The organism is Sphingomonas sp. EC-HK361 (genome assembly GCF_902498785.1).
In the GTDB taxonomy this organism is placed as follows: domain Bacteria; phylum Pseudomonadota; class Alphaproteobacteria; order Sphingomonadales; family Sphingomonadaceae; genus Sphingomonas.
In genome coordinates this window covers 1,063,004-1,119,851 of sequence record NZ_LR701494.1, presented here as the reverse complement: position 1 = coordinate 1,119,851, position 56,848 = coordinate 1,063,004, and the positions used below count along the sequence as shown (strand labels likewise).

The window sequence follows — 56,848 nt, the reverse complement described above, 5'->3', positions numbered from 1 at the left end:
CGGGCGCCAGTTCCCATACGCGCAGCGTCGATCCGGCGCTGCCGCCGGCATAGAGATACGCCTTGCCGCTATTCGGATCGACAAAGGCCATCGGGTCGATCGCCTCGAAACCGTGGCCGTCCTTGACGAGCTTGCCCGTGACGAGCGGTCGGCCGCTGTCGCGATAAGGGCCTTGCGGGCGGTCAGCGACCGCGACGCCGATGCGGCTCGGCGTGGGAATTTGGGGCCCGACCGAGAAATAGAGATACCATTTGCCGCCCCGGGTCGCGACTCCGGGCGCCCAGAGGAAGTGCTCGGGCGCGCCGTCGTCCTTGATCCAGCTGATCTGATCGCGCCGGATCAGCTCGCCACGGCTTTTCCAGCTTTTCAGGTCTGGCGAGGAGAACGCGCCGAAGCGATCCGCGCGCCAGCTTCCGCCGGGGCCGCCGGTCGGGAAGACCCACAGGTCCTTGCCGATGAACATCGCGTGCGGATCGGCGCCCTGAAACTGCGGATTGCCGGCCAGCGCCGCGCCGGCCAGCGCGACGCCCGCAAGCGCCATCAAGAATTTACTTCGACGCATCACGATCCTTGCTGGCCATAGTCGAGGATGAAGACCGGCCCGATGCCGAGCACCTGCTTCTGCACGTCGAGATGCAGCGCGGCGTTCAGCGCGCCCGGCGCGTAATCCTGGTCGGCGGTGCCGGAGAGCTGATACATCTTCCAGTCGGCGGTCAGCTCGAACGGCTTTTCGAAGATCGCCCTGACCTTCGGCGTCGCCTCCAGCTGGACACGCCCGATCCGCCCCGGTGTGCCGGCCGGTGATTCCTCCGCCCGCGCCCAGAAGGCGATGACGATTCGGTCGCCCTTCTTCACCGGTTTCAGCGTCGGGCTGATGACGCCGATGCGGCCGAAATCGGGATGCCCCGACAGCGAGATACGTAGCGCCTTCCCGAACTGCACGTCCTTGTCGCTCCTCACCTGCGGCGGCAGAGCGAGCCCGTAAGCGGTGAGCGCCGGCACGCGCGGATCGTTGATGATCCGATCCGCCGCGCTCGGCGCCGCCTCCGCCGCCGCGGGATGATCCGCGACGGCGAAGCTGGCGACCGTGCCGACAAGAGCGAGAGCGAGGAGGAGGCGGGGTCCCATGCTCGATCTCCCTTGCGTCAGAAGCGGAACCGGACGCCGAGCGAATAGGAGCGCTCGATATAGAGGATCTGCCGGGTGTAGGCATCTCCCGTATCATATTGGCGATACCGCTGGAGTGGATTGCCGAGCAGATTCACGATGTCGAACGCGATCGTGATGTTTGGCACCGGCGTGATCGACGTCGAAAGATCAACCTGGCCGCGGCCCTTCTCGATCACCGGATGCGCGATCGGGTCGAGCGGCTGGAAACTGTAGAACTGCGCGAACTTGGAGCGATAATTATAGGCAAGCCGCGCCGAGAACATCGGCCGCTCATACAGCGCGATGACGTTGTATGCCCATTTCGATACGCCCGGGAACGGCTGCTGCGTGTTGCCGAAGGACGCGGCCTGATCCTCCGGCAGGTCGCCCTTGGCGTCGATGTAAGTCCCGTTCGCCTGCAGGCCGAAGCTCTTCGCCCAGTCGGGCAGCCCGTCGATGTCGAGGAAGCTGGTGAACGTCACCTCCGCACCTTGCAGGCGGGTCTGGCCCAGATTGATAGGCCGGGAAATGATCGTACCGGTTCCCGAGCGATCCAATGTGCTCGACAGAAAGCCTTTCGCATCGTGCCGGAAAAGCGCGGCGGTGAACGAACCTGTCCGGGAGAAATAATATTCCAGGCTCACGTCGTAGTTGTCCGACGTCAGCGACTTCAGATCGGGATTGCCAGCCGAACCCCCGCGTCGCCGGCGCTCGATACACTGCGGGGTCGTGCTCGCGGGATCGAAGCACGGGTCGGTCGGATCGACGATGACCACCGGCTGTCCCAGTGAGGTGTTGGGTCGAAGATCGAAGAAATTCGGTCGCGTGCGCGTCTTGGTGTAAGCAAGACGCAACTGCAGCTTGTCGTTGAAGGCGATGCGCGCGCTGGCGTTCGGCAGATAGTCGGTCTGCTCGCTCTTCGCGCTGATCGGCGGGAAGGTGATGACGTTGTTGCCGTCATCGACCCGCGAAAAGCCGTCGATCCGCAGCTTCGTCTTGATCGCGCGCAGGCCGACCAGGCCGTCGATCACCACATTGCCCAGGTCGAAGCCGTATTTCAGCTGTCCATAGGCCGCGTAGGACTTTTCGTTGCCGCGGAAGGTGTCGGGCGGGTTGAACGCCACCGTTCCCGCCGGTGTGCCGAAGAAGGTGCGCAGCGCGACGAGATTATCGCGAATGCTGTTGCGCGTGAGCGCGGCATAGGCGACGTTCGGTTCGACCGTGTTGAAGGTGAATCCGGGCAGGCTGGTCCGAATATCGGCGCCAGGCAGCGATGAAAGCGGGATACGCGCGGCTTCGTTGTTGAAATAGGAGTTGCCGAAATCGCGCGCGGCATCGCGGTCAGCGTAGCGTACGCCGAATTGCAGACGTTTCAGAAACCCGCCGTCGAAATCATAGGCGACGTCGGCGCGTGACTGCCAGTCCTTGCCGCTCACCACGGTCAACTCCTGATACAGGCCGCGGCTGAGGAAGTTGTTCGGGTTCGTGATATCGAAATTCACGAACGTTTGCGTCGGCCCGCCGTCTTCCCCCGCCTCGAACTGGACGTTGCGCACGGGCGAGCTGGCGAACAGGTAATCGACGTTGACGAGGTCTGCGGTGTATTTGCTGTTGGTATAGGCGACGTCGCCCGAGATCGTCAGCCGATCCTTCTTCCAGATCGCGCCGCCGCCGGCCTGGTACGTGTCCGTCTTGCCGTTGAAAGAACCGGTGAAGCCGTCCGGCCGGAAGGCGTTGGTGACCGTCGCGCTCGAAATCTGGTTGGTGTTGGGGATCGTCGTCACATTCGACAGCACGGCGCCGCCGAAGATCGGGATGAACATGTAGCGGTTATAGTCTTTCGAGCGGAAGCCCTGATACAGCCCGTCCACATAGATTTCGAGCTCGGGGGTGGGCTTCCACTGGAACGCCGCATTGGCCGACGGGCGATACCGCTCGCCATAGCCCAGGAAGATTCCCTGCGCGTCGGGAAAGCGCAGGCCGGGCTGCACGCCGGGTGCATTGGTCGCGTCGGTGCTGGGAATCACCAGCGACTGCTCGCGCGTAGAGTCGAGGAAATTGATGCCGACATAGGAGGCGTTCACCAGCAACCCCATCTCGCCGATGCCGGTGTTCCAGCGGTCGCTGATCAGAAGGTTGCCGTTCGGCACGATCTTTTCCGATTGCTGCGACAGCACGCCGTTGAGCGAGCCGGACAACTCGAACCCGTCAAAGTCGAACGGCTTGCGTCCGCGCACATTGACCTCGCCGGCGATGCCGCCCTCGATCTGGTTCGCTGTGCCCGACTTGTAGACCTCGAGCGCCGCGACCGTGCCGGCGGGGAAGTCCTGGATCTGGACGTAGCGGCCCTCGGCCGTGAAGATCTGGCGACCGTTGTAGGTGGTGGTCAGGTCGGGAAGGCCGCGCACCGTCACGCCGGCCGATTCGCCGCCGCCGCGCGTCACCGCGACACCCGGCACGCGCTGAAGCGCGGAAGAGGCAAATGTGTCCGGCAGCTTGCCGATATCCTCGGCGACGACCGCATCCACGATGCCATCCGAGTTCTTCTTGATCGCCTGCGCTGACTGAAGGCTGCGGCGAAGCCCGGTTACGACGATGTCGTCTGCCGGCTGATCCTGCGCTTCGGGGGCGGCGGGGTTGACGCTCTGGTCGGTGGCCGCTTCGGGCATCGGTGCGCCTTGGGCGGTCTGCGCCTGCGCGATCGTCGGGACCAAACCGGCCACACCGATGATCGTCGAAGCCGACACGCACAGCAACGATTTAAGCTTCATGATATCCTCCCCATTTCCCCGGTCCCGTGGATGCTCACGAGTTATCGGATGGGCCGTACTTCCCGTTTCGGCCCCTTGCAACTCATTTATCTTATATAACGGACGTCAGCCATGCAATGCCTACTTGTAAGATCAATCTTTTCCAATGTAGAGCTTTGGCCTTGGCATCGCAGCGGGTCGATTGCGGCCGCGGGCGACGGTTTTTGGAAGAGGGGGTTCGGTATGATGCGCATGAGACGGAGCGCTGACGCGTGACCGATCCGCTGCCGACTCGCCCGGCGCTGCGCAGCCGCGCATGGTTCGACAATCCTGCGAATGCGGACATGACGGCGCTCTATCTCGAGCGCTATCTGAACTACGGCCTCAGCCTGGAACAGCTGCAGAGCGGGCGGCCGATCATCGGTATCGCGCAGTCGGGCAGCGATCTCGTCCCCTGCAACCGCCACCATCTGGTGCTGGCGGAGCGGGTGAAGGCGGGGATTCACGAAGCCGGCGGCATCGCGATAGAATTTCCCACCCACCCGATGCAGGAAACCGGCAAGCGCCCGACCGCGGGGCTCGACCGCAATCTCGCCTATCTGTCGCTCGTCGAGGTGCTTTACGGCTATCCGCTCGACGGGGTCGTGCTGATGATCGGCTGCGACAAGACGACGCCGGCGGCGCTCATGGCGGCAGCGACCGTCAACATACCCGCGATCGCGCTGTCGGTCGGTCCGATGCTCAACGGCTGGTTCAAGGGTGAGCGCACGGGTTCGGGCACGATCGTGTGGCGCGCGCGCGAAATGCTGGCGGCGGGCGAGATCGACTATCAGGGCTTCATCAGGCTGGTCGCGAGCTCGGCACCCTCGACCGGCTATTGCAACACGATGGGCACCGCGACGACGATGAACTCGCTGACCGAGGCGCTGGGCATGTCGCTGCCCGGATCGGCAGCGATCCCGGCGCCATACCGCGACCGGCAGGAGGTGGCGTGGGAAAGCGGGCGGCGCATCGTCGAGATGGTCGAGGCCGATCGCAAGCCATCCGACATCCTGACCCGCGCGGCATTCCTGAACGCGATCCGGGTCAATTCGGCGATCGGCGGATCGACCAACGCGCCGATCCACCTCAACGCCATCGCGCGGCACATCGGCGTCGAATTGTCGCTTGAGGATTGGGAAGCGCACGGCGCCGACGTGCCGCTGCTCGTCAACCTCCAGCCCGCCGGCGAATATCTGGGCGAGGATTATTACCGCGCTGGCGGCGTGCCGGCGGTGATGGGCGAACTCTACCGCGCGGGGTTGCTCGACGGCGACGCGTTGACCGTCAACGGCCGCAGCGTCGCCGACAACGTCGCCGATGCGCGGATCGAGGACGAGAAGGTCATCCGCCCGTTCGATCGCCCGCTGAAGACCGCTGCGGGGCTGACCGTGCTGTCCGGCAATCTGTTCGACGGCGCGGTGATGAAGCTCTCGGTCATCTCAGATGCGTTTCGCGACCGTTATCTCAGCGACCCTGCGCACCCCGACGCCTTCGAGGGCAAGGTCGTCGTGTTCGATGGGCCGGAGGATTATCACCAACGCATCGACGATCCGTCGCTCGGCATCGACGACAACACGATTCTCGTCATCCGCGGCGCCGGCCCGGTCGGATATCCGGGCGGCGCGGAGGTCGTGAACATGCGTCCGCCGGTCGCGCTGATCCAGGCGGGCATCCACGCGCTGCCGTGCATCGGCGACGGTCGCCAGTCCGGCACCAGCGGCAGCCCCTCGATCCTGAACGCCAGCCCGGAGGCCGCGGTCGGCGGCGGTCTGGCACTGCTGCGCACCGGTGACCGGGTGCGGATCGACCTGAAGGCGCGCACCGCAAACATGCTTGTCGATTCCGCAGAGATCGAGGCGCGCCGCGCGGGCCTTGCCGCCACCCAGGCAGCGATCACCCCGGAATCGCAGACGCCGTGGCAGGAAATCCAGCGCGGCATCGTCGGCCAGTTTGCGACCGGCGCGGTGCTTGAGCCGGCGGTCAAATATCAGCGGATCGCGCAGGAACGCGGCCTGCCGCGCGACAGCCATTGATGGCGCCGGCGCGGATCATCGCGCGCGATCGTCGCGATACGCTGGGCGAGGGGCCCTTATGGTCGCCGCGTGATCAGTCGATCTACTGGGTCGATATCCTCGGCCGCCGGCTGAACCGGCTCGCGCTCGCCGACGACCGGGTCGATAGCTGGGAAATGCCGGACACGATCAGCTGGGTGATCGAGCGCAGCGACGCGCCGGGCTTCATCGCCGGCATCGGGCGTCGGTTCGTCGAGCTCCAGCTCGATCCGGTCACGATCACGCCGATCGCCGCGCCGGAGGAGGACCGCGACGGCAACCGCTTCAACGATGCGAAGGCGGACGTTGCGGGGCGCATCTGGGCCGGATCGATGCCGTTCAGCTGCGATCGGCCGACCGGCGCCTTCCATCGGCTCGACCCCGATCGATCGGTCACCCGGGTCGATGATGGCTACACCATTGCCAACGGTCCCGCGATCGCGTCGGACGGACGGGCGCTCTACCACACCGACACCGCGCTCGGGACGATCTACCGCTACCGAATCGCGGCGGACGGCACGCTCAACGACCGCGAACCGTTCATCGTTTTCGAAGCGGATTGGGGATCGCCCGACGGCATGACCCTCGATGCGGATGGTGGCCTCTGGGTCGCGTGCTGGGGCGGGTCCTGCGTGCGGCGCTTCACCCCCGATGGCGCGTTCGATCGATCGATCGCGCTGCCCGCCAGTCAGATCACGAGTTGCACCTTCGCTGGCGACGCTCTCGACCGGATGTTCGTGACCTCCGCTGCGGACGGCGTCGACGAGCCGCATGGCGGTGCGCTGTTCGAGGTCGATCCCGGCTGCCGCGGCCTGCCGACCCATCGCTATCAAGGATAGGCCGGCCAACGCGCCGGTCTGCAAAAAAGGGAGAGTTCTAGGATGCGTAGCCTGATCATTGCGGCCCTGGTGTCAACGATGCTGGCGTCGCCCGCGCTGGCCGGCGAGGCGAAGCGATCGACCTTCGGCAAGACGGGCGACGGCCACGCGGTGGCGGCGGTGACGCTGACCAACGGACGCGGCGTATCGACGCGTATCATCGCGCTCGGCGCCGCGATCCAGTCGCTCACCATGCCCGACAAGGCGGGCAAGACCGCCGACGTGCAGGTCGGCTACGACACGATCGACGGTTATCTGACGAAGCCCGAATTCTTCGGCGCGACCGTCGGCCGCGTGGCCAACCGCATCGCCAAGGGTCGTTTCAAGCTCGACGGCAAGACCTACACCACCCCGATCAACAACGGCCCCAACTCGCTGCACGGCGGGACCAAGGGCTTCGACAAGGTCCTGTGGGATGTCGTCGACGTGAAGAGCGGCCCCGTCGCATCGGTGACGCTGCGTTATGTCAGCCCGGATGGCGACATGGGCTATCCCGGCACGCTGACGACGACCGCGACCTACTCGCTCGACGAAAAGAACCAGCTGACGATCGAATACCGCGCGACGACCGACAAGCCGACCGTCGTCAACATATCGAACCACGCCTATTGGAATCTGGCGGGCGTCGGCAGCCCGCGCGGGGCGATGGGTCATGTCGTCACCATCCCCGCCGATCGCTACACGCCGACCGACGCGACCTCGATCCCGCTCGGCCAGCACAAGTCGGTCGCCGGCACCGTCTTCGATTTCCGCACCCCGCATGCGATCGGCGACCGGGTCCGCGACGCGCGCGACGTCCAGATCGCCTATGGCCGCGGCTATGACCATAATTGGGTGATCGGCAACGCGGTCACTCCGACGCAGCATCTGATGGCGCGGGTGGTCGAGCCTGTGTCGGGGCGCGGGTTCGAACTCTGGTCGAACCAGCCGGGGCTGCAATTCTATTCGGGCAATTTCTTCGACGGCACGATCGTCGGCAAGGGCGGCCAGATCTACCGGATGGGCGACGCGATCGTCATGGAGCCGCAGCTTTTCCCCGATTCGCCCAACCAGCCGAACTTTCCTTCGGTGAAGCTGCTGCCCGGTCAGACCTATCGCAACACGATGACGTACCGGCTCTTCGTCGAGAAGCGCTGACAACCGGGAGGACAAGATGAAGGTTCTGTTTGCAACGCTGGCGGCGGCGGTCGCGCTCGCCGCCGGGTCCGCCGATGCGCGTCCGCGCTGGACCGAGGCGCAGGCGAAGACCTGGTATGACCGCATGCCATGGCTCGTCGGGTCGAACTACGCGCCCGCGACCGCGATCAACCAGCTCGAGATGTGGCAGGCTGAAACCTGGGACCCGAAGCGGATCGACTATGAGCTGGGCCTCGCGCAAGGCATCGGCATGAACACGATGCGCGTGTTCCTGCATGACCAGCTGTGGCAGCAGGACCCCGAAGGCTTCAAGCGGCGCATCGGTGAATTCCTGACGATCGCGCAGCGCCACGGCATCAAGCCGCTGTTCGTGCTGTTCGACAGCTGCTGGGACCCCGACCCCAAACTCGGGCCGCAGCATCCGCCGATCCCGGGCGTCCACAACAGCGGCTGGGTGCAGTCGCCGGGCCTGCCGGGACTGCGCGACAGGAGCCGCTACCCCGGCTACAAGGCCTATGTGCAGGGCGTGATCGGCGCCTTCGGCAAGGACGACCGTGTCCTCGGCTGGGACTTGTGGAACGAGCCCGACAACGGCGCCGATCAGTATAAGGGGCAGGAGGGCAAGGAACCGCTCGTCCGCGCGCTCCTCGCGCAGGTCTTCGACTGGGCGCGCGCCGCCGATCCGTCGCAACCGCTGACGTCGGGCGTGTGGTGGCATGACGACTGGACGCCGACCGGCGGCAAGCTGACCCCGATGGAGAAGCTGCAGCTCGGCGAATCCGACGTCATCACCTTCCACGATTACAGCTGGCCCGAGACCTTCGAGAAGCGCGTGCGCCAGTTGCTGCCCTATAACCGCCCGATCCTGTGCACCGAATATATGGCGCGCGGCAACGGATCGACGTTCGACGGATCGCTGCCGATCGGCAAGCGCTACAATGTCGCGATGATCAACTGGGGCTTCGTCGACGGCAAGACGCAGACGCGCCTGCCGTGGGACAGCTGGCAGAAGCCCTATGTCCTTTCGGAGCCCACGATCTGGTTCCACGAGGTGTTCCGGAATGACGGCACGCCGTATCGTGTCGCGGAAACCGACCTGATCCGCCGGATGGCGGCAGCGCCGAAGGGCGTGGTCCCCGCGGGGCCGGCACCGGAAGCAGCGGCGCCCAGGCGCGCTCGCCGACGCTGAGCCTTTGAGTGGCGGCCTAAGGACGAGGGGCGGGCGCCGGTGTGCCCGCCCGCACGGGGACCGGGAAGATCGGCGTGCCGTCCGCTGCCCAGCGCATCTGCTGTACGCGCGGCGACCGCGTCGGCTTGCACCCGGCATTCGCGCCGTCATTCGCGTGATAGACAATCCATTGCTCGCGCCCGCTGGCGGCGGAGAAGAACGCGTTGTGCCCCGGCGCATAGACATTGTCGGCGGGTATCTTCGCCAGCACCGGGCGGGGGGACTTCGTCCATGCGCCCGGTGCCATCGGGTCGGCGCCGGGGCGTAACCGCAGCAGCCCGAGCGCATAGTCGTCGGACCAGCAAGCGCTTGCCGAATAGGCGAGGAACAGGTCGCCCTTCGGCCCCTGAAGAAACGCCGGCCCTTCGAGAATCTGGCGTCCGCCCTGCTTCTCCCAGGGCCTGTCGGGCCGCGCGATCACCACCTCGGGCGCGGCGAGCGTCCAGGGGTTGGCAAGCGGCGCGATCGCCAGCACGCTGTCGGGACCGTCATAGGCCGAATAGACGAACCAGCGTCTGCCCCGCGCCGCGAACATGGTACCGTCGATCCCGGTCCGCCGGGTCGCGATCCGCCCGCGATCGATCCATTCGCCGACCAGCGGATCAGGCCCGTCATGCTCCAGCACGAAGACGCCGCGATGCGCGTCGTCGTCGTGACCGCTGGCGGCGGCGGTGTAGTAGATGAACCACTTGCCATCGATGCGGTGAAGCTCCGGTGCCCAGATCGAAATCGCGTTCGGGCCGGTCGCGGGCGGGCGCCAGACGGTGGTTTCCTTCGCCGCCGCCAGATGGCCGAGGTCGCGGGTGCGGCGGATCGTCAGCCGGTCGCCGCGCGTCGCCATGAAATAGAACCAGCCGTCGTCGGTGACGACATAGGGATCGGGCCCCGACGGCAGCAGCGGGTTGACGAGGGTCGGCGCATCGCGTGCTGTCAATGGCGCCGCGAGGAGCGCGAGCGCTGCGAGGACGCGCTTCACCGCGCGTCAGCCCGCCACGCGGCGACGAACCGGCACGCCGCGTCGCCCACATCCTTCGCGGTCATGCCCGGCTTGTAGATCGCGGAGCCCAGCCCGAAACCGTCCGCCCCCGCGGCCCGCCACGGCGCCATGCCTTCCGGCGTGATGCCGCCGACCGCCAGCACCGGAATGGCCTTGGGCAACACCGCCCGCTGCGCTTTCAGCACGGCCGGCGACGCAGCCTCGGCGGGAAACAGCTTCAGCGCGCTCGCCCCGGCGTGGATGGCGGCGAAGGCTTCGGACGGGGTGAAATAGCCGGGCAGCGAGGCCATGCCCGCCGCAACCGTCGCCTCGATCACTGCGGTATCGGTGTTGGGCGAGATGATCATCCGCCCGCCGGCATCGCGCACGCGCGCCACGTCGGCTGTGGCCAAGACCGTCCCCGCGCCGACCATCGCCGCGTCGCCGCACGCCTTCGCCAGCCGCGCGATGCTCTCGAACGGATCGGGCGAATTGAGCGGCACCTCAATGAGCGTGAAACCGGCGGACGCCAGCGCCGCGCCGACCGGCTCGATCTCGTCGGGACGGATGCCGCGCAGGATCGCGATCAGCGGCAGGGCGGCGAACGCGGTGGCGAAATCGGTCAAGGCTTGCGCTCCCACAATTGGGTGATGCCGGCAACGAAGGCGGCGTGGCTGTCGATGAGGATGGCCGACGCACCGACCTGCGCGATGGCCGCCGCGTAGAGCGCGCCCAGCGCCGGGTCCGCAAGCAGGTGGACCGTATCGCCCGCGCCGACCTGAGCGCGCACGTCGCTGCCGATCAGCAGGCCGCTGACATAGGACGCCGCATCCGCATCCTCGCGCAGGCCAAGCAGGCTTGCCGGGCGAACGCCGAAGAGCGCGCTGAGAAGATCGCCGTCGCCGGCACGCGCGACGCCGTCTGCAAAGGCCGGTCCCTCGGTGACGGGCGCGCACATCGCGGCCCCGATCAGCGCGTGATCCCGAAGCAGCGCGAACATCTCCCCGGTCATCGCGGTGGTGAAGGTGCTGAGCGCGCCACCCTCGATACGAGCCCATTTGCAGTGCGTGCCGGGCTGGCAGAGCAGCGCGTCCGGCGGAGCAAGTCCGGCCGATACCGCGCCCAGCAATTGCACTTCCTCGCCGCGCATCACATCGGCGCGATCGTCGCGGATTGTGCTGACGCCGGGAACGATCCACACATGCTCGGCCGCGGGTTTCAGCGCTGCCGCCAGGCTGTCGAGCGTGGCGGGGCAGGGGACGTAGCCCGCATCGATCCAGCCGCGGTTCGATCCGACCATCCCCGCGAGCAGCATCGGCGCGCCGCCAAACCGTGCACGCAGCGCCGCGACCTCGGCGTCGAAACCGCCCGCCGGCACAGCGAGGATGCCGACCGCGTCGCGCTCGGTACGCACCACCGCCCCGCCCTCGATCAGATAGGCGCGCCGGTTGGTCGTGCCCCAATCGACAGCGATGAAGGGCTGGCTCACGCGGTCACCACCAGATGTAGTAGAGCGCGATCAGGATCGCGACGATCACCACGCCCGCGATATTGAAGCCCGCGCTCGTGCGGAAGGATACGCCCTGCATTGTGATGAGGTTGCGCTCGCGCGGTTGCGGCTTGAGGAGCGACACCGCCACCGCGAGCAGCAGCGAGGCGAGGAACACGATCGACATGCGGTTGATGAACGGAATGGCGTTCAGCGCCTCCGATCCGCCCCATTTCGCTGGAAACCAGAATAGGAAGCTGATGACGACCGACGCGATCGCCCCGGTCAGCGCGCCCTTCTCGGTCGCGCCCGGCCAGAACAGGCCGAGCAGGAAGATGACGGTGATCCCCGGCGTCACGAAGCCCGAGAATTCCTGGATATACTGAAACGCCTGATCGAGGCTGCCGAGCAACGGGCGCGCCATAATCATCGCAATGATGATCGACACCACCGCGGCGATCCGGCCGACGCGGACGAGATTGCGTTCCTGCGCGCCGGCGGCAGCGGCATCCGTGTCGCCATCCTCGACCTCGGTCCGCACGCCTTTGGCCTTGGCGTAGATATCGAGCGTGAAGATCGTCGCGATCGAATTGATCTTGGAGGCGGTGGACGCGATGATCGCGGCGACGAGCGCGGCGAACACCAGCCCGAGCAGCCCGGGCGGTAGCAGCGCCATCATCGTCGGATAGGCCTGATCGGGCTTGGCGAGGTTCGGTGCCAGCACGACCGCAGCGATCCCCGGAAGCACGATGATCACCGGCATCAGCAGCTTCAGGAAGCCGGCAAAGATGATCCCGCGCTGCGCCTCGTCCAGGCTCTTGGCGGCGAGCGCGCGCTGGATGATATACTGGTTGAACCCCCAATAGCTGAGGTTCGCGATCCACATCCCGCCGACCAGCACGGCGATGCCCGGCAGGTCCTTGTAGTGTGGATTGTCGGGCGACAGGATCATGTCGAAATGGTCGGGCACGCGCCGGTTCAGCTCCGCAAACCCGCCGAGCACACCGGCATCGCCGCCGATCTTGCCGAGCGTGAGATAGGAAATGATCAGCCCGCCAAAGACGAGCAGCGTGACCTGGACGATGTCGGTCAGCGCGACCGCCTTCAATCCGCCGCGCAGCTGATAGAGGAGGGCGAAGGCGCCGAGCCCGACGAGCGCGACGTCCTGATTGACGCCCGCGACCTGGGTGACCGCGATCGAGCCGAGCCAGATGATCGAGGTGAGGTTCACGAAGACGTAGAGGATGAGCCAGAACACCGCCATCACGGTGCGGATCGTCGGGCCGAAGCGCTGTTCCAGGAACTGCGGCATCGTGTAGATCTGGTTCTTCAGGAAGATCGGCAGGAAGAACTTGCCGACGATCAGCAGCGTCGCTGCCGCCATCCATTCATAGGATGCGATCGCCAGCCCGATCGCATAGCCCGATCCCGACATGCCGACGATCTGCTCGGCGGAGATATTGGCCGCGATCAGGCTCGCCCCGATCGCCCACCAGGGGAGGTTCTTCGACGCCAGGAAATAATCGCTGCTGTTCTTGGCGTGCCCCGCCTTGTCGCGCGACACCCATTGCGCCAGACCGAAGATGCCGATCGCGTAGGCGATGACCAGCACGTTATCCAGCGTCGTCAATTGCATGTCGGCATCCCCACCCGGTCGCGAAATTCTGGTCCGCTCCGCCGCGGTATTATTGTCGGATAAGTCCCACTTGTCGAGCGCCATACACTCGAACTCGGCTTTTTATATGATTATAAATCTTGCCGCGTTGATTGTCTTCTGCAAGTGTCGAGGGCGAAACGCGGTTTATGACGGCACAGGGAGGATGGCGATGGCGGCGGACAGTCGGCTTGGCCCCGACGATCTCGGGCGCAATCTGACCTGGGGATTGCAGGAGGTGCTGGGCCGGTCGATCGTGGTCGGTGACTACCGCGAAAAGCCGTTTCCGACCGAAGCCGAGATCGTCAAGCAGCACGGCGTCAGCCGGTCGGTGACGCGCGAGGCGGTAAAGATGCTCGCCGCCAAGGGGCTGCTCGGTGCGCGCCCGAAGCAGGGGACGTTCGTCCGCCCCGAAGACGGCTGGAACCTCTTCGACACCGACGTGCTGCGCTGGCTGCTGGAACGGCGGCGGTCGCTCACGCTGCTGCGCCATTTCAACGAGCTGCGCATCGCGGTCGAGCCGCAGGCGGCGGCGCTCGCGGCGATCGCTGCCGATGACGAGCAGCGCGAGGCGATCACCGCGGGGCTCGAGCGGATGCGCACGGCGGAGGATGGCCTGGATGACGGGCTGGACGCGGATATCGCCTTCCACGTCGCGATCCTGCGCGCGTCGAACAATCCCTTCTTCGTCCAGTTCCGCAGCGTCGTCGGCACGGCGCTGCGCACGTCGATCCGCTTCACCAACCGGCTGACCGGGCGCTCGGCGAGCATCGCGGATCATGCCGCCGTCCACGACGCGATTCTGGCGCGCGATGTCGAGGCAGCCCGCGCGACGATGACGACGCTGATCAGCAAGGTGCTCGACGTGATCGAGCAGGTGCCGGTGCAGGAAAACGAGGCCTGACCTAAAGGTCGTCCGCCATGCCGCAGATGGCGGGCGAGGTTGCGGATTCGCTCCGCGCGCCGGCAGCGTCGAAGCGGATGCGCTGCGGCCAGGCGCGCCACGCACCACCGGGGCTGCCGGTCTTGATGAATGCCGCCCAGTAATCCTGCAGGTGGACGCCGCCGACCCGGTCCTCCCCGAAGACATAGCTGAGCTCGCGGGCGTGCGAGGTCATGCCGCCGTCCGGCGCGCCATCGAATATATAGCGATAGACCGGTGCGCCCTTGTTCGCCCAAAGCTTCACGAACCGGTCGGCGGGGCACACGAACGTGCCGTCGGTCGAGATCCGCAGATCGACGGTGCCGCTGCGCGGATCGGGGGCCGGATCGACCCCGCCTGCGATTCCATAATAGGCGCGCGCTGCCTCGGCCTTCGTGCCGTAGCGGGTCGCGAGAAAGGCGTCGCGATAGGCCCGCTCGCCCGGCAGATCGAGTTCCGCCACATTGGTTCCGATCAACAGCGGCTTTGGCGGCGCGCTCGCGAGCAGCGCGGCGGGGGACCGGGGCAGAACCGTCCCGTCGATCGTCGTGCGCAGCCACAGATAATCGTCATGGCCGATGGCGGCGTCGTGCAGCTTGCCGTCAGCGGCGATGAGCGCCGCGGCGGACGCATCGCGCGGAGGCACGCCGCGAAGCTGCGCCGCAAGCTGGTCGCCGATCCGGAACGCGTCCTCGATGGGACGATAGGGCATGCCGAAGGCGGGCGTGCCGCTTTCCATGATCGCCTGACGGAACAGGTCGTGCGCTGCGGGTGCCGCCAGCAACAGTCCGACGTCCTGTGCGCCCGCGCTTTCGCCGCCCAGCGTCACCCGGTCGGGATCGCCGCCGAACCGCGCGATGTTCGCCCGGACCCAGCGCAGCGCCGCGATCTGGTCCATGAGGCCATAATTGCCGCCGGTCTCCTCCGCCGATCGCGGCGCAAGGAAGCCCAGCGTGCCGAGCCGGTATCGAACCGCAACGACGACCACGCCCTGCCGGACGAGTGACGACAGCACCGTATCGCCGGGTCCGCCCGCATGGTTGCTGCCGCCATGGATCCACACCAGCACCGCGCGCTTGCCGGTCAGTGCCGGGGTCGCGACGTCGAGGGTAAGGCAATCCTCGCTGGCGAACAGATAGTCGGCATGGTTCCAGCCATAGTCCGCCTGGACACACGCGGGCGCGCGATCGATCGCCGGGCGAACGCCTGTCCAGCGGATCGGCTGCGGCGCGCGCCAGCGCAGGGGGCCGACTGGCGGGGCGGCGAAGGGGATGCCGCGAAACACGACGCGGTCGTCGGCCTGCCGACCCGCGACGGTGCCGCCAGTCGTCGCGACACGCGGGGTTCGCGGAGTCTGCGCCGGCAGCGCACCGGATGCCAGCAGCGCGATGAGCGAAACCCAAGTCATCCGCCGCATACCCGTCTCTCCCGATGCTTCCGGAGAAGCCTAGCGCGCGCAATTATATGATCAATCGCCAACTTTATCGACCGTTCGGTTTTCCCTTCCCGTTCGCCTCGAGTAGCTGTTGAGCCTGTCGAGACGGCATATCGAGAGGTCGGTGTCGCACATCCCGGCCTCTCGACACGAGCTCTCGACAAGCTCGATCTCGCTCGAGATGAATGGGGGGCTTACATCGGGCAGCGTCTAAGCCAGTGGACCATTGCCGACCGGCGGATCGAAAACCGGCGTACCGTCGCTCGCGTAATGAATCGGCTGCACGCGCGTGTGCCGGTTGGGATCGAACAGCGGGTCGCCCTTGATGGTTTCGTAATCGCGGGCGTGAAACACCAGCATGTCGCGCCCGCGCTCATCGACGGTGAAGCTGTTGTGGCCGGGGCCGTAAATGTGGTGCGCGGGCGAACTCTTCATCACAGGCACAGGCGACTTCGTCCACGCCGCCGGGTCCATGATATCGGCATCCTCACGCGCGGTCAGCATGCCCATGCAGTAACGCGCGTCCGTCGCGCTGGCCGAATAGGTCAGGAACAGCCGGCCGTTCCGCGCGAGAAGCGCGGGGGCCTCGTTGACCTTGAACCCGCGAATCTCCCAGGGAAGCTCCGGAACCGACAGCCGCGCCGGCTTTGCCGCCAGCGTCAGCGGGGTCCTGAGCGGGGCAAGGTAGAGATTCGAGTTGGTTTCGATCCCCGGCTCGCGCTGCGCCCAGGCGAGGTAGCGCACGCCGCGGTGGACGAAGCTCGTGGAATCGAGGTTGAAACTGTCCCACGGCGTCTCGAGCTGGCCGAGGACTGACCATTTCCCCGTCATCGGATCGGCACCGTCACAGACGACCGCATAGGTGCGGATGCGGAACACGTCCTCGCCGCCGCCGCTCGGGCCTGCGGCGAAATACATGATCCAGCGCCCGTCGATCCGGTGAAGCTCGGGCGCCCAGATGAACCCGGACATCGGCCCCTCCGCCAGATGGCGCCACAGCACCGCCTCAGTCGCGGTGGCAAGCCCGGCGAGCGTGCGCGAGCGGCGCAGCACCAGCCGGTCATATTCGGGCACCGATCCGGTCATGTAATACCAGCCGTCCGTGTGCCGAAAGACTTGCGCATCGGCGCGGTTGCGCACCAGTGGGTTGACGATGCGCGGGGAGCGGGGACTTCGCGCGAGCAACGGCGCGGCGCCGGCCGCGGTAGCGCCGGCGATGAACAGGCGGCGGGACAGACGCGTCATATATTCCCCTATTTCCCTTGCGCGACCGGCCACCCGTCGCTGCCCCACGCCAGCGGCGCGATGCGCAGCGTCGGCGCGCCCTTATTATCGCGATCATAGGCGTGATAGACGACGTAATCCTTGCCCGCGGCGTCGGTGAAATGCCCCGGATGGCCGGGGCCGCGGAAGCGCTGCTTTTCCTGCAGGTCCGCGCGCAGCAGGATCGTGCCGCCGCCCTCGAGCATCGAGCTGCCGTCCTTGCCACGATACGGCCCGGTCACCGTCCTCGATCGGGCGACCACGGTGTAATAGGTGCTGTTCACGCCCTTGCAGCAATAGTCATAGGACGCGAGCAGCCAGTAATAGCCGCCATGCGCAAAGATATAGGGCGCCTCGACGATGGACGGCGCGCCCGCGGGCACGGGGCGCGATGCGAGCGGGATCGGTTTCTCGCCCGCACGGAGCAGTTTGCCGGTTTTGGGATCGAGCGCGAAGAGCTTCAGGCCCGTCCAGAAGCTGCCGAGCGAGAGCCAGTGGCGGCCATCCGCATCGGCGAAGAAGGCGGGGTCGATCGCGTTGAAATCGTCGGTCGGCGTGGACATCAGGACCATGCCCTCGTCGCGCCAGCCATAGCCGGGCGAGGCAGGATCGAGCGTGGCGCTCGTCGCCAGGCCGATCGCCGAGCGGTTCGATCCGAAGGTCGATACCGCATAATAGAGGCGGTAGCGGCCGTTCACGAAACTGATATCGGGCGCCCAGATGTTGGTCGCGCCGGGGATCGCCCTGCTCGCCCAATCGGGCAGCCGCTCGAACGGCGGGCGTTCGCGCGTCCATTGGACGAGATCGGACGAAACGCGCGCGGAGACGACGCCCTGTGCGCCTTCGCCGATGCCGGTGGAAAGGAGATGATAGGCGCCGCCTTCGCGGATAATCACGGGGTCGTGGACGGGCGTGATGTCGCCGGTCAGCCGATCGTTCAGCGCGACGGTAGCAGCTTGCGCGCCTGCCGCCGTCGGCGCGGATGCGAGCGCCAGCAGCGCTGCCAGAGCTGCGCAGAGCCGAGATGCCATCAGCGCAGGTCCAGCATGATGACCGACTTCGCGGGCAACGTAACGGTCAGCGTGTCGCCCGCGAGTCGGGCGCCCTCGAACGCCACCGGATGCACCGCGTCCGGCGCGTCGAACGTGTTGCGCGCGGTCATCGTCGCGGCGGTGAGGATGCGGCCACTGACTGTCTGCGCGCCCACGCCCTTGAGCGCGACCGACAGCGTGACCGACCGGTTCGGATCGGCGTTGGCGAGCGCGACATGCGCCATGCCCGCCTTGTCGCGCACTGCCGAGGCGCTCACCGCAGGCATCACCCACTGGTCCTTGTTGTACCAGGGCGACTTGATTTCGATCGGCAGCACGGTCGAGTCCATATAGGGCCGATACATCTCGAAGACGTGATAGGTCGGGGTCAGCGTCATCCGGCTGCCGTCGGTCAGGATCATCGCCTGCAGCACATTCACCATCTGCGCGATCGCGGTCATGCGCACGCGGTCGGCATGCTTTGCAAAGATGTTGAGGTGGATCGCCGCGACCAGTGCGTCGCGCAGCGTGTTCTGCTGGCGCAGGAAGCCGGGATTGGTGCCCGGATCGCCGGCATACCAGGTGCCCCATTCGTCGACCGCCAGGAACAGCCGTTTCTGCGGATCATATTTGTCCATGATCGCGCTGTGCTTCGTAATCAGATCATCGATGTGCCACGCGCCCGCCAGCGTTTCCGCCCAGCCGGCCTCGTCGAAATCGGTCGCCGATGCGCGCGGGGGCCAGCCGCCGGGCACGGTGTAGTAATGGAGCGACAGCGCATCGACCTGAGCGCCCGCGACGCGCATCATCGTCTCGGTCCAGTTATAGTCATCGACGTTCGCACCGGCGGCGATCTTCAGGATGCGGGTATTGGCCGGCGCCTTGATGAAGGTGGCGTAGCGCCGCGTCAGGTCGGCGGCATATTCGGCACGCATGTTGCCGCCGCAGCCCCAAAGCTCGTTGCCGACCCCGAAATAGGGTACCGCCCAGGGTGCCTTGCGGCCGTTGCGCGCGCGCTCGTCCGCCAGCGACCCGGCGGGGGACGTCATATACTCCACCCATTCCGCCATCTCCTGCGGGGTGCCGTTGCCGACATTGCCAGCCACATAGGGTTCAGCGCCGATCTGCGCCGTCAGGTCCATGAACTCGTGGGTGCCGACGGCATTGGGTTCGGTCACACCGCCCCAGTGGGTGTTGATCTTGACCGGGCGCTTACCGCGCGCGCCGATACCCTCACGCCAGTGATATTCGTCGGCAAAACATCCGCCCGGCCAGCGGATGACGGGCACGCCGAGGCGCTTGAGTGCACCGACGACGTCGTTCCGAAACCCGCGCGTGTTCGGGATCTTCGAATCCGGCCCGACCCACAGCCCGCCATAGATGCCGTTGCCGAGATGCTCGGCGAACTGGGTGAAGATGCGTCGGTCGTAAGTGGGGCCGGGCGTGTCGCCGCGCACCGTGGCGGTGGCCGTAACGGGGGCGGCGGTCTGCGCACCGCCCGGTCCCGAAACAGCGAGCATCACGCCTGCCAGCCCTGCGAAAAACCGCTTCATTCCAGCCTCCCGTTGGTCGGCGGCAGCGCAGCGCGGCAGACCCGGCGTCGCTCTTGCCAATCTCAATTACTCAGACATTATGAGCGTCTGCCGACGATGGCAATCGGCGTTCTCCGGCGGGGTGCGATGGGCTATGCCAAGCACGATGAAAGTGGACAGTGACGAACAGGCCGACGTCGATGCAGGCAAGGCGGCAATACAGCGCGCGCCGCGGGGAACCGGCCGGCGTCTGCACGGCGCGATCGCCAACCGGATCGGAACCGCGATCGTGTCCGGGGATTATGCGCCGGGCGATATCCTGAGCGGTGAGGTCGCGTTTTCAGAAGAGCTGAACGTCTCGCGCAGCGCGTACCGCGAGGCAATCCAGGTACTCGCGGCGAAGGGACTGGTCGTCAGCAAGCCCAAGGCCGGCACGCGGGTGCTGCCGCGCGAGCGGTGGAACCTGCTCGATCCCGACATCCTTGCCTGGGCCTTTGCCGGCGAACCAGACCCCCAGTTCGTGCGTGCGCTGTTCGAACTGCGTGCGATCGTCGAGCCCGCGGCCGCCGGCCTGGCGGCCCAGCGCCGCGACCGTGACGATCTGAAGGCAATGAAGGAAGCGCTCGCGGCGATGCGCCAGCACACGCTGGCGACCGAGGAGGGTCGCGCTGCCGACCGACGGTTCCACGCCGCCATGCTCCACGCCACCCACAACGACGTGCTGATCGTGATGAGCGCCAGCATCGGCGCCGCGGTCAACTGGACGACGCAGTTCAAGCAGCGCGCGCGCGCCCTCCCGCGCAACCCGATCCCCGATCACGCCCGCGTGCAGGAAGCGATCGCCGCGCAAGACGCCGCCGGCGCAACCGAAGCGATGCGCCTGCTGGTCGAACAGGCGCTGGAGGACACGAGCAGCGCAATGACGCGCTAGCAAAAAAAGGGCGGGCTGGAATCGCCGCCTCCGTTCGTTTCGAGCGAAGTCGAGAAACGCTGGGCGCGCCTGGAAACGTTTCTCGACTACGCTCGAAACGAACGGGCGGATCAAGTCAGGTCGAAAACGCGCTAGCGCTCAGTCCTCGAACGCATCGACCTGGACTTGCCGGCAGCGCAGGAACGCGTCCGCCACGAGACGCAGGGGCGCGCGATCGACGTCGGAGCGGCCCTGTTCGATCAGTCTCGCGAAATGCGCATACATGCCCGGATATTCGCGTTCCGGCCCGACGCCGTGCTCCACACCGTCGATCGTCATCTTCGAGCCGCCATGCGACAGGCGCAGCGTGCCGTCGTCGGTTTCGACCGTGATGTCCCAGGTCTGCGGCCCCGTCTGCCGCCAGTCGAACACGGCGTGCACGGGCGCGCCGCTCATCCCGACCATATGGAGTTCGGCCGCGATCGGCGCGGCGCGATTGGCGGGGATTTCCAGCGTGCCATCCTTCAGGAAAAAGTGGCGCGGCAGGACCAGCGTGGCGATCGACAGCGCGTTGATGCCGGGGTCGAAGACGCCGAGCCCGCCCGGTTCCCAGATCCATTGCTGGCCGGGATGCCAGCGGCGCACATCCTCTTTCCACACGATCTCGACCCGATTTACGCGGCGCTCGGTCAGCCACGCGCGCGCATCGGCGACACCCGGAGCGTAGCGTGAGTGCCATGCGGCGAACAGCGTCGTGCCCGCGGCGTCCGACAGACGCGTCAGCGCCTCGACTTCGGCCAGCGTCGCGCCCGGCGGCTTTTCGAGCAGCACATGCTTGCCGGCGCGGATCGCCTTGGCCGCCGCCTCGAACCGCGCCTGCGGCGGCTGGCACATCGCCACTGCATCGAGCGCAAGGTCGGCGGCCAGTAGCTCGTCGACCGTGCGGAAGAGCGCGATGCCGTCCGCATGGCCGGCATGCGTCGCCGCCGCCACGAGTTCGAACCGGTCGGACGTGGCGATGGCGGGGATGTGCTGGTCCTGCGCGATCTTGCCGAGCCCGACGATGGCAATCCGGTAGGTCATCGGCTTACAGGCTCCTTACCGACACATCGACGGCCGCGGCATGGGCGACCGGATTGCGGACGGGCAGGGTGAAGGGCGCCGCGAGAATCTCGAATACATCGCCTGCTTCCGTGCGGATATCGTCGCTGCAGGACAGCGTCGCGGTGCCGAAAAAGTGCACGTGGACGTCGCCCGGCCGGCGGAACTGCGGATATTTGAAATGATGATGCTCGAGGTTGGCGAGGCTGTGCGACATGTTCGCCTCGCCCGACACGAACGGCCTTTCCCAGATCACCTCACCGCCGCGCAGGATGCGGCTCGTGCCCTCGACATGCGCCGGCAACGCACCCACGAGCAGTTCCGGCCCGAGTGCGGCCTGACGCAGCTTCGAATGGGCGAGCCAGAGGTAATTGCCGCGCTCGGTCACGTGATCGGAAAACTCGTTGGCGAGCGCGTAGCCGATCCGCAGCGGGGTGCCATCCGCCGCGATCAGGTAAATGCCGGCGATCTCCGGCTCTTCCCCGGCGTCGAGTGCGAAGGCGGGGGACTCGATCGGTGCGCCGGGGGCGACCAGCGATGACCCGTCGCCCTTGTAGAACCATTCGGGCTGCACGCCGGGGCCGCTTGCCGGCTTGCCGCCCTCGACCCCCATGCGGAACATCTTCATCGAATCGGTGAGGTCCGTGGTCGCGTTCATCGCGCGGTGCATCTTGTCGCGGCCCTCGGCGGAGCCGAGATGGGTGAGGCCCGTGCCGGTGAGCAGCAGGTGCGCCGTGTCGGGATGGTCGATCGGCGGGAGCAGCGTCACGCTCGCCAGATCGAGCGTCGCCCCCTCGCCGCAGGCATTGACGAGGGCAGCGAGCGAAGTGTCCTGATCGATCGCACGCTGCGCTAGTTCCAGCGTTGTCGCGGCGTCCGGCACGACGGTCGGCGCGCCGCCATCGCGGATCGCGGCCACGCCGCGTGTGGCGTCCGCTGCGCGGAACTGGATGAGGGAAAGCGTCATGGCAAGCGGCCTCAGGCGGGTTGCATCGCGCCATCGACACGGCGCGCGACGGCATAGGGGTTGGCGTCGCGCAGCGCGGTCGGCAGCAGCCGGTCGGGGAGGTTCTGGTAGCAGACCGGGCGCAGGAACCGCGCGATGGCGAGCGCGCCGACCGAGGTCGTGCGGCTGTCGCTGGTCGCCGGATAAGGCCCGCCATGCACCATCGCATGGCTCACCTCGACCCCGGTCGGCCAGCCATTGGCGAGCACGCGGCCGGCCTTTTCCGCCAGCAGCGGGATGAGCGGCGCGACCAGCTGCTCGTCGGCCTCGTCGAACAGAAGCGTCGCGGTCAGCTGTCCCTCCAGCCCGGCGATCAGGGCCGCCACCGCGTCCATGTCGGCCGCGCGCACCACGATCGAGGAGGAGCCGAAGACTTCGTGGCTCAGGGCCGGGTCGGCGGAAAAGGCGTCGGCGTCGGTGGCGAAGAGCGCGCCCTGCGCTTGGTTGATGCCCTCGCCGACGGGACCCCGCGCGATCGTGCGGACCGACGCGTGTCCGGCCAGCGCATCGACACCCTGTTCGAACGCGCGGTGAATGCCGGGGGTCAGCATCTGCTGCGCGCTCGCGTCGCCCAGCGCCTTTGCGGCGGCGCGTTCGAACGCATCGACGTCGCTGCCGTCGAGCGCGATTACCAGCCCGGGATTGGTGCAGAACTGCCCGGCGCCCTGCGTCAGCGACGCCACATAGGCGCGGCCCAGCTCTGCCCCGCGTGCGGCGGCCGCGGCGGGGAAGAGAATGACGGGGTTGATGCTCGACATTTCGGCGAACACCGGAATCGGCTCGGCGCGCGCGTCCGCGATCCGCACCAGCGCCAGCCCGCCGCTGCGCGAGCCCGTAAAGCCGACCGCCTTGATGCGCGGATCGGCGACCAGCGCGCCGCCCAAGTCGTTGGTCGTGCCGGGCAGGTAGGAGAACACGCCTTCCGGTAGGCCGCAATCAGCCACCGCCTGACGGATCGCGCGTGCGACCAGCTCGCCGGTGCCGGGATGCGCCGGGTGTCCCTTGACCACCACCGGGCACCCCGCTGCGAACGCGGAGGCGGTGTCGCCGCCCGCGACCGAGAAGGCGAGCGGGAAGTTGGACGCGCCGAACACCGCCACCGGGCCAACGCCGATGTTCACGCGGCGCAGGTCGGGGCGGGGCAGGGGCGTGCGGTCAGGCAGCGCGGGGTCGATCGTCACGTCCATCCAGGCGCCCTCGCGAACGACGTTCGCGAACAGCCGGAGCTGGCCGATGGTGCGGCCGCGCTCGCCCTCGATCCGCGCGCGCGGCAAGCCGCTCTCCGCGACCGCCCGGTCGATCAGCGGATCGCCGATAGCGGCAATCGCGTCGGCGATGCGCTCCAGAAAGCCCGCGCGCTCGGTCGGTGCGAGATCGCGAAACGCGGGGAACGCCGCCGCGGCCAGCGCACAGGCGCTCTCGACGTCCCCGGCGCCTGCTTCGGCGAAGCGCGGCCCGATTGCCTTGCCCGTCGCAGGGCCGATCGCCTCGAAGGTCGTATCGGCCGTGCGCTCTTCGCTGCCGATCAGGATCGCACCGGTGATCATCGCATATCTACTCCGACAAATGGCGCTTCCGCTTCACCCGCTTCCGGAGACAAGGTCAAGCGCCTTCGACCATCTCCCGGTTCGCGTCCCCTGACACGACCGGCTTCGATCCCCACAGCGCGTAGAACAGGACGTAGAGTTCGCAGGCCGCGGTCAGAACGAACGAGGATTGCAGGCCGTAGGTGTCGGCAAGCCATCCCTGCACCGCGACGAGCGCACCGCCCGCGATTGCCATGATGAGCAGCCCGGACCCCTCTTCGGTCAGCGGCCCCAGCCCCTGAATGCCGAGCGCGAAGATCGTCGGGAACATGATCGAATGGAACAGCCCGACCGAGATAAGCGCCCACATCGCGAAATGGCCGGTGGTGAAGACTGCGATCAGCATGACGATAAAGGCGCCGATCGAGAAGGCGGCTAGCACCGTCCCGGCATCGATCTTCTGCATGATCGCCGACCCCACGAAGCGCCCGACCATCATCCCGCCCCACAACGGCGTCAGATAGCGGCCCGCGGTTTCGGTCGTCATGTTGCCGATATCGGGCCGGCTGACGAAGTTCACGAACAGATTGCCCACTCCGATCTCGGCGATGAGGTAGATGAAGATCGCCGGAATTCCGAACACGAGGTTCCGGTGCCGCCACAGCGAATGGTTCTTGCGCTCTTCCCTGGCGACTCGGCTCGTCGCCTGGCCCATCGCCGGAAGCGGGAAGCGCGCGATGATGATCGCCAGCACCACCAGCACAACGGCGACGAGGATGTAGGGCAGGATCACCGATTGCGCATCGGCAAGCCGCTCTGCCTGGGTCAGCACGGTGCCGCTCTGCGCGGTGCCGCCCTTCGACCGGCCGAGAATCAGATAGGCGCCGAACAGCGGCGCGACCATCGTGCCCGCCGAGTTCATCGCCTGCACCAGATTGAGCCGCGACGACGCGGTCGCGGGTGGGCCGACCACCACGACATAGGGGTTCGCCGCGACCTGCAGCAGCGTGATCCCGCTCGCGATCACGAACAGCATGATGAGCGTGACGCCGTAGGACGGGATGCTGGCGGCGAGCGTCATGCCGACCGCACCGGCAGCCATGATGAGCAGCCCGACGACCAGCGATTTCTGATAGCCGATCCGCTCGATGAGCTTGGCCGCTGGAATCGACGCCACGAAATAGGCGATGAACCACACGCTCTCGATCAGCGCTGCCTGAAAATAGCTCAGCTCGAACACGCTGCGCAGGTGCGGCAGCAGCGTTCCGTTGATGACGGTGATGAAGCCCCACATGAAGAACAGGCTGGCGAGCAGCGTTAACGCCGAGGCGTAGGATTGCGTCGCGCCTGCCGGCGGTGAAGCGCCACTGGAACTGGTGGGCTGCGGTATCGCCGGCATGTGTAATCCCCTCGATAGCAGCCTCAAGGCCGCTGTTATGATTTGTCTGACTTAGCCGAAGATTGAAGCACGTCAAACTGCTGGCGCGGAGGCGGTGAATCGACGAACGAGCGTCATGCGCGCGGATCTGCCGCTACGCTTGGGTATGTCGCTGGAACCAAGAAGAGACACGTCATCGAATGGCAACGCGGCACACATTCGATTAGACGACGGGAAGGAGGTGGTGGACGCACTTGGGCTCGAACCAAGGACCCGCTGATTAAGAGTCAGCTGCTCTACCAACTGAGCTATGCGTCCATTCCGGCGATTGCGAGGGATGCGCGCTTGGCGCCCCGCGATCGGGAGTGGCGCGGTTAGCATCGGTTTGCGGACATGCAAACCCTTTTTTCGCGCTTTTCCGGTTTGAAGCGGCTCAGCGCAGCGATTTGCGGTTCTGGCGGTCGATCGACATCAGGATGCCGAGGCACAGCATGACCGTCATCTGTGCCGATCCGCCAAAGCTGACGAGCGGCAGCGGGATGCCGACGACGGGGGCGAGCCCCATCACCATCGACAGATTGATCGCGACGTAGAAGAAGATCGTGGTGGCAAGCCCCGCCGCGGTGAGCTTCGCAAAGCGCGACTGCGCCCGCTGGCCGACGCCGACTCCCCAGCGGATGACGAGAAGGAAGGCGAGGATGATGAAGATGCCGCCCGCCAGCCCCCATTCCTCCGCCATCGTCGCGAACACGAAATCGGTATGGCCCTCGGGCAGATATTGCAGGTGGCTCTGTGAGCCGTTGAGGAACCCCTTGCCCCAGATTCCGCCCGATCCGATCGCGATCTTCGACTGGCTGATGTGATAGCCGGTGCCGAGCGGATCGCTTTCGGGATCGAGGAAGATCAGCACCCGGTTGCGCTGGTAATCGTGGAGCAGGAAATTGACCGCGAGCGGCGCCGCGACCGCAACGCTGAGCGCCCCGCCGACGAAGAGGCGAAGCGGGATGCCGGCGAGGAACATGATCGTCGCGCCGCCCGCGCAGATCATCAGCGCGGTGCCGAGATCGGGCTGGAGCATGACGAGCCCGGCGGGGAGCCCGATCAGGACTGCGGCAGGCCACAACGCGCCGAACCGGCGGGTCTCGGCGGGGGGCAGCAGCTCGTAGAAGCGCGCGCAGGCGAGGACGATCGCAAGCTTCATCAGCTCGGACGGCTGGAACTGGTAGAAGCCGAGGTTCAGCCAGCGCTGGCTGCCGCCCGAAACTTTGCCGAGCAGCTCGACCGCGACGAGCGCGACGAGCAGCCCGCCATAGGCGGGGAACGCCATTCGCCGCCAGAAATCCTCGGGCACCCGCGACAGCGCCATCGCGCCGCCGAGAAAGAGGAAGAACTTGATCCCCTGCGACATCGCCCAGGGCCGGATGCTGCCGCCCGCCGCGGAGTAAAGCACGACAAGCCCGAAACAGCCGATCGCGGTGACGAGCACGATGATCTTCCACGGCAGCGACGCCAGTGGCGCGGGGACGATGCCGCTGCGGGTCACTGGATCGGCTCCGGCGAGCCGTTGCGCGCGGGGCCGCCATCCGCCGCGATATCGTTGGCGACGGCAGCGGCGGAGGCGTTGGACGCGTCGGTCGCGGCTTCGACGGCGGGGGCGTCGGTCGGGGCGGGGGTGTCCTGTTCGGTCGCGGCGCCCTGTGCCGGCGGCGGCGCATTCGCGGCGGCGCGGTAGGCGGCCGCCTGCGCTGCCATGCGGGTGCGGATATCGCCGCCCCAGGTCGGCTCGACCTCGGCCAGGCTCTTGAGCGCGCGGTCACGGTCCACGAGCCAGGTCATGATGTCGCGCGCGATCATCGGGGTGTCGAGGTTGCGCACGGTATGGCCGTTATGTTCGAGCACGACGCCGATCGCATAGCGCGGCCGGTCGGCGGGCGCGAACCCCATGAAAAGTGCGTGGTCGCGTAGCTTGAAGGGGAGGACGCCGTTCTTGAGCACGCCCGACGCGCGTTCCGCCATCGTGATGCGGCGGACCTGGGCGGTGCCGGTCTTGCCCGCAAGCGCGACATCGGGGGTCAGCATCTTCGCCGCGCCGCCGGTGCCGCCGCCGTTCACCACGCCCCACATCGCCTCGTGCACGGTGCGCAGATGATCGCCCTGAACGTCGAGCGCCGGTGCTTCGACCAGCCGCCGATCGGCAAGGAGCCGCGGCTGCAGCGTGCGGCCGGACGCGATACGCGCCGCCATGACCGCCAGCTGCAGCGGGTTGGCGAGGACATAGCCCTGGCCGATCGAGGCGTTGAGCGAATCCGCGACGGTCCAGTCCGCCTTGTATTTGCGCGCCTTCCACGCGCTGTCGGGCACGGTGCCGTAGCGCTGGCTGGCGAACGGCAGGTCGAACTTCGCGCCGAGGCCGAGACCGCGTGCGACCGGGGCGACATGGTCGTAACCGAGCCTGCGGATCATTTCGTAGAAATAGATGTCGCAGCTCTGCATGATCGCATGCTTCAGGTCGAGCGGACCGTGGCCGCTTTTCTTGTGACAGTGGAAGATGCCAGTGCCGACCCGCATCGCGCCCGAACAGAAGACGCGTTCGTCCGGGCTGACGCCGGCGCGCATGAGGGCGAGGCCGTTCATCGGCTTCACCGTCGATCCGGGCGGATAGAGCCCCTGCAGGACCTTGTTCATCAAGGGAACATGGTCGTCGTCCGACAGCATCTTCCATTCGAGGTGGCTGATCCCGTCGGAAAAGCTGTTGGGGTCGTAGGCGGGCATCGAGACGAGCGCGAGGATGTCGCCGTTGGTTACGTCGATGACGACCGCGGAGCCCGAATTGGTGCCGAGGCGCCGCGCCGCATAGTCCTGCAGCCCGACGTCGATGGTCAGCCGCTGGTTGCGGCCGGGCACGTCGGGGCGGGTCGCGAGCTCCTGGACGAGCTTGCCGCGCGCGGTCACCTCGACCCGCTTCGCCCCGGCCTGTCCGCGCAGACGGTCCTCCAGCGTCTTTTCCAGCCCGTCCTTGCCCAGCTTGAACCCGGGCGTCACGTAGAGCGGGTTCTTCGTCGCCTTGAACTGCTCGGCGGTCGCGGCACCGACATAGCCGGTCAGGTGCGCGACCGCGGCGCCGGCGGGATAGTTGCGCGCAAAGCCGCGCGTCGGCGCGACGCCGGGCAGTTCGGGCAGGCGCACATAGACCGCAGCAAAGCGTTCGTAATCGAGGTTTTCGGCAACCTGCACCGGCTGGAACCCGGCCGCGCCCTTCAGGTCGGCCTCGATCCGCAGCATGTCCTCGGGCGTGAGGTCGAGCAGGCGGTTGAGCAGCGTGAGGACGCGGTCCTTGTCGGTCAGCCGATCGGGGATGATATCGACGCGGAAATCGGTCCGGTTGTCGGCGATCGGCGCGCCGTGGCGATCGACGATCCAGCCGCGGCGCGGCGGGATCAGCGTCATGTTGACGCGGTTGCTCTCGGCCAGCGTTTCGTAATGCGCATTCTCGGCGATGGCGAGCCAGCCCATCCGGGTCGCGAGCATCACGCCGAATCCCGCTTGGCCGGCACCGAGCAGCCAGGCGCGGCGCGAAAACGTATATCCCTGCGAGGCGGCATTCACGATCCGCGGTGCGCGGCTCACACGTGCCCCCGCTTGCGATCGAGCCAGGCGACGACGCGCGAGGTGAAGGGGAAGATCAGCACCGAAATCACGATCTGGACCAATAGCACGGCGTCGACATGCGCGCCCAGAGGACTGGCGAGCAGCCGCCCGCCGATCAGGCACATCGCGGTCGCCGCGGTGGCGATCAGCCAGTTCTGCCAGAAATCGCGGAACATGGTGCGTTGATCGACGATATCGACCAGGAAGAAGCTGAGCGTCCATAGCAGCACCCCGCTGCCGAGCGGCTGGCCGCTCAGCAGATCGTCGAAAAAGCCGAGCAGCGCAGGTGCCCAGAGCCGGAGCGCGAGCGGGGCGAGCAGCCGCCAGGACAGCAGCATCAGCAACCCGAACGGCGGCAGCAGCGGCAGCGACGCCGCGACCGGCACGATGGTGACGAGCGAACCCAGCATCACCGTCGCCCACGGCAGGACGCGCGCGCGTCTGCGCGGCGTCAGCGCCTCGTCCATGGCAAGGACCGGCTGGCTCATGGCAGCGTCCGGCGCGGCGCTGGCGGCGGTGGCAGAAAGGCGTGCGCGACGACCGCGAAGTCGAGCGTATCGGGCCGCGCATAGGGGATGCCGGGGCTGCTGTCCGCGCCGGCGGCGGTGCCCTTCGCAACCGGAACGCCGGGCGTGTAGATACCGCCGACGCCCGAGGTCACGAAGAGGTCGCCCGGCTGGAAGCGCGCATTCGCGGTGCCGACCGACCGGATATCGACCAGTCCGTCTCCGCGCCCTGCGACGATCGCGGGCAGCCCGTCGCGGGTGCGGCGAACGGGGACGACGCTTTCCGGATCGGTGACCAGCTGGACGCGCGCGGTGTTGGGGCCGACCTCGACCACGCGGCCGACCAGTCCGGACGGGCCGCTGACCGGCTGCCCCTCGCGCACGCCCTGCCAGATGCCGGCATAGAGCAGGCCGAAGCGGCGGGTGCTGGCGGCGGTCGAGCTGACGATGCGCGCGGTCGCGACGATTTCGGGGGTCGCGTCGCGCATCTTCAGCAGCGAGCGCAGGCGGCGGTTGTCGTAATCGATCGTCCGCGCGCGCAGGACCAGCGCTTCGCTCTTCTTCAGCTCCGCGCGCAGCCGGGTATTTTCGTCATGCACGAAGAAATAGGTCGCGATCGTGTCGGGGATCGCAGCGATGCCGCCGATGACCGCAGCGCCCGCATTGGAGACAGGCGCCGTCGCCTCCGCCACGCCTGATCGCAGCGCGGCGAAGGCGGGCGGGTTGAAGGTGGACAGCACGAGCAGGACGATCCCCACGGCCGCGCCAGCGACCGCCAGGACGTAGCTTGCGAACAGTCCGTATTGCGCCCGCCGCGAAAACCCCGGGCGCCGATCACGCGACGGCGCCATCGCCTATTCCCCCGCTCGGCCCTTCAGCCGTTCATCAGCACGCCGCGGAACACCGGGTCCTCCAGCGCGCGGCCGGTGCCCAGCGCGACGCAGGTCAGCGGGTCCTCGGCGACGGTGACCGGCAGGCCGGTTTCGTCACGCAGCACCTCGTCCAGCCCCTCGAGCAGCGCGCCGCCGCCGGTCAGGACGATGCCCTGATCGACGATGTCGGCGGCGAGTTCGGGGGCGGTGTTTTCCAGCGCGACGCGCACGCCCTCGACGATCGTCGCGACCGGCTCCGACAGCGCTTCGGCGATCTGCCCCTGGTTGATCTGGATTTCCTTGGGCACGCCGTTGACGAGATCGCGGCCCTTGATGTGGATCGTCACGCCGATGCCGTCCGCCGGCGGCCGGGCGATGCCGACTTCCTGCTTGATCCGCTCGGCCGTCGCTTCGCCGATCAGCAGGTTGTGGTTGCGGCGCACATAGCTGACGATCGCCTCGTCCATCTTGTCGCCGCCGACGCGCACCGAGGTGGTGTAGGCAAGCCCGCGCAGCGAGAGCACCGCGACCTCGGTCGTGCCGCCGCCGATATCGACGACCATGCTGCCGATCGGCTCGGTCACCGGCATGTCGGCGCCGATCGCGGCGGCCATCGGCTCCTCGATCAGATAGACTTTCGACGCGCCCGCGTTGGAGGCAGCGTCGCGAATCGCGCGGCGCTCGACCTTCGTCGATCCCGAGGGGACGCAGATCACGATTTCCGGCCAGCGCATCGCCGACTTGCGGCCGCCATGCACCTTGCGGATGAAGTGCTTGATCATGTCCTCGGCCACGTCGATGTCGGCGATCACACCGTCGCGAAGCGGGCGGATCGCCTCGATCGTGCCAGGGGTCTTGCCCATCATCAGCTTGGCATCGTCGCCCACCGCGCGGACGCGCTTGACGCCGTCGATCGTCTCGATCGCGACGACGGAGGGTTCGTTCAGCACGATGCCGCGGCCCCGGACATAGACGACCGTGTTCGCGGTCCCGAGGTCGATCGCCATGTCGTGCGACATGAGTTTGAAGAAGCGCGAGAACATCGACATCTGAGCTGTGTTTTCCGTCACCTTGCGTCGCCCAGCGGGACGACGGACCGCCTTATATCTCGCGTGGACCGCTCGCGCCTTGCAGTGGCCACGGCTACCTTGAGCGTTTGCGGGTCGCGGGATGCCGTCGCTTGGTCTAGGGACTGCGCCATGTCAATACGGCGTCTCCCTGCGCATCTGGTCAATCGTATCGCTGCCGGTGAAGTGGTGGAAAGACCCGCCAGTGCGTTGAAGGAACTGGTCGAAAACGCCATCGATGCCGGCGCCACGCGGATCGCGGTCGCCTTGTCGGACGGCGGCATCGCGCGGATCGAGGTGGTCGACGACGGCTGCGGCATGGCGCCCGACGAGATCGCGCTCGCGCTGGAGCGGCACGCAACCTCCAAACTGCCCGAGAGCCTTTTGGGAGAAGAGGGGGCGATCGAATCGGTCGTGACGCTGGGCTTTCGCGGCGAGGCGCTGCCCTCGATCGCGAGCGTCGCGCGGGTGACGATCGAAAGCCGGGTACGTGCTTCGGCAGGCTCAGGACAGGCCGGGGCGGATGGCTGGGCGCGGATCGTCGATAACGGCGCGGTGGTGCGCGAAGGCCCGGCGGCGCTCCCGCCCGGCACGCGGGTGGTGGTCGAGGATCTGTTCGCGCGGGTGCCGGCGCGGCGCAAGTTCCTGCGTTCGGCCCGTTCCGAATATGCCGCGTGCGTCGATGTGGTGCGCCGCCTTGCGATGGCGCGGCCCGATATCACGTTTTCCCTCGAGCATGACGGGCGGCGTGCGCTCGCGGCGCTGCAGGTCGAGAATCGGCCTGCGCGAGTCGCGACGCTGACCGACCGCGCGCTTGCCGACAATGCCGTGCCCGTCGATCTGGAACGCCCGACGGACTCCGGGGTGATCGTGCTTGGCGGGGTGGCGAGCCTGCCGACCTACAATCGCGGCGTCGCCGATCACCAGTATCTGTTCGTCAACGGGCGGCCGGTGCGCGACCGCCTGCTTATGGGCGCGATTCGCGGCGCCTATGCGGAAATGCTGCCGCGCGATCGCCACGCCGTCGTCGCGCTCTTCCTTGACATGCCGGCGAGCGAGGTCGATGTGAACGTCCACCCGGCGAAGACCGAGGTGCGCTTTCGCGAGCCGGCGCTCATCCGCGGGCTCATCGTCTCGGGACTCCGCCGCGCGCTCGACGCCGCCGGGCACCGCAGCGTCCAGCGGCCGAGCGCGGAGGCGATGGCGATGTGGCGGCCGGAGGCAGCCGCCCAATTATCGCTCCACCCCGGCGAAGGCCGGGACCCAGTCGCACCGTCACCCTACTGGACCCCGGCCTTTGCCGGGGTGGGCGCAAACGCCGGCGCGGTCCACGACCACCGCCCGACGTTCTTCACGCCACCCCCGCAAGGCCGCGCAGAGCCAGCCTACGCACCCCCGCCGGAGCGCACCGATCATCCCCTCGGGGTCGCGCGGGGGCAGGTGGCGAAGACCTATATCGTCGCGGAGGCCGAGGACGGTCTCGTCCTCGTCGATCAGCACGCCGCGCACGAGCGCCTCGTCCTCGAACGCATGCGCGCGGCGCTTGCCGGTGGGCGGGTCGCGAGCCAGGCGCTGCTGATCCCCGAAGTCGTCGAACTCGACGAGCCGGCGTGCGACCGGCTCGAGCGGCGGCTGGTGGAACTGGCCGATCTCGGCCTCGATCTGGAGCGTTTCGGCGCGCGCGCCGTGCTCGTCCGCGCCACGCCCGCGCTGCTCGGCTCCGCCGACCCCAAGGGCCTCGTCACCGACCTGGCCGACGAGCTTGCCGCGTTCGACCAGCTGCTGTCCTTGCGCGAACGGCTTGACGCGATTGCGGGGACGATGGCCTGTCACGGATCGGTCAGGGCAGGGCGCATCCTGTCCGTTGCCGAGATGAATGCGCTGCTCCGCGAAATGGAGGTCACGCCGCATTCGGGGCAGTGCAACCACGGCCGCCCGACCTGGGTAAAGCTTGCGCACGGCGACATCGAAAAGCTGTTCGGGCGCCGGTGAGCCCTGTGCGGAATGGGGGCATCCCGATGTGTCCTTGATCGCGCGATGTTGGGCGTGCCATCGCACGCGCGATGCGCGTTTTGTCTCTGCTCCTGCTGGCATTCTCCCTGATGGCGACGCCCGCCTGGGCGCAGCAGGAGGACGCGCAGGCATGGGGGCAGCTCAACATCGTCCTGCCCGTCGCGCCGCGGCTGCGCGTCACGCTGGAACAGATCGCCCGGATCAGCGATCGGCAAGGCGGGCTCTACACCACCGAGTTCGGCGGGCTTGTCGGCTGGCAGGTGGCAAAGGGCGTCGAACTGGGCTTTGGTTATCGCTATGTCGGCTTCTACAACGGCAATCTTGCGCCCGACGAAAACCGCCTGCGCCAGCAGGTGGTGCTGACCAGCGGGCGCTTCGCCGGCCGCCTCCGGCTCGACGAGCGGTTCAGCCCGGTCGGGCCCGAGATCGGATTTCGCGTCCGGCCGCTGCTGCGCTACAATCTCCCGCTCGGGCCGAAGCGCGTGGCGCTGTTTGCGAGCCATGAGAGCTTCATCCTGCCGAACAGCACCAGCTGGGGCCAGCGCGCCGGCTACGAGCGGATGCGCAACATCGTCGGGCTCGCCTTTCCGATCGGCGATGCGGTGACGGCGGACCTCGGCTATCTGAACCAGTATCGCCTGCCGCGCGGCGGCGCGCGCGCGCAGATGGACCACGCGCTGAATGTTCAGCTCACGGTGAACCTCGGGACGCTCGGCGTTGCGGGACTCCATGACTGACGTGGGACGCCTTGCACAGTCGGTCAGGCGCGAGGCCGATCAGCGCAGATAGATCGTCATCAGCGTGTCCTGGATCTGCTCTGCTTCGATCAGGCGGAGCGGCGCTGAATCGGGACGTTCGACGACCCGCATCGCGAACGCCTCCGCATTGGGGCTGGCGTCGTGTACGTCGTGCACCGCCCGTGTCGAAAGGCCGAGGTCGGCGGCGAAGGTGGTCAGCGCCTCCTCGTCTGCGCCCCTGAAAATCTGGCGGGCATAGGCGTGGCGGCGATATTGGGCGATGGCGACGCGCGGATCGGCCACCATGATCTCGTCGGTGGATTCGGTTTCGTCGAGCCCGCGCAGATGCGCCGCGAACCCCAGATCGACCCGCCCGACGCGGCGCGTCGAGGTGACGACGCCGACGCGTGCGTCCCGCCGGACTCGCAAGCCGTGCCACGCTGCGGTTTCGATCAGTAGCGCGTCCTCGCCGCGCGGATGATCCTGAAATCCGCCGAGGATCGCGTAGGTCGACGCGGTCATCGCAAGGCTTGCGCCGCCGGCATAATGGTGCGTCGCAGGCGCCTCCCACGGCACCGGATCGACCGCGCGGTTGAGCTGGTGCAGGCGGTTGAAATAGCGCTCGACCCGGGCGTGGTGGTGGCTGAACCCCGTGTCCGACTGCCGGATTTCGCCCGCCACGATTTCCGCATGGCCCAGCGCATCGAGATTGGCATGGAGCCAGTCGGCCGCGGGAAGCGAGTCAGCGTCAGTCGTCAGCAACACTGCGTCCGGCGCATGATCCAGCGCGGCCAGCCCGAGATAGAACGCAAGTCGTCGCGCGCGGCCGGCATTGGGTACGAAGGCTGACGACCCCTGGGCCATCCGGATTTCAAATGGAGCGCGGGCGCGTGCGTTTTCGAGAATGACGGCGCTATCGTCGGTGCAGCTATCGAGATAGAAACATCCGATGACGTGACAGTCGAGCGCGCGTGCCTGATTGGCGAGCACGTCGATCAGTGCAGGAAGGCTGTCCTGTTCATTGCGCACTGGAATACAGATTGCGACATGGGAGGTGGGATGGGGCGGTTTCACCGAAGACCCATGGATCGTTGAGTTGATCCATATTATCCCAAATCGGCGTAATTTGCGTATTGCAGATTTTTACAAGTATTGCCGGTTACGATCACGAACTTATCCACGTCCAATGGAAAAACACTGCGCATCGTAGTCATAAATGACGAGTTCTCAGCTGCTTGATGGCGATAACCTTTTTACCTGTCCAAGTGGCTTCGCGCGCTGGCGTCGCATCGTCCGACCACAGGACTGCGACAAAATGTCCACGTGACAGCGCCGCAGCGCTACGCCTAAGCGACGTCTCGTGACCGCGCTCCGCCGCCTCGTTCGTTTTCACCCTGCGCTTGCCGGCTGGCTCGTGCTTGCCGTGCTGGCGAGCCGGCTGCTTGTTCCCGGCGGATACATGCCGGTGGTGAGCGATGACGGTATCCGCATCATGATCTGTCCCGGCGTCGTGCCGGCCGCTGCGCCGATGACGATGGCGGCGCCCGGCGCCAAGACCATGGCGATGCACGGCATGGATCACAGCCGGCACGGCGGGGACCAGACACCCAGGACCGAGATGCCCTGCGCTTTTGCCGGATTCGGGATGCCCGCAATGAGCGGCGCCGACCCCGTCCTGCTGGTGGTTGCGCTCGTCTTTGCGACCGCGATCGTCCGGCACTTGCGGGAGCACCTGCCGCCACGTGCCGCACCTCGGCTCCGCCCACCGACACGCGGACCACCCCTTACCGTCTGACGCTGCCGGGTCTCCACAGGGCCTCGCCACGAGCATCAGAGACATTTCGCCTGACCGTGCCACCGTGCGCGCGCCGGGCCAAAGGGGAATCCCCATGACCATCATGACTCTCGCCGCGTTGTTGGCGAGCGGGACCGCCGTGCCGGCGGCGACCACCGACGACGCGCAGCAAAGCCGCGCGCCCGATATCATCGTCACCGCCAAGCCGGACCCGGAGGATCCGCCCGTCGTGGCCCAGGCCCGCGCGCGGCTCGCCCGCACGCCGGGATCGGTGTCGGTCGTCGCCGCCGAAACCTATGAGGACCGCGCGGTCGTCGGTCTGCCCGATCTGCTGCGCGACGTGCCGGGCGTCCTGTCGAACAAGCGCTATGGCGAGGAATCGCGGCTCTCGATCCGCGGCTCCGGGCTCGACCAGAGCTTCCACCAGCGCGGCGTATTGCTCGCCCAGGACGGCGTGCCCTTTGCCGATGCCGACGGCTTTTCCGATTTCCAGAAGGTCGACCCGCTCGGCGCGCGTTTCATCGAGGTCTACAAGGGCGGCAACGCGCTGCGCTTCGGCGGGGCGCAACTTGGCGGCGCGGTGAACCTCGTCACCCCGAACGGTCGCACCGCCGAAAGCCCGTTCCTGTTCCGCGCCGAGGCGGGGGCGTTCGAAACCTACCGGGTGGCCGCCGCCGGCTCCGGCACGGCGGGCCGGTTCGATTACTATGCCGGCATCAACAGCTATCACAGCCAGGGCTATCGCCAGCAGGAGGCGCAGGACCAGATTCGCGGTACGCTCAACCTCGGCTACAGCCTTGGGGACGACAGCGAAGTGCGCGTGATCGCCTATGCCGCCGATATCGAGCAGCAGGTGCCCGGCACGCTGACCCTCGCACAGGCACTGACCAACCCGCGCATGGCTGGCGCCGGCGCGGTCGCCGGGCGGCAGGCGCGCAACCAGACGGTGGAGCGGGTGTCGCTCCAGACACGGCTTCGGCTGTCCGACGGGCTGGTATTCGAAGGCGGCGTCTATGGCACGCAGACCGATCTCTACCACCCGGTCGGCATCGTCATCACCCAGGACACCGATACGCAAGGCGCCTTCGGGCGGTTCGACCTGACCGGCACGATAGCGGGACACAAGGCGGACCTGTTCTTCGGCGCCTATTACCGGCAGGGCGGAACGGGGCAGGGGCTGTTCACCAACAGCGGCGGCAATCCCGGAGTCCGCATCGGCAACACGAAGCAGGACGCGACGGGCCTCGACGTGTTCGGGGAAGGGCGGTTCTTCCTGACCGACAGCTTCGCACTGGTCGCCGGCGGGTCATGGGGCCGCGCCACGCGCGATTACGCCAATCGCCTGAGCGCGAAACAGGCCGACGCCGACTTCACCTGGTTCGCCCCGCGTGCCGGCGTGCTGTTCGAAAAGGGCGACGTGCAGGTCTATGGCAATATCACGCGCTCGGTCGAACCGCCGCATTTCGGCGCGCTCGCGCAAGTGAACACGACCGGGTCGGTGTTCAGCCCCGTCGATCCGCAGCGTGCCTGGACCGCGGAAGCGGGAACGCGCGGGCGCGTCGGCGCCGTCACCTTCGACGTGACCTTTTACCGCGCCTGGGTGCGGGGCGAGTTGCTCAGCTTCCTGGCCGCCGCCAATCTGCCATCGACCGTGTTCAACGCCGGCGACACGCTGCATCAGGGTGTGGAGGCGAGCCTCGACTGGCGAATCCTGAGCGGTGCGCGCGGGAGCCTGCGGCTGCGGCAGACCTATGCCTGGTCCGATTTCCGCTTCGATGGCGACCGAATCTATGGCGACAACCGTCTGCCCGTTGCGCCCGAGCATCAGTACCGCGCGGCGCTGCGTTACGATGCGCCGCGGTCGGTCGCGGCGGGGCTGTTCGTCGAGCCGTCGCTCGACTGGCGTGTGAAGGACGTGTGGGTGGATTATGCCAACACGCTGAAGGCGCCGGGCTATGCGCTGCTGAACCTGTCGGCAGGGCTCGATCTGCCGCACGGCGTGACGCTCTTCGCCGACGCCCGCAACCTGACCGACACGCGCTACGCCGCCGAATTTGCCGCGGTCACCGACGCGCGCACCGCGACGACTGCGGTCTTCTATCCCGGGGAGGGACAATCCGTGTTTGGCGGCGTCCGGTTCCGGTTCTGACGATGATAAGGAGAACGAAGGACATGACATCCACACTTCGCGCGGCGCTTGCCGCCGCGCTCGCCGCCAGCCCCACGATCGCGGCCGCGCACATCGTGCTTGCCGAACCGACCGCGAAGTCCGGCAGCTATTATGCCGGCTTCTTCCGCGTCTCGGACGGATGCGATGGCGCGGCGACGACCTCGCTCCGGATCGAAATCCCTGCCGGGGTGACGATCGCGCATCCGCAGCCCAAGCCGGGATGGACGCTCAGTGTCGAGAAGGAGACGCTGGCGACTCCGATCACGAGCGAGGGCAAGGCGGTGCGCGAGCGGGTGCGCGCGATCACCTGGACCGGGCGGCTCGACCCCGAGCAGTTCGACCAGTTCGGGGTGATGATGAAGCTGCCGCAAGCTTCAGGCCCGCTCTATTTCCCGACGACGCAGCGCTGTGGGACGGCGGAGAATGCGTGGGTGATGATCCCCGCTGCCGGTCAGGCGTGGCACGCGCTGCCGCGTCCCGCGCCGGTGCTGGACCTGAGCGCTGACGCGATGCCGGGGATGAACCACTAGGGCGTTTTCGACCCAACTTGATCCACCCGTTTGTTTCGAGCGTAGTCGAGAAACGTTTTCAGGCGCAGTCCAGGGTTTCTCGACTTCGCTCGAAACGAACGGAGGTGGCGATTCCAGTCTGCCCTTTCTCTCTCTAGCGCTCGCGCCGCGAGAGGAGGTCAAAAAAAGCTAGCGCTCCCCGCCGATCGTTGCGCGCGCCTTGGCGGTCGCCCACCACCAGCCGAGCGCCCAGAGCGTGCCGAAGCTCCACCCGGCCAGCACGTCGCTCGGCCAGTGGACGCCCAGATACACCCGGCTCGCGCCGATCGCGCCGACGAGGAACACCGCCGCGCCGACGAGGTAGCGCCGCGCGAGCCGGTCTGGCGTGACCTGCGTGGCGAGGCCGGCGAGCGTCAGGTAGACGACCGCGCTCGATGCAGCATGCCCGCTCGGGAAGCTCATATTGCCGACCTCGACGAGGTGCGGGACGAGGGTGGGGCGGGGGCGCCCGATCTGGCTCTTGATGAGATCGACCGCCACGCCCCCGGTCGCGCTCGCCGTGATCGTCGCGAGCGCGGTCAGCCAGAGCCGCTGGACCGCGAGGAAACCGGCGACCAGCGCAACGACGATCGTGAGGACAGTGCCGCCGCCGAGCGCGGTGATATCGACCGCGGCATGCGGCAGCCAGCGCGGGCCGCTCCACGTCCGCAGTCCGATGATGATCGCGCGGTCAAACGCGAACGGCCAGCGATCCACCACCAATCCGAGCAGCAGGATGATGCCGAGCGCCGCGGCGGCAACGCCGATCCCGGCGAGCGGGCTGGGCAGATGACGCTCGCCACGATGGTCGCCGCCCGCAGGCGTCATGGTGGGTCCGCCGGGGCTCGAACCCGGGACCTCTCGATTAAAAGTCGCTTGCTCTACCAACTGAGCTACGGACCCCCATGAAGCGCGGCCCCTAGGACACAGGCCGCCTGCGGGTCAACAACGCGCGTAGCTGGCGAACGCTGCGTGCGGTTAGCGGATCGCGCCAATCAGGAGCGATCGCGGCCAGCGGCGCGAGGACGAAATCGCGCGACCTGAACGCGCTATGCGGGATGGTGAGTGCCGAATCGTGCCACGCGCCCTCCGACCAGAGGACGATATCCAGGTCGATGACCCGCGCTCCCCAGCGCTGTCCACGGCGACGTCCGAACTCGTGTTCGATTGTCTTGAGGCGCGCCAGCATTTCGGGGGGCGATTCGTCGCTTTCGACCAGCGCGGCGGCATTGGCGAAGATACGCGCGGACGGGCCGACCGGAGCGCTCGTAACGATAGGCGAGACCGCGACGACGACGCCGATCGCTTCGAGTGCCGCGCGCACCGTTTCTGCCGGTGAGCCGAAACGGCCGCGGCGATTTGATCCGAGCGCGATGGCATAGGTTGTCGTCGTCACGCGCAATCGCCTAACGCACCGCGATGGAATTCGCACCCTCCCCGATCCCCGCTACCGAACCCCCGCGCGATTGCCCGCGCTGCCCGCGCCTCGTCGCCTTTCGCGAAGAGCTGCGCGTCGAATATCCCGATTGGTGGAATTCGCCGGTCAACGCCTTTGGCGACGCGCACGCGTGGCTGGGCATCATCGGCCTGGCGCCGGGCAAGCACGGCGCGAATCGCACCGGGCGTCCGTTTACCGGCGACTTCGCGGGGCAGTTGCTGTTCGATACGCTCGGCAAGTTCGGGCTCGCGAGCGGCACCTACGCCGCGACGCCTGAGGACGATCTGGCGCTTAACGGCGCGATCATCATCAACGCGGTGAAGTGCCTGCCGCCGCAGAACAAGCCGACGCCCGAGGAAATCCGCACCTGCCGCCCGTTTCTCGAAGGGCAGATCGACGCACTCGCCAACCCGCGCATCTTCGTGGCGCTCGGCCAAATCGCGCATCAGTCGGCGGTGAAGGTGCTTGGCGGGCGGCTGCCCAAGGCGAAGTTCGGTCATCTGGCCGAGCACCGAATGCCCGACGGTCGCATCCTCATCGATAGCTATCACTGCTCGCGCTACAACCAGAACACGGGGCGACTGACCGCGGACATGTTCGAGGCGGTGTTCGCGCGCGCACTGGAATTGCGGGCGACCGCTTAACCCAGCGCGATCCGCACGCCGAGCGCGAGGATGAGCGCCGGCGGCATCGTCGCCGCGCCGACTTTCAGGAAGCGCCAGAAGCCGACATCCAGCCCCTCGCGCCTAATCGCGGTGAGCCACAGGATCGTCGCGAGCGATCCGGTGATCGACAGATTGGGGCCGAGATCGACGCCGATCAGCAGCGCGTCGGTGACGAGGCGCGGTGGCACGGCGGCGGCGATCGTCGTGCTCGCGATCAGCCCGGCGGGCAGGTTGTTCATGAGGTTCGATACGAATGCCAGCAACGTGCCCGATAGCGCCGCCGCCGCGGGCACCGAGTGCGCAGCGGCCGATCGCAGCGCGGCGGCGAGCGTATCGATCAGCCCCGTCGAGACGAGCGCCTCGACCAACACGAAGAGCCCGGCGACCAACGGCAGGACGCTCCACGAAACGCCGCGCAGGATCGGCGCCGGCGATTGCCGCCCGCCGACGCAGACGATCGCGGTCGTCACGACTCCCGCGACACAGGTCGGCAGCCCAAGCGCGATATCGAACGCCGATACCGCGACCAGCACGACCGCGGTGACGATGATTCCGCCGAGCGCGATCGCGCCGCCGTTCGACAAGGCGACAGGCTCGATCGATCGCTCGCACACGCCCGACAGCCGATCGCGCTCGACCAAGCGAAGCGCAACAAACGTCGCCCCGATCGCCGCCACCGATGGTAGCGTGAACGAGGCGAGCCACGCCCCGAGCGGCGGCATATGCCCGCCATAGAGGACGAGGTTCGCCGGGTTCGAGATCGGCAGCACGAAGCTGGCGGCGTTGGCGATCAGCGCGCAGGCGAACAGCATCGGCAGCGGATCGGCCCTGGCCTTGCGCGCTGCGGCATAGACGGCGGGCGTCAGCACGACCGCGGTCGCATCGTTCGAAAGGAAGGTGGTTACGACGACGCCGACGCCGAAGACGAGCGCGAAGAGCCGCGCGGTCGACCCGCGTGCGGCGTTGACGGCGTGGACCGCGACCCAGTCGAACAACCCCTCCTGCCGCGCGGTTTCCGACAGCAGCATCATGCCGATGAGGAAGAGGTAGACGTCCGCGCCCTTGCCGATCGCCGCGCTCGCCAGCCCCGGGCTGACAAGGCCGAGGATCACGAGCAACAGCGCGCCCGCGACCGCCCACAGCGCTTCGGGCAGGCGGAAGGGGCGCACGATCACGCCCGCGGTCGCGATGAGGCAGATGACCCAGATCGCCGTCCGGGCCGCGGCGGGGGCGATCATCGCGTTCGCACCGTCAAAAGGATTTCGGCATCCCCAGCACATGCGTCGCGACATGGCTGAGGATGAGGTTCGTGGAGATCGGCGCGACCTGATAGAGCCGCGTCTCGCGGAACTTGCGTTCGATGTCGTAATCCTCCGCAAACCCGAACCCGCCATGGGTCTGGAGGCAGGTGTCGGCCGCGGCCCATGACGCTTCGGACGCCAGCAGCTTCGCCATGTTGGCTTCCGATCCGCACGGCGCGCCCTCGTCGAACAGCCGCGCGGCGCGACCGACCATCAACGCCGCCGCTTCGATCGCGACATGCGCGCGCGCGATCGGGAACTGGACCCCCTGATTGGCGCCGATCGGGCGCCCGAAGACCTCGCGCGCGCTGGCATAGGCGCTCGCCCGGTCGGTGAAGAAGCGGCCGTCGCCAATGCATTCCGCCGCGATCAGGATGCGTTCGGCATTCATGCCGTCGAGGATGTAGCGAAAGCCATGGCCCTCCTCGCCGATCAAGTTCGCGGCGGGAACGGGCACGTCGTCGAAGAACAGCTCGGTCGTCGCGTGGTTCAGCATCGTGCGCACCGGATGGATCGTAAGGCCGTTTGCGCGAGCGTCTCGCAGATCGACGATGAGTACGCTCATTCCCTCCATCGGCCGGGCTTCGTCGCGCGGGGTGGTGCGGCAGAGCAGCAGCAGCAGGTCGCTATGCTCGGCGCGGCTGATCCAGATCTTCTGACCGGAGACGCGGTAGTGATCGCCGTCGCGGCGCGCTGTCGTCGTGATCCGCGTGGTGTCGGTGCCGGCCCCCGGCTCGGTCACGCCGAACGCCTGAAGCCGCAGCTCGCCGCGCGCGATGGCGGGCAGCAGCATCCGCTTCTGTTCGTCGCTGCCATGGCGCAGGATCGTCCCCATCGTATACATCTGCGCATGACACGCCGCGCCGTTCGCGCCCGATCGGTGGATCTCCTCGAGCACCGCAGCGGCGGCGGCTAGGGGCAGGCCGGCGCCGCCGAATTCCTCCGGGATCAGGATGGCGAGATATCCCGCCTCGGTCAGCGCAGCGACGAAATCGGCGGGGTAGGCGCGCTCCCGGTCGAGCGCGCGCCAGTAGTCGCCGGGAAACCGCGCGCACAACTGCCGCACGCCCTCGCGAATTTCGGGAAATGCGGCGTCGTCGGTCACCCGCGGCTCAGCCTTCAGCCGATTGATCGGGGGCGGGCCGGTGCCCCCAGCGGATCAGCGACCAGCCGCGTTCGTGGAAATAATAGAGGACGATCTTGGTGAAGACCTCGGTCCCCGCGATCGACCCGGCGACCTTGGCGTCGCCGCTGGTGAAGATCATGCCCAGCACGAAGGTGTCGATGCTGCCCAGCGTCCGCCACGACACCGCCTTCACGATGCTGCGCGGGTGGCTTTCGACCCCCTTGAACAGGAACATCAGCCGCTGGCCTTTGCGCCCGTATTGACCCCCATCGATTGCAGATAGCGCTTCACGTTGCGCGCTGCCTGGCGCAGCCGCTGCTCGTTTTCGACCATCGCGATGCGCACGAAGCCCTCTCCATTCTCGCCATACCCCACTCCTGGCGCAACCGCGACGTGAGCGTGCGTCAGCAATTGTTTGGAGAACTCAAGGCTGCCTAAATGCGCGAGCGCGGGTGGCAGCGGCGCCCAGGCGAACATCGATGCTGGCGGGGAGGGGATGTCCCATCCGGCGCGCCCGAACGCCTCGACCATCACGTCGCGGCGCTTGTGATAGAGCAGGCGGTTGGTCTCGACGATATCCTGCGGCCCGTTGAGCGCGGCGCAGGCCGCCGCCTGAATCGGGGTGAACGCGCCGTAATCGAGGTAGGATTTCACCCGGCTCATCGCCGCGATCAGCTTGGCGTTGCCGACCGCGAAGCCGATCCGCCATCCGGCCATCGAATAGGTCTTGGAGAGCGAGGTAAACTCGACCGCCACGTCCTTGGCGCCGGGCACCTGGAGGATCGAGGGCGTCGGCTTGCCGTCGAAATAGAGCTCCGAATAGGCGAGGTCGGAGAGAATCCAGACCTCATTCTCCTTCGCCCACGCGACGAGCCGCTCGTAAAAGGCGAGATCGACCGCCTCCGCGGTCGGGTTCGACGGATAATTTACGACCAAGATCGACGGCCGCGGCACGGTGAAGGCCATCGCGCGCTCGAGGCTCTCGAAATACGCCTCGTCGGGGGTCGTCGGCACCGCCCGGATCGTCGCGCCCGCGATGATGAAGCCGAAGGTGTGGATCGGATAGCTGGGGTTCGGCGCCAGCACCACGTCGCCCGGCGCGGTGATCGCGGTGGCGAGGCTGGCGAGCCCCTCCTTCGATCCCATCGTCACGACGACTTCCGTCTCCGGATCGATATCGACGCCGAAGCGGCGGCCATAATAATTGGCCTGCGCGCGGCGAAGCCCGGGAATGCCCTTTGACTGCGAATAGCCGTGTGCATCGGGCTTTTTCGCGACCTCGACCAGCTTGTCGATGACGTGCGGCGGCGGCGGCAGATCGGGGTTGCCCATGCCGAGATCGATGATGTCCTCGCCGCTCGCCCGCGCCGCGGCCCGCATGCCGTTCACTTCGGCGATGACATAGGGCGGCAGCCGCTTGATGCGGTAGAATTCGTCGGACATGGGCGTTCCTTGTGTGAGCGGCCCTTCTACCCCGTCCGCCCGATAGCGGCTAGAGAGGTCCGACGAGAGGATGCCGATGACCGAGAAACCCGCGGATTCCACCCCCGACCTCGCCGATCTCCAGCACTGGACCTGGGTAATGGGCCGCGCGCAGCAGATGATGATGGAACATGGACTCTCGGCGATGAGCGAAACGCCGTCCGCGTTTCCGACCATTCCCGGTTTCAACGACCCCGCGACGATCCAGCGCGCGCAGGATTTCTGGGCGCAGAACCTCACGATGTGGCAGAATTTCCTCACCCCCGGCGCGGCGAACGCCACCGCGCCGGAGCCGCCCGCGCAAGCGAGGGACAAGCGCTTCAAGGCACCAGAATGGCGCGAGAACCCGGTCTTCGACTGGATACGGCGCAGCTATTACATGATCGCCGACCAGATGCTGCAATCGGTCGATGCGCTCGAAGGGCTGGACGCGAAGCAGAAGGAGCAACTGCGCTTCGCGACGCAAGGCATCGTCGATGCGATGAGCCCGTCGAACTTCGTGCTGACCAACCCGCAAGTGCTGGCGAAGACGATCGAGACCCGCGGCGAAAACCTCCTGAAGGGCCTCCAGAACATGCTCGCCGACATGGGACGCGGGCAGATGACGCATACCGACGGCGGCGCGTTCGAGATCGGCCGCAACCTGGCGATGACCCCGGGCAAGGTCATCCACCGCACGCCGCTGTATGAGTTGATCCAGTACACGCCGACGACCGACACGGTCCTCGCGACACCGCTCGTCATCTTTCCGCCCTGGATCAATCGCTTTTACATCCTCGATCTGACGCCCGAGAAGAGCTTCATCCGCTGGTGCGTCGATCAGGGGATCACGGTCTTCATGGTGTCGTGGAAGTCGGCCGATGCCAGCCACAAGGACGTGATCTGGGACGATTATGTCGCGGCGCAGATCGACGCGGTCGACGTGATCCGTGAGACGCTGAACGTGCCTGCGGTCCACACCATCGGCTATTGCGTCGCGGGCACGACGCTTGCCGCGACGCTCGCGCTGCTCGCCGCGCGCGACGAGGCGGAGAAGGTCGCGAGCGCCACCTTCTTCACCGCGCAGGTCGATTTCGCGCAGGCCGGCGATCTCCAGCATTTCGTCGATGACGAACAGTTGAAGATGATCGCCGCGATCTCCCCCGACGGCTTCCTCGACGGGCGCTACATGGCGATGACGTTCAACCTGCTGCGCGGGCGCGATCTGATCTGGAACTATGTCACCAATAATTACCTGCTCGGTCAGGATTATGCGCCGTTCGATCTGCTTCACTGGAACGGCGACACGACGAACCTGCCGTCGAAATGGCATCTGAGCTACCTGACCGATCTCTACCGCGACAATCTGCTGGTCCAGCCCGGCGCGCTGGCGGTCGCGGGCACGCCGATCGATCTCACCAAGGTCATGACGCCTGCTTATGTCCAGGCAGGGCGCGAGGATCACATCGCGCCTGCCGAAAGCGTGTGGAAGATGATGCATATCTTCCAGGGGCCGCTGCGCTTCGTGCTGGCGGGGTCGGGCCATATCGCCGGCGTCGTCAATCCGCCGGCGCAGCAGAAATACCAATACTGGACCAACGACGCGCCCGCCGAAACGCTGGATGCGTTCGTTGCGGGGGCCAGCGAGACCAAGGGAAGCTGGTGGCCCGATTGGGGCGAATGGCTGCGCGCGCGCGGCGATGAAACTGTGCCCGCCAAGGGCGCGCGCCAACCCGGCAAGGGCAAGCGCAAGGCGATCGAGGATGCACCGGGCAGCTACGTGCGTGCGCGGTAAATCCGACATCTATACGCCCGCTATATGCGATTGCCGAGAATCGATCTCGAATTGCTATGCGCCGAGGGCCTAATCGCGCGTCCCTGAAGGTGATCGTCATGTCGGACGATCCCTGCTCCAAGGGGTGCAAGAATGAAGTTTCCTCATGTGGCCGCGGCCATCACGTTGCTCGCGGTCCCGGCGCTGGCTCAGGCGCAATCGAAGTCGGGCGAACCGGCCGCGACCGGCGGCGAAACCGCGCCGCCGCCAGCGCTGACCGTAAGCGGATCGGCCACCATCGCGTCTGACTATCGTTTCCGCGGCGTCTCGCAGACCGACCAGCAGATGGCGGTGCAGGGCGGCATCACGATCACGCACGAAAGCGGCTTCTACATCGGGACGTGGGCTTCCAACCTTTCCGGCTGGGGCACGTTCGGCGGCGCGAATATGGAACTCGACCTGATCGGCGGCTACAAGGCAAAGCTCGCGGATAACGCCACGCTGGACGTCGGGCTGACCTGGTATGTCTATCCGGGTGGTGCCGACAAGACCGACTTTGCCGAACCTTATGCCAAGCTGACCGGCACCGGCGGACCCGCGACGCTGACTGCGGGCGTCGCTTATGCGCCCAAGCAGCAGGCGATCGGCAAATGGTATAATTCGGGCGCGGATGCCGCGGCCGGCGTCTACAACAATCCGGGCCGCAAGGACGACAACCTCTACCTCTGGGGCGACGGCGCGCTGGCGATCACGGGCACACCCGTCACCGCCAAGGCGCATGTCGGGCACAGCTGGGGCCAGGACGGCCTCGGCCCGAACGCCACCGCGGTTTCGCCGACCGGGTCCTATTGGGACTGGTCGCTCGGCGCGGACACTACGTGGCGCAACCTGACTTTGGGCCTCGCCTATGTCGATACCGACATCTCGAACGCGCGCGCGGCCTATCTGCGGCCGAGCTTCAGCAAGGGGCAGGACGGCACCGGCAACATCGCCGGCGGCACGCTGCTCGTCTCGCTAACCGCCGCCTTCTGACCCCCGCTTTCTGACCTCAGGAGGATATGACATGCAGGACCTGCTCTGGATTGCGATTCTCATCGGACTGGCCGCGGCGACGCTCGCCTATGTCCGCCTGTGCGACGAAGCGTGAGGGACGGCCGATGACGCTCGACCTCTGGCTCGCCGCGCTGACCGCGCTTGGCCTCCTGATCTATCTCGTGGCGGTGCTGATCCGTCCCGAGCGCTTCTGAAGGGAGCGGCACGATGACCATCCAGGGCTGGTTCCTGATCATTGCCTTTATCGGCATCCTCCTCGCGCTGACCAAGCCGGTCGGCGCGTGGCTCTTCGCGCTCTACGAAGGGCGCCGCACCCCGCTCCACGCCGTCCTTGGGCCGGTCGAGCGCGGCTTCTACAAGCTGGCTGGAATCGATCCGAACGCGGAGCAGGGCTGGCGCCGTTACGCCGTCCACATGCTGCTGTTCAACGCCGCGCTGATGCTGTTCACCTATGCGGTGCTGCGGCTGCAGGGCGTGCTGCCGGGCAACCCGCAAGGCCTTGCGGGGGTCGGTGAGCACCTGTCGTTCAACACCGCGATCAGCTTCACGACCAACACCAACTGGCAGAGCTATGGCGGCGAATCGACCATGTCGAACCTCAGCCAGATGCTGGGCCTGACGATCCACAACTTCCTGTCGGCCGCGACCGGCATCGCGCTCGCCTTTGCGTTCTTCCGCGGTTTCGCGCGGCGGCAGGCGGCGACGATCGGCAATTTCTGGGCCGACGTCACGCGGGTTACGCTGTATCTGCTGCTGCCCGCCTGCGTCCTCTACACGCTCTTCCTGATCGCGAGCGGTGTTCCGCAGACGATGGCGGGCGTCGTCGATGTGAACACGCTGGAAGGCGTGAAGCAGTCGATCCTGCTCGGACCCGTCGCCTCGCAGGAGGCGATCAAGATGCTCGGCACCAACGGTGGCGGCTTCTTCAACGCCAATTCGGCGCACCCGTTCGAGAACCCGACCGCGCTCACCAACCTGGTCCAGATGCTGTCGATCTTCATGGTCGGCTTCGGCCTCACCTGGTGCTTCGGCAAGGCGGTGGGCAATACGAAGCAGGGCTGGGCGATCCTGTCGGCGATGGTCGTGCTGTTCCTCGCCGGCGTCACCGTAACCTACTGGCAGGAAGCGGCGGGCAATCCGATCGTGCACCAGCTCGGCGTGGCGGGCGGCAACATGGAGGGCAAGGAGGTGCGCTTCGGCATCGCCGCCTCCGCGCTGTTCTCCGTCGTCACGACGGCGGCGTCGTGCGGAGCGGTGAACGCGATGCACGATAGCTTCACCGCGCTCGGCGGGATGATCCCGCTGTTCAACATCCAGCTTGGCGAGGTCGTCGTCGGCGGCGTGGGCGCGGGCATCTACGGCTTCCTGCTGTTCGCCATCCTCGCGGTATTCGTCGCGGGGCTCATGGTCGGCCGAACGCCCGAATATGTCGGCAAGAAGATCGAGAGCCGCGAGGTGAAGCTCGCGGTGCTGGCGATCGCGGTCCTGCCGCTGATCATCCTCGGCTTTACCGCACTGTCCTGCGTTTTCGATGCAGGGCTGGCGGGGCCGCTCAACAAGGGGCCGCACGGCTTTTCGGAGATCCTCTACGCGTTCACCAGCGGCGTCGGGAACAACGGCTCTGCCTTTGCCGGGCTGACCGCCAACACGCCCTATTACAACGGGATGCTCGGCATCGCGATGTGGGTCGGCCGCTTCTTCATCATCGTGCCGATGCTGGCGATCGCGGGTAGCCTGGCGGCGAAGAAGCACACCCCCGAAAGCGCCGGGTCGTTCCCGACGACCGGTGCGCTGTGGGTCGGGCTTCTGGTCGGGATCATCCTGGTGCTGGGCGGCCTCACCTTCCTCCCGAGCCTCGCGCTCGGTCCCATCGCCGATCATCTTGCGATGATCCGCGGTCAACTCTTCTAAGCGGGGACGCCAAGACATGGCTCGCGCAACATCCAAGTCGCTGTTCACCGCCGAGCTGATCGCGCCTGCGATCGGGGACGCCTTTCGGAAACTCAACCCGCGGGAACTGATCCGCAACCCGGTGATGTTCACCACCGCGTGTGTCGCCCTGCTGCTGACCGTGCTGCTCGTCGTCGGGCAGGACGGTCTGGGGGTCGCCTTCAAGCTTCAGCTCGTCATCTGGCTGTGGCTGACGGTGCTGTTCGGCACCTTCGCCGAGGCACTGGCCGAGGGGCGCGGGAAGGCGCAGGCGGCATCGCTGCGCGCGACGAAGGCGGAACTCACCGCCCGCCGCATGAAGGGCGACCAGGTGGAGAATGTTCCCGCCAGCGCGCTTCGTGTCGGCGACATCGTGCTCGTCACGACGGGTGATCTCATCCCGTCCGACGGCGAGGTCGTGCAGGGCGTCGCGTCCGTCAACGAAGCCGCGATCACCGGCGAGAGCGCGCCCGTCATCCGAGAGGCCGGGGGCGACCGGTCGGCGGTGACGGCGGGCACGCGCGTGATCTCCGACGAGATTCGCGTGAAGGTGACGGTCAATCCGGGGCAGGGGTTTCTCGACCGCATGATCGCGCTGGTCGAAGGCGCGGAACGGCAGAAGACCCCGAACGAGGTCGCGCTGACGATCCTGCTCGTCGGACTGACGATCATCTTCCTGATCGCGGTGGGCACGATCCCCGGCTTCGCGCACTATGCCGGCGGGTCGATCCCGGTCGCGATCCTGGCGGCGCTGCTCATCACGCTGATCCCGACGACCATCGCGGCGCTGCTGTCCGCGATCGGCATCGCGGGGATGGACCGGCTCGTGCGCTTCAACGTGCTCGCCAAGTCCGGCCGCGCGGTGGAGGCGGCGGGCGACGTCGACGTGCTGCTGCTCGACAAGACGGGCACCATCACGATCGGTGATCGGCAGGCGAGCGAGTTCCGCACCGTCGGCGGCGCGAGCGACCAGGAAATGGCCGACGCCGCGCTTCTTGCCAGCCTTGCCGACGAGACGCCCGAGGGCCGTTCGATCGTCGTGCTGGCCCGCGAGAAGTTCCGCATCACGACGACCGCGCTGCCGGGCGGGGCGGAGGTCATTCCCTTCACCGCGCAGACCCGCATTTCGGGGGTGCAGATCGGCCAGTCGCTGATCCAGAAGGGCGCGGTCGATTCGATCCTGAAGGCCAATCCCGGCGCCGGCGAGACGGCGGCTGCGACCGAACTGCGCCGCGTGACCGACGAGATCGCGCGCGCTGGCGGCACCCCGCTGGCGGTCGCGAAGGATGGTCGCCTGCTCGGCGCGATCTTCCTGAAGGACATCGTCAAGGCGGGCATCCGCGAACGCTTCGGCGAGCTGCGCGCGATGGGCATCCGCACGGTGATGATCACCGGCGATAACCCGCTGACCGCGGCCTCCATCGCGGCCGAGGCGGGGGTGGACGATTTCCTTGCGCAGGCGACGCCCGAGGACAAGCTGGCTCTAATCCGAAAGGAGCAGGAGGGCGGCAAGCTGGTCGCGATGTGCGGGGACGGCACCAACGACGCGCCCGCGCTTGCGCAGGCGGACGTGGGCGTCGCGATGAACACCGGCACGCAGGCGGCGCGCGAGGCGGGCAACATGGTTGATCTCGACAGCGATCCGACCAAGCTGATCGAGGTCGTCGGCCTCGGCAAGCAGTTGCTGATGACGCGCGGGGCGCTGACGACCTTTTCGGTCGCGAATGATGTCGCGAAGTATTTCGCGATCATCCCGGCGATGTTCGTCGCGCTCTATCCGGGGCTCGGCGTGCTGAACGTGATGGGGCTGGCGACGCCGCAATCGGCGATCCTGAGCGCGATCATCTTCAACGCGCTCATCATCCCGCTCCTCGTTCCGCTCGCGCTGCGCGGCGTGACGTACAAGCCGATGGGGGCGGGGCCGCTGCTCGCCCGCAACCTCGCCATCTACGGCCTGGGCGGTCTCGTCGCGCCGTTCATCGGCATCAAGATTATCGACCTTGTGGTCGGCGGGCTCGGGCTCGCGTAAGGAGTATCGGTCATGAACAAGGATTTTGCCTCGGCCATTCGCCCCGCGATCGTCATGACGATCCTGTTCGCCGCGTTGCTCGGCCTCGCCTATCCGCTGGCGATGACGGGTATCGGGCAGCTGCTTTTTCCCTCGCAGGCGAACGGCAGCCTGGTTCGCGACGCCGGCGGGCGGGTGATCGGATCGACCGTCGTGGGACAGGCGTTCACGTCCGATCGCTACTTCCAGACCCGCCCGTCGGCTGCGGGCAAGGGCTATGACGGGCTCGCCTCGTCCGGCTCCAATCTCGGGCCGACGAGCCAGGCGCTGATCGACCGGGTGAAGCCCGACATCGCGAAGCGTCGCGGGGAGGGCGTAGCGGGTCCATTGCCCGCCGATCTGGTCACGGCGAGCGGATCGGGCCTTGACCCGGACCTGTCGCCCGCAGCCGCGCTCGCGCAGGCGCCGCGCATAGCGAACGTCCGCGGGTTGCCGGTCGATCGCGTGCGTGGCCTCGTTACGGCCGCCACGCAGACCTCGCTGTTCGGCGAGCCGCACGTCAACGTGCTCGCGCTGAACCGCGCGCTCGACGCGCTTGCCCGCGGCGGCAGCGCGACCGGCACCCCACCGCGCTGATGGCGGTTTCGGGCAACGGACGACCCGATCCCGATGCCCTCCTGCGCCACGCGGCGCAGGAGGGGCGAGGCAAGCTGAAGGTATTTCTCGGCGCTGCCCCCGGCGTCGGCAAGACGTTCGAGATGCTGTCCGAAGGCGCGGCGCGCAAACGCGACGGTGTCGATGTCGTCATCGGCGTCGTCGAAACCCACGGCCGCGTCGAAACCGAGGCGCTGACGCGAGGGCACGAAATCGTATCGCGCCGGGCCGTCCCCTATGAGGGCCGCACGCTGTACGAGATGGATCTGGACGCGATCCTCGAGCGTGCGCCGCGCCTGGTTCTCGTGGATGAACTCGCCCACACCAACGCGCCGGGCAGCCGCCACCCCAAACGCTATCAGGACGTCGAGGAGCTGCTCGCCGCGGGGATCGACGTGTATTCGACGGTCAACATCCAGCACGTCGAAAGCCTGAACGATATCGTCGCGAGCTTCACGCGGGTGCGCGTGCGCGAGACGGTGCCCGACCGCGTGCTCGAGATGGCGGAGATCGAGGTCGTCGATATCCCGCCAGACGAGCTGATCGAGCGATTGAAGGCCGGCAAGGTCTATCTTCCACAGGAGGCGACACGGGCGCTCGGGCATTTCTTTTCCAAATCCAATCTGTCGGCGCTGCGCGAACTTGCGCTGCGCCGCGCGGCGCAGGCGGTCGATGCGCGCATGCTCGACGATGTGCGCGCGCTCGGGCTCGGCGGAACCTGGGCCGGCGGCGACCGCATCGTCGTCGCGATCAACGAGTTACCGGGCGCTGACGTGCTCGTCCGCGCCGCCAAGCGCGTGGCCGATGGCCTGCGCGGACCCTGGACGGCGCTGTTCATCGAAACCCCGCGCGCCGCGCATTTCACCGAGGCGCAGCACCAGCGGGTCGCCGCGGCGATGACGCTCGCGACGCAACTCGGCGGCGCGGTCGCCACGGTTCCGGCGACCAATGTCGTCGAAGGCATCCAGAACTTCCTCGCCGATGCGCGCGCCACCCAGCTCATCATGGGCAAGTCGCGGCGATCGCGCTGGTTCGAATTCCGCCATGGATCGGTCGTCGATCACCTCATCCGCGAAACGCCGGGCGTCACCGTCCACGTGCTTCCGGTGGTTGCGGACGGGGGAGGCAGCGAACGCGGGCGCCGCCGGCCGGCAGCGTGGGGGACTCCCGCGGGCTATGTCGCGACGACCGCGATGGTCGCCGGTGTCACCGCGGTCGCCAGCGCGATCTTCCACCTGCTGGATCTGGGCAACGTGGCGCTGCTGTATCTCCTGCCGGTGATGGCCGCGGCGAGCCTGTTCGGGCTGCGCACGGGCATCTACGCCGGGATCGCGTCCAGCCTCGCCTACAACTTCTTCTTCCTGCCGCCGGTGGGGACGTTCAGCGTCAACAATCCGGAAAACGTGGTTTCGATCGTTGTTCTGCTCGGCATCGCGATCGCGACGAGCCAGCTGACGGCGCGGGTCCGCGCGCAGGCCGATCTCGCCGCCGCAAGCGCCCGGACGAATGCGACCCTCGCCGGCTTCCTGCGCCAGATCACCAGCGTGAACGATCCCGATATGGCCGCGCAGATGATCTGCGACGACGTCCGCCGCTTGCTCGACGTTCATGCCGTGCTGCTCGCACCGTCGAAGGGATCGGCCCTCGCGATCATCGCCGCGAGCGACACTGATTACCGCCTCGACACGATGGACACAGCGGCCGCCACCTGGGCGTTCGATACCGCGAGCCCGGCGGGCAAGGGGTCAGGCACGCTCGCCGCATCCGAATGGCTGTTTCAGCCACTCAAGGCCGGGGGGCACGTGCTGGGCGTATTGGGCATCGCGCGCGACAATGCCGGCGATCCGGTGCGCGCGGACCAGCTGCCCCTGCTGGCCAGCCTGATCGATCAATCCGCGCTCGTGCTCGAACGCCTGCGGCTCGAGGCCGAAATGCGCGATGTCGAGGCTGTGCGGACACGTGACCGGCTACGCGCCGCGCTCCTGTCCTCGGTCAGCCATGATCTGCGCACCCCGCTGACCGCGGTCATCGCCGCCGCGGCGCAGCTTCACCACGGCGCGACCCCGGACCTGATCGGCACGATCGAAAGCGAGGCGGCGCGGCTCAGCCGTTTCGTCGCAAATCTGCTCGACATGGCGCGAGTCGAGGCAGGGGCGCTGAAGCTGAATGTCGAGGCGATCGATCTCAGCGACGCGGTGACCGGGGCCGCGCACGACGCCCGCCGCGCGCTGGAAGGCCATGCGATCCGGCTCGATGTTCCGCCCGACCTGCCGCTCGTCCGCGCCGATCCGCAGCTGCTCCACCACTGCCTCCTCAACCTGCTCGACAATGCCGGCCGTTACGGCGAGCCCGGCACCGAGGTCGTTATCAGCGGCCGCCATCGCTTCGGCGAGCTGAGCCTCGCCGTGCTCGATCATGGCCCCGGCCTGCCGCCGGGACAGGAGGTGGAGGTGTTCGAAACCTTCCGGCGGCTCGAAGGGTCCGACCGCGCGATCGGCGGCACCGGTCTCGGCCTCGCGATCGTCAAGGCGTTCGCGGAGGCGATGGGGATGACCGTCGAGGCGTCGAACCGGGACGACGGTATCGGCGCCGCGTTCACGCTCATCTTCCCGCCCGGCCTCATCGTGCGCGATCTTCCAGCCGAAAGTGCGTCCTGAATGCCCGCCAAGATCCTTGTCGTCGATGACGAACCCGCGATCCGCCGCCTGCTCCGCAACACGCTCGTCCGCGCGGGCTATAGCGTGATCGAGGCACCGAACGCGCAGGAAGCGCTGCGCCAGACCGCGATCGAGCATCCGAACGCCGTGCTGCTCGACCTCGGCCTGCCCGATCGCGACGGGCTTGGCCTCATCCCGTCGTTGCGCAAGCAGGGCGACGCCGTCGTGCTCGTCGTCTCCGCGCGCGACGCGGTCGAGGAAAAGGTCAGCGCGCTCGATCTGGGCGCCGACGATTTCGTGAGCAAGCCGTTCGATACCGAGGAGCTGCTCGCACGCCTTCGCGTCGCGCTGCGCCACCAGACCGCGTCGGAGGCGACGCCCAAGGTTGTGCGCCGCGGCGATATCGTCATCGATCTCGACCGGCGGATCGTCCGGCGGGGCGCCGATGACATCCACCTGACCCGCAAGGAGCATGACGTGCTGGCGGTCCTCGCGCAGCACGCCGGCCGCGTCGTCACCCACCAGAGGATGCTCAGTGCCGCGTGGGGCGGGGACGAGGACCCGCGGATCGAGTATCTGCGGATCGTCGTTCGCAATCTGCGCCAGAAGCTGGAGTCGCCCGGGCCGGTGGGCTCCGTAATCGCCAACGAGCTCGGCGTGGGATACCGGCTGCGCGCCGACGCCGAGCCCGCGGATTCGGCAAAGCCCTGAACGCTATGCCGGCACTATGCAAAAGGCCGGAATCGCTCTCGAATTGCTACGCCCGCGCCGATAATTGAACGGCCGCAACAAGGATTGTGGCATGGCTTCGTGGCATCGATCGCGCGGCGCCGACATCGGCCTGCGCGCCTCCGGACTATTTCTGTGCGGCGTCGCCTATGCTGCAATCGCGCACCTCTGCGCGATGCACATCGCGTCCCAGTCCGGCGATCCCGTGGCGCTCGGCCTTGCCGCGGTTGGCTTCCTCGCAGCAAGTTCGGGCAGCGCTGCGATCATTCTCGGGCGTCATCTCTTCGACGAAATCGAGGTGAGCACCCGCTGGCGGCATCGATCCGGCGGCGTATCGGTTCAGCCCGATCAACTGCCGGGTCGATAACGGCGCTCGACGTGCCCGGTCAGGTCTTGCGGGTAGAAATAGACCGGGCGCAGCCGGCCTTCGGCGTAGCGCGCGATCTGGTCGGCGAAATGGGGGGAGGCGGGATCGCCGCTCTGGCCGCCGGCCATCACCGCCATCGCCTTCACGCGCGGGCCGAATTCGACGACCGCGACGAAGCTGTTGCCGCTCGTGCCGTAATAGCGCTTCGAGCCCGGCCACGTCTTCGCGCCGAACGAGGCGAGGCTGCCCCATTGCGCGGACGTGAAGGGAACGGAGGTCGATCCGCGCGCATCGTCGAAATGCGGCGCGATCGAATCGTCGAGCCGCTGGTAGCGGTTGATCGCTTTCCACGGTGTGCGCCAGCTTCCGAAGTCACGCGTCAGGCGATCGACCGCGGCGGTGAGCGCGGCGAGCTTGGCTTCCGGCGGCACGCGCGCGGCGATGTAATCGGGGACGTTCATGCGTTCCGCCTGCGCGAAGCTGCCGACCTCGCGCCACAGCTGGTCGCCCCAGAACACCGCGAGGCTCGTCGCGTCGGATTCATAGCCCCATCGACAGTCCCAGTTCTTGAGGAGCGCGATCGGCCCGGCGAGCGACTTGCGACGCGGGTCGCCGGGCGGGAGGGCTTCCCATGCCTTGACGAGCCCCGGCAGCAGCGTCGCGAAGGCGGGCAGATAGGAGTCGAAGGCGGCGGCGCGCAGCTTTTCGACGGTCCAGCCGCTCTTCCCGGTCAGCAGCAGATCGGCATGGACACCGCGCGCATTGCCGCCTGTCTGGTCCATATATTTCGGATAGTTCGCCGCCTTCGGGCTGTCCGGCCCGGCCGCGCTCCACGGCCAGTCATTGGTGTTGTGCGCCCATCCGACGCGCGG

General features: G+C 67.2%; 48 protein-coding genes, 2 tRNA genes and 1 pseudogene (2 of these 51 cut by a window edge). 21 read left to right on the top strand and 30 right to left on the bottom strand.

The window, feature by feature from the left end; translation table 11 throughout:
- The 3 genes in view from BOS5A_RS12665 to BOS5A_RS12655 are tightly spaced (at most 20 nt apart) and all read right to left on the bottom strand, a layout consistent with a single transcriptional unit that may run on beyond the window.
- Nucleotides 1-541 carry the 5' portion of a family 43 glycosylhydrolase gene (locus BOS5A_RS12665; RefSeq protein ID WP_234419325.1) on the bottom strand. 419 nt of this gene lie to the left of the window's left edge, so the window shows 541 of its 960 coding nt (coding positions 1-541); the start codon lies at nt 539-541; its stop codon lies off the left edge, out of view.
- Between the two features lie 20 nt (nt 542-561).
- On the bottom strand, nt 562-1,128 hold the full coding sequence (locus BOS5A_RS12660; RefSeq protein WP_151955448.1) for a hypothetical protein: 567 nt from the start codon (nt 1,126-1,128) through the stop codon (nt 562-564).
- Between the two features lie 17 nt (nt 1,129-1,145).
- On the bottom strand, nt 1,146-3,920 hold the full coding sequence (locus BOS5A_RS12655; protein ID WP_151955447.1) for a TonB-dependent receptor: 2,775 nt from the start codon (nt 3,918-3,920) through the stop codon (nt 1,146-1,148).
- A gap of 323 nt (nt 3,921-4,243) precedes the next feature.
- Here BOS5A_RS12655 and BOS5A_RS12650 point away from each other — a divergent pair, with 323 nt between their 5' ends.
- Genes BOS5A_RS12650 through BOS5A_RS12635 form a run of 4 tightly spaced genes read left to right on the top strand, consistent with a single transcriptional unit; the run spans nt 4,244 to nt 9,196 of the window.
- Nucleotides 4,244-5,974 (top strand): IlvD/Edd family dehydratase, encoded by a 1,731-nt coding sequence (locus BOS5A_RS12650; RefSeq protein WP_442800528.1) that lies wholly within the window; start codon nt 4,244-4,246, stop codon nt 5,972-5,974.
- Nucleotides 5,974-6,831 (top strand): SMP-30/gluconolactonase/LRE family protein, encoded by an 858-nt coding sequence (locus BOS5A_RS12645; RefSeq protein ID WP_151955445.1) that lies wholly within the window; start codon nt 5,974-5,976, stop codon nt 6,829-6,831. The genes BOS5A_RS12650 and BOS5A_RS12645 overlap by 1 nt, the downstream gene beginning before the upstream one ends.
- A gap of 42 nt (nt 6,832-6,873) precedes the next feature.
- Nucleotides 6,874-8,007 carry an aldose epimerase family protein gene (locus BOS5A_RS12640; protein ID WP_151955444.1) on the top strand — a complete coding sequence of 378 codons (1,134 nt, stop codon included), beginning with the start codon at nt 6,874-6,876 and terminating at the stop codon, nt 8,005-8,007.
- 16 nt (nt 8,008-8,023) lie between these two features.
- Nucleotides 8,024-9,196: a cellulase family glycosylhydrolase gene (locus BOS5A_RS12635; RefSeq protein WP_151955443.1), complete on the top strand. Its 1,173-nt coding sequence runs from the start codon at nt 8,024-8,026 to the stop codon at nt 9,194-9,196.
- A gap of 16 nt (nt 9,197-9,212) precedes the next feature.
- On the opposite strand, the gene BOS5A_RS12630 is transcribed toward BOS5A_RS12635, so the two are convergent.
- From BOS5A_RS12630 to BOS5A_RS12615, 4 genes are read right to left on the bottom strand one after another with little or no spacing between them, the layout of a single operon-like run.
- Nucleotides 9,213-10,211, bottom strand: a complete 999-nt coding sequence (locus BOS5A_RS12630) for a glycoside hydrolase family 43 protein (RefSeq protein ID WP_151955442.1) — start codon at nt 10,209-10,211, stop codon at nt 9,213-9,215.
- Nucleotides 10,208-10,837, bottom strand: coding sequence for a 2-dehydro-3-deoxy-6-phosphogalactonate aldolase (locus BOS5A_RS12625; RefSeq protein ID WP_151955441.1), 630 nt, complete (start codon nt 10,835-10,837; stop codon nt 10,208-10,210). Before BOS5A_RS12625 ends, BOS5A_RS12630 begins: the two co-directional genes overlap by 4 nt.
- Entirely contained in the window at nt 10,834-11,700 is an 867-nt protein-coding gene (locus BOS5A_RS12620) for a 2-dehydro-3-deoxygalactonokinase (RefSeq protein WP_151955440.1), read from the bottom strand. Before BOS5A_RS12620 ends, BOS5A_RS12625 begins: the two co-directional genes overlap by 4 nt.
- Nucleotides 11,701-11,704: 4 nt before the next feature.
- The gene (locus BOS5A_RS12615) at nt 11,705-13,336 is read right to left on the bottom strand and encodes a sodium/sugar symporter (RefSeq protein WP_151955439.1); all 1,632 of its coding nucleotides are present in this window, start codon (nt 13,334-13,336) and stop codon (nt 11,705-11,707) included.
- Nucleotides 13,337-13,526: 190 nt separating this feature from the next.
- Here BOS5A_RS12615 and BOS5A_RS12610 point away from each other — a divergent pair, with 190 nt between their 5' ends.
- Complete coding sequence (locus BOS5A_RS12610; RefSeq protein ID WP_151955438.1) at nt 13,527-14,258, top strand: FadR/GntR family transcriptional regulator; 732 nt, start codon at nt 13,527-13,529, stop codon at nt 14,256-14,258.
- 1 nt (nt 14,259) lies between these two features.
- Here BOS5A_RS12610 and BOS5A_RS12605 read toward each other — a convergent pair whose 3' ends face one another.
- The 4 genes and pseudogenes from BOS5A_RS12605 to BOS5A_RS12590 form a co-directional block, all read right to left on the bottom strand.
- Nucleotides 14,260-15,693: a carboxylesterase/lipase family protein gene (locus BOS5A_RS12605; RefSeq protein ID WP_151955437.1), complete on the bottom strand. Its 1,434-nt coding sequence runs from the start codon at nt 15,691-15,693 to the stop codon at nt 14,260-14,262.
- A 234-nt stretch (nt 15,694-15,927) separates the two neighbouring features.
- A pseudogene (locus tag BOS5A_RS12600) lies at nt 15,928-16,956 on the bottom strand (glycoside hydrolase family 43 protein); the annotation flags it as partial.
- An 8-nt stretch (nt 16,957-16,964) separates the two neighbouring features.
- Entirely contained in the window at nt 16,965-18,005 is a 1,041-nt protein-coding gene (locus BOS5A_RS12595; RefSeq protein WP_151955435.1) for an arabinan endo-1,5-alpha-L-arabinosidase, read from the bottom strand.
- Nucleotides 18,005-19,525 carry an alpha-N-arabinofuranosidase gene (locus BOS5A_RS12590; RefSeq protein WP_234419424.1) on the bottom strand — a complete coding sequence of 507 codons (1,521 nt, stop codon included), beginning with the start codon at nt 19,523-19,525 and terminating at the stop codon, nt 18,005-18,007. Before BOS5A_RS12590 ends, BOS5A_RS12595 begins: the two co-directional genes overlap by 1 nt.
- Before the next feature lie 178 nt (nt 19,526-19,703).
- Between BOS5A_RS12590 and BOS5A_RS12585 the strand changes: the two genes are divergently transcribed.
- Nucleotides 19,704-20,468, top strand: coding sequence for a FadR/GntR family transcriptional regulator (locus BOS5A_RS12585; RefSeq protein WP_151955433.1), 765 nt, complete (start codon nt 19,704-19,706; stop codon nt 20,466-20,468).
- 138 nt (nt 20,469-20,606) lie between these two features.
- Here BOS5A_RS12585 and BOS5A_RS12580 read toward each other — a convergent pair whose 3' ends face one another.
- The 10 genes from BOS5A_RS12580 to BOS5A_RS12535 all read right to left on the bottom strand — a co-directional run bounded on the left by BOS5A_RS12580 (nt 20,607) and on the right by BOS5A_RS12535 (nt 31,533).
- A complete protein-coding gene (locus tag BOS5A_RS12580; RefSeq protein WP_151955432.1) occupies nt 20,607-21,530 on the bottom strand; it encodes a Gfo/Idh/MocA family protein in 924 nt (307 codons plus the stop codon).
- A gap of 4 nt (nt 21,531-21,534) precedes the next feature.
- Nucleotides 21,535-22,515, bottom strand: a complete 981-nt coding sequence (gene araD1, locus BOS5A_RS12575) for an AraD1 family protein (RefSeq protein ID WP_151955431.1) — start codon at nt 22,513-22,515, stop codon at nt 21,535-21,537.
- Nucleotides 22,516-22,526: 11 nt separating this feature from the next.
- Complete coding sequence (locus BOS5A_RS12570) at nt 22,527-24,101, bottom strand: aldehyde dehydrogenase (NADP(+)) (RefSeq protein WP_151955430.1); 1,575 nt, start codon at nt 24,099-24,101, stop codon at nt 22,527-22,529.
- A 55-nt stretch (nt 24,102-24,156) separates the two neighbouring features.
- A complete protein-coding gene (locus BOS5A_RS12565; RefSeq protein WP_151955429.1) occupies nt 24,157-25,479 on the bottom strand; it encodes a sugar MFS transporter in 1,323 nt (440 codons plus the stop codon).
- A gap of 221 nt (nt 25,480-25,700) precedes the next feature.
- Nucleotides 25,701-25,776: transfer RNA gene (locus BOS5A_RS12560), tRNA-Lys, on the bottom strand.
- 115 nt (nt 25,777-25,891) lie between these two features.
- Complete coding sequence (gene rodA, locus BOS5A_RS12555) at nt 25,892-27,001, bottom strand: rod shape-determining protein RodA (protein WP_151955428.1); 1,110 nt, start codon at nt 26,999-27,001, stop codon at nt 25,892-25,894.
- The gene (mrdA, locus tag BOS5A_RS12550; RefSeq protein ID WP_151955427.1) at nt 26,998-29,085 is read right to left on the bottom strand and encodes a penicillin-binding protein 2; all 2,088 of its coding nucleotides are present in this window, start codon (nt 29,083-29,085) and stop codon (nt 26,998-27,000) included. Before mrdA ends, rodA begins: the two co-directional genes overlap by 4 nt.
- Nucleotides 29,082-29,594, bottom strand: a complete 513-nt coding sequence (mreD, locus tag BOS5A_RS12545) for a rod shape-determining protein MreD (protein WP_234419324.1) — start codon at nt 29,592-29,594, stop codon at nt 29,082-29,084. Before mreD ends, mrdA begins: the two co-directional genes overlap by 4 nt.
- The gene (mreC, locus tag BOS5A_RS12540; protein WP_151955426.1) at nt 29,591-30,463 is read right to left on the bottom strand and encodes a rod shape-determining protein MreC; all 873 of its coding nucleotides are present in this window, start codon (nt 30,461-30,463) and stop codon (nt 29,591-29,593) included. Before mreC ends, mreD begins: the two co-directional genes overlap by 4 nt.
- A 23-nt stretch (nt 30,464-30,486) precedes the next feature.
- The gene (locus BOS5A_RS12535) at nt 30,487-31,533 is read right to left on the bottom strand and encodes a rod shape-determining protein (protein ID WP_151955425.1); all 1,047 of its coding nucleotides are present in this window, start codon (nt 31,531-31,533) and stop codon (nt 30,487-30,489) included.
- Nucleotides 31,534-31,683: 150 nt separating this feature from the next.
- Between BOS5A_RS12535 and mutL the strand changes: the two genes are divergently transcribed.
- Nucleotides 31,684-33,543: a DNA mismatch repair endonuclease MutL gene (mutL, locus tag BOS5A_RS12530; protein ID WP_151955424.1), complete on the top strand. Its 1,860-nt coding sequence runs from the start codon at nt 31,684-31,686 to the stop codon at nt 33,541-33,543.
- A gap of 71 nt (nt 33,544-33,614) precedes the next feature.
- Entirely contained in the window at nt 33,615-34,301 is a 687-nt protein-coding gene (locus BOS5A_RS12525; RefSeq protein WP_151955423.1) for a DUF2490 domain-containing protein, read from the top strand.
- A 39-nt stretch (nt 34,302-34,340) separates the two neighbouring features.
- Here the strand turns inward: BOS5A_RS12525 and BOS5A_RS12520 are convergent, their stop codons facing one another.
- The gene (locus BOS5A_RS12520; protein ID WP_199857361.1) at nt 34,341-35,330 is read right to left on the bottom strand and encodes a glycosyl transferase family 2; all 990 of its coding nucleotides are present in this window, start codon (nt 35,328-35,330) and stop codon (nt 34,341-34,343) included.
- Nucleotides 35,331-35,661: 331 nt separating this feature from the next.
- Between BOS5A_RS12520 and BOS5A_RS12515 the strand changes: the two genes are divergently transcribed.
- From BOS5A_RS12515 to BOS5A_RS12505, 3 genes are all read left to right on the top strand, one after another.
- Nucleotides 35,662-36,096 (top strand): hypothetical protein, encoded by a 435-nt coding sequence (locus tag BOS5A_RS12515; RefSeq protein ID WP_151955421.1) that lies wholly within the window; start codon nt 35,662-35,664, stop codon nt 36,094-36,096.
- A 94-nt stretch (nt 36,097-36,190) separates the two neighbouring features.
- Nucleotides 36,191-38,245: a TonB-dependent receptor family protein gene (locus BOS5A_RS12510; RefSeq protein WP_151955420.1), complete on the top strand. Its 2,055-nt coding sequence runs from the start codon at nt 36,191-36,193 to the stop codon at nt 38,243-38,245.
- 23 nt (nt 38,246-38,268) lie between these two features.
- Nucleotides 38,269-38,796, top strand: coding sequence for a YcnI family copper-binding membrane protein (locus tag BOS5A_RS12505; protein ID WP_151955419.1), 528 nt, complete (start codon nt 38,269-38,271; stop codon nt 38,794-38,796).
- Between the two features lie 168 nt (nt 38,797-38,964).
- Here BOS5A_RS12505 and BOS5A_RS12500 read toward each other — a convergent pair whose 3' ends face one another.
- The 3 genes from BOS5A_RS12500 to folK form a co-directional block, all read right to left on the bottom strand.
- Nucleotides 38,965-39,642, bottom strand: a complete 678-nt coding sequence (locus BOS5A_RS12500) for a phosphatase PAP2 family protein (RefSeq protein ID WP_151955418.1) — start codon at nt 39,640-39,642, stop codon at nt 38,965-38,967.
- Nucleotides 39,642-39,717 (bottom strand) — tRNA-Lys (locus BOS5A_RS12495). The genes BOS5A_RS12500 and BOS5A_RS12495 overlap by 1 nt, the downstream gene beginning before the upstream one ends.
- Before the next feature lie 16 nt (nt 39,718-39,733).
- Entirely contained in the window at nt 39,734-40,210 is a 477-nt protein-coding gene (gene folK / locus BOS5A_RS12490) for a 2-amino-4-hydroxy-6-hydroxymethyldihydropteridine diphosphokinase (protein WP_151955417.1), read from the bottom strand.
- Nucleotides 40,211-40,233: 23 nt separating this feature from the next.
- Between folK and BOS5A_RS12485 the strand changes: the two genes are divergently transcribed.
- On the top strand, nt 40,234-40,896 hold the full coding sequence (locus BOS5A_RS12485) for a uracil-DNA glycosylase (protein WP_151955416.1): 663 nt from the start codon (nt 40,234-40,236) through the stop codon (nt 40,894-40,896).
- On the opposite strand, the gene BOS5A_RS12480 is transcribed toward BOS5A_RS12485, so the two are convergent.
- Genes BOS5A_RS12480 through BOS5A_RS12465 form a run of 4 tightly spaced genes read right to left on the bottom strand, consistent with a single transcriptional unit; the run spans nt 40,893 to nt 44,787 of the window.
- Nucleotides 40,893-42,155 carry an arsenic transporter gene (locus BOS5A_RS12480; protein ID WP_151955415.1) on the bottom strand — a complete coding sequence of 421 codons (1,263 nt, stop codon included), beginning with the start codon at nt 42,153-42,155 and terminating at the stop codon, nt 40,893-40,895. The two genes, BOS5A_RS12485 and BOS5A_RS12480, sit on opposite strands and share 4 nt — an antisense overlap.
- A 13-nt stretch (nt 42,156-42,168) precedes the next feature.
- Complete coding sequence (locus tag BOS5A_RS12475; RefSeq protein WP_151955414.1) at nt 42,169-43,323, bottom strand: acyl-CoA dehydrogenase family protein; 1,155 nt, start codon at nt 43,321-43,323, stop codon at nt 42,169-42,171.
- Between the two features lie 7 nt (nt 43,324-43,330).
- Nucleotides 43,331-43,579 carry a DUF2061 domain-containing protein gene (locus BOS5A_RS12470; protein WP_151955413.1) on the bottom strand — a complete coding sequence of 83 codons (249 nt, stop codon included), beginning with the start codon at nt 43,577-43,579 and terminating at the stop codon, nt 43,331-43,333.
- A complete protein-coding gene (locus BOS5A_RS12465) occupies nt 43,579-44,787 on the bottom strand; it encodes an LL-diaminopimelate aminotransferase (protein WP_151955412.1) in 1,209 nt (402 codons plus the stop codon). Before BOS5A_RS12465 ends, BOS5A_RS12470 begins: the two co-directional genes overlap by 1 nt.
- A 70-nt stretch (nt 44,788-44,857) precedes the next feature.
- On the opposite strand from BOS5A_RS12465, the gene BOS5A_RS12460 reads away from it, so the two are divergent.
- The 9 genes from BOS5A_RS12460 to BOS5A_RS12420 all read left to right on the top strand — a co-directional run bounded on the left by BOS5A_RS12460 (nt 44,858) and on the right by BOS5A_RS12420 (nt 55,976).
- Nucleotides 44,858-46,600: a PHA/PHB synthase family protein gene (locus tag BOS5A_RS12460; protein ID WP_442800516.1), complete on the top strand. Its 1,743-nt coding sequence runs from the start codon at nt 44,858-44,860 to the stop codon at nt 46,598-46,600.
- A 132-nt stretch (nt 46,601-46,732) separates the two neighbouring features.
- Nucleotides 46,733-47,611 (top strand): TorF family putative porin, encoded by an 879-nt coding sequence (locus BOS5A_RS12455; RefSeq protein WP_151955410.1) that lies wholly within the window; start codon nt 46,733-46,735, stop codon nt 47,609-47,611.
- Nucleotides 47,612-47,736: 125 nt separating this feature from the next.
- Complete coding sequence (kdpF, locus tag BOS5A_RS12450; protein ID WP_022685962.1) at nt 47,737-47,826, top strand: K(+)-transporting ATPase subunit F; 90 nt, start codon at nt 47,737-47,739, stop codon at nt 47,824-47,826.
- A 13-nt stretch (nt 47,827-47,839) separates the two neighbouring features.
- A complete protein-coding gene (gene kdpA, locus BOS5A_RS12445; protein WP_151955409.1) occupies nt 47,840-49,543 on the top strand; it encodes a potassium-transporting ATPase subunit KdpA in 1,704 nt (567 codons plus the stop codon).
- 16 nt (nt 49,544-49,559) lie between these two features.
- Complete coding sequence (kdpB, locus tag BOS5A_RS12440) at nt 49,560-51,590, top strand: potassium-transporting ATPase subunit KdpB (RefSeq protein ID WP_151955408.1); 2,031 nt, start codon at nt 49,560-49,562, stop codon at nt 51,588-51,590.
- A 12-nt stretch (nt 51,591-51,602) separates the two neighbouring features.
- Complete coding sequence (gene kdpC / locus BOS5A_RS12435; RefSeq protein WP_151955407.1) at nt 51,603-52,205, top strand: potassium-transporting ATPase subunit KdpC; 603 nt, start codon at nt 51,603-51,605, stop codon at nt 52,203-52,205.
- The gene (locus tag BOS5A_RS12430; protein WP_151955406.1) at nt 52,205-54,880 is read left to right on the top strand and encodes a sensor histidine kinase; all 2,676 of its coding nucleotides are present in this window, start codon (nt 52,205-52,207) and stop codon (nt 54,878-54,880) included. The genes kdpC and BOS5A_RS12430 overlap by 1 nt, the downstream gene beginning before the upstream one ends.
- On the top strand, nt 54,881-55,591 hold the full coding sequence (locus BOS5A_RS12425; protein ID WP_151955405.1) for a response regulator transcription factor: 711 nt from the start codon (nt 54,881-54,883) through the stop codon (nt 55,589-55,591).
- 91 nt (nt 55,592-55,682) lie between these two features.
- A complete protein-coding gene (locus tag BOS5A_RS12420) occupies nt 55,683-55,976 on the top strand; it encodes a hypothetical protein (protein WP_151955404.1) in 294 nt (97 codons plus the stop codon).
- On the opposite strand, the gene BOS5A_RS12415 is transcribed toward BOS5A_RS12420, so the two are convergent.
- On the bottom strand, nt 55,958-56,848 hold the end of the coding sequence (locus tag BOS5A_RS12415) for a penicillin acylase family protein (RefSeq protein WP_151955403.1). Its footprint extends 1,305 nt past the window's final position; the window shows 891 of its 2,196 coding nt (coding positions 1,306-2,196); its start codon lies off the right edge, out of view — the gene reads right to left on this strand; it ends in the stop codon at nt 55,958-55,960. The genes BOS5A_RS12420 and BOS5A_RS12415 overlap by 19 nt on opposite strands.

Excerpts from the sequence above, each read along its gene's own strand:
- BOS5A_RS12460 (WP_442800516.1), top strand. The coding sequence starts at position 44,858 with ATGCCGATGACCGAGAAACCCGCGGATTCCACCCCCGACCTCGCCGAT.
- BOS5A_RS12645 (WP_151955445.1), top strand. The coding sequence starts at position 5,974 with ATGGCGCCGGCGCGGATCATCGCGCGCGATCGTCGCGATACGCTGGGC.
- mreD (WP_234419324.1), bottom strand. The coding sequence starts at position 29,594 with ATGAGCCAGCCGGTCCTTGCCATGGACGAGGCGCTGACGCCGCGCAGA.
- kdpA (WP_151955409.1), top strand. The coding sequence starts at position 47,840 with ATGACCATCCAGGGCTGGTTCCTGATCATTGCCTTTATCGGCATCCTC.
- BOS5A_RS12610 (WP_151955438.1), top strand. The coding sequence starts at position 13,527 with ATGGCGGCGGACAGTCGGCTTGGCCCCGACGATCTCGGGCGCAATCTG.
- mreC (WP_151955426.1), bottom strand. The coding sequence starts at position 30,463 with ATGGCGCCGTCGCGTGATCGGCGCCCGGGGTTTTCGCGGCGGGCGCAA.
- BOS5A_RS12605 (WP_151955437.1), bottom strand. The coding sequence starts at position 15,693 with ATGCGGCGGATGACTTGGGTTTCGCTCATCGCGCTGCTGGCATCCGGT.
- BOS5A_RS12570 (WP_151955430.1), bottom strand. The coding sequence starts at position 24,101 with ATGATCACCGGTGCGATCCTGATCGGCAGCGAAGAGCGCACGGCCGAT.
- mutL (WP_151955424.1), top strand. The coding sequence starts at position 31,684 with ATGTCAATACGGCGTCTCCCTGCGCATCTGGTCAATCGTATCGCTGCC.
- BOS5A_RS12485 (WP_151955416.1), top strand. The coding sequence starts at position 40,234 with ATGGAATTCGCACCCTCCCCGATCCCCGCTACCGAACCCCCGCGCGAT.
- BOS5A_RS12535 (WP_151955425.1), bottom strand. The coding sequence starts at position 31,533 with ATGTCGATGTTCTCGCGCTTCTTCAAACTCATGTCGCACGACATGGCG.
- BOS5A_RS12480 (WP_151955415.1), bottom strand. The coding sequence starts at position 42,155 with ATGATCGCCCCCGCCGCGGCCCGGACGGCGATCTGGGTCATCTGCCTC.
- kdpC (WP_151955407.1), top strand. The coding sequence starts at position 51,603 with ATGAACAAGGATTTTGCCTCGGCCATTCGCCCCGCGATCGTCATGACG.
- BOS5A_RS12660 (WP_151955448.1), bottom strand. The coding sequence starts at position 1,128 with ATGGGACCCCGCCTCCTCCTCGCTCTCGCTCTTGTCGGCACGGTCGCC.
- BOS5A_RS12655 (WP_151955447.1), bottom strand. The coding sequence starts at position 3,920 with ATGAAGCTTAAATCGTTGCTGTGCGTGTCGGCTTCGACGATCATCGGT.
- araD1 (WP_151955431.1), bottom strand. The coding sequence starts at position 22,515 with ATGACGCTTTCCCTCATCCAGTTCCGCGCAGCGGACGCCACACGCGGC.
- BOS5A_RS12425 (WP_151955405.1), top strand. The coding sequence starts at position 54,881 with ATGCCCGCCAAGATCCTTGTCGTCGATGACGAACCCGCGATCCGCCGC.
- BOS5A_RS12565 (WP_151955429.1), bottom strand. The coding sequence starts at position 25,479 with ATGCCGGCGATACCGCAGCCCACCAGTTCCAGTGGCGCTTCACCGCCG.
- BOS5A_RS12580 (WP_151955432.1), bottom strand. The coding sequence starts at position 21,530 with ATGACCTACCGGATTGCCATCGTCGGGCTCGGCAAGATCGCGCAGGAC.
- BOS5A_RS12505 (WP_151955419.1), top strand. The coding sequence starts at position 38,269 with ATGACATCCACACTTCGCGCGGCGCTTGCCGCCGCGCTCGCCGCCAGC.
- BOS5A_RS12420 (WP_151955404.1), top strand. The coding sequence starts at position 55,683 with ATGGCTTCGTGGCATCGATCGCGCGGCGCCGACATCGGCCTGCGCGCC.
- BOS5A_RS12585 (WP_151955433.1), top strand. The coding sequence starts at position 19,704 with ATGAAAGTGGACAGTGACGAACAGGCCGACGTCGATGCAGGCAAGGCG.
- kdpB (WP_151955408.1), top strand. The coding sequence starts at position 49,560 with ATGGCTCGCGCAACATCCAAGTCGCTGTTCACCGCCGAGCTGATCGCG.
- BOS5A_RS12650 (WP_442800528.1), top strand. The coding sequence starts at position 4,244 with ATGACGGCGCTCTATCTCGAGCGCTATCTGAACTACGGCCTCAGCCTG.
- BOS5A_RS12595 (WP_151955435.1), bottom strand. The coding sequence starts at position 18,005 with ATGGCATCTCGGCTCTGCGCAGCTCTGGCAGCGCTGCTGGCGCTCGCA.
- BOS5A_RS12640 (WP_151955444.1), top strand. The coding sequence starts at position 6,874 with ATGCGTAGCCTGATCATTGCGGCCCTGGTGTCAACGATGCTGGCGTCG.
- BOS5A_RS12510 (WP_151955420.1), top strand. The coding sequence starts at position 36,191 with ATGACCATCATGACTCTCGCCGCGTTGTTGGCGAGCGGGACCGCCGTG.
- BOS5A_RS12430 (WP_151955406.1), top strand. The coding sequence starts at position 52,205 with ATGGCGGTTTCGGGCAACGGACGACCCGATCCCGATGCCCTCCTGCGC.
- BOS5A_RS12615 (WP_151955439.1), bottom strand. The coding sequence starts at position 13,336 with ATGCAATTGACGACGCTGGATAACGTGCTGGTCATCGCCTACGCGATC.
- BOS5A_RS12470 (WP_151955413.1), bottom strand. The coding sequence starts at position 43,579 with ATGTTCCTGTTCAAGGGGGTCGAAAGCCACCCGCGCAGCATCGTGAAG.
- BOS5A_RS12590 (WP_234419424.1), bottom strand. The coding sequence starts at position 19,525 with ATGCTCGCTGTTTCGGGACCGGGCGGTGCGCAGACCGCCGCCCCCGTT.
- BOS5A_RS12455 (WP_151955410.1), top strand. The coding sequence starts at position 46,733 with ATGAAGTTTCCTCATGTGGCCGCGGCCATCACGTTGCTCGCGGTCCCG.
- BOS5A_RS12525 (WP_151955423.1), top strand. The coding sequence starts at position 33,615 with ATGCGCGTTTTGTCTCTGCTCCTGCTGGCATTCTCCCTGATGGCGACG.
- BOS5A_RS12465 (WP_151955412.1), bottom strand. The coding sequence starts at position 44,787 with ATGTCCGACGAATTCTACCGCATCAAGCGGCTGCCGCCCTATGTCATC.
- kdpF (WP_022685962.1), top strand. The coding sequence starts at position 47,737 with ATGACGCTCGACCTCTGGCTCGCCGCGCTGACCGCGCTTGGCCTCCTG.
- BOS5A_RS12500 (WP_151955418.1), bottom strand. The coding sequence starts at position 39,642 with ATGACGCCTGCGGGCGGCGACCATCGTGGCGAGCGTCATCTGCCCAGC.
- BOS5A_RS12635 (WP_151955443.1), top strand. The coding sequence starts at position 8,024 with ATGAAGGTTCTGTTTGCAACGCTGGCGGCGGCGGTCGCGCTCGCCGCC.